At 38.0% G+C, this 41,898-nt stretch carries 36 protein-coding genes and 1 pseudogene; 11 read left to right on the top strand and 26 right to left on the bottom strand.

The genetic code is table 11. The features are described from left to right. Positions 1 to 171: 171 nt before the first annotated feature. On the bottom strand, positions 172 to 1,884 hold the full coding sequence (locus PZE06_RS18915; RefSeq protein WP_275791879.1) for a phospho-sugar mutase: 1,713 nt from the start codon (positions 1,882 to 1,884) through the stop codon (positions 172 to 174). Positions 1,885 to 2,146: 262 nt separating this feature from the next. Between PZE06_RS18915 and PZE06_RS18920 the strand changes: the two genes are divergently transcribed. Further along, positions 2,147 to 2,581 (top strand): disulfide oxidoreductase, encoded by a 435-nt coding sequence (locus PZE06_RS18920; protein ID WP_275791880.1) that lies wholly within the window; start codon positions 2,147 to 2,149, stop codon positions 2,579 to 2,581. Position 2,582: 1 nt separating this feature from the next. Further along, positions 2,583 to 3,053, top strand: coding sequence for a thioredoxin family protein (locus PZE06_RS18925; protein WP_275791881.1), 471 nt, complete (start codon positions 2,583 to 2,585; stop codon positions 3,051 to 3,053). A 97-nt stretch (positions 3,054 to 3,150) separates the two neighbouring features. On the opposite strand, the gene PZE06_RS18930 is transcribed toward PZE06_RS18925, so the two are convergent. Further along, positions 3,151 to 3,558 (bottom strand): YhcU family protein, encoded by a 408-nt coding sequence (locus PZE06_RS18930; RefSeq protein WP_275791882.1) that lies wholly within the window; start codon positions 3,556 to 3,558, stop codon positions 3,151 to 3,153. A gap of 187 nt (positions 3,559 to 3,745) precedes the next feature. On the opposite strand from PZE06_RS18930, the gene PZE06_RS18935 reads away from it, so the two are divergent. After that, positions 3,746 to 4,624 (top strand): RluA family pseudouridine synthase, encoded by an 879-nt coding sequence (locus tag PZE06_RS18935; protein ID WP_275791883.1) that lies wholly within the window; start codon positions 3,746 to 3,748, stop codon positions 4,622 to 4,624. A gap of 195 nt (positions 4,625 to 4,819) precedes the next feature. On the opposite strand, the gene PZE06_RS18940 is transcribed toward PZE06_RS18935, so the two are convergent. Then, a complete protein-coding gene (locus PZE06_RS18940; RefSeq protein ID WP_275791884.1) occupies positions 4,820 to 5,887 on the bottom strand; it encodes a cytochrome-c peroxidase in 1,068 nt (355 codons plus the stop codon). A gap of 578 nt (positions 5,888 to 6,465) precedes the next feature. Between PZE06_RS18940 and PZE06_RS18945 the strand changes: the two genes are divergently transcribed. Then, the gene (locus PZE06_RS18945) at positions 6,466 to 7,767 is read left to right on the top strand and encodes an NCS2 family permease (RefSeq protein ID WP_275791885.1); all 1,302 of its coding nucleotides are present in this window, start codon (positions 6,466 to 6,468) and stop codon (positions 7,765 to 7,767) included. A 117-nt stretch (positions 7,768 to 7,884) separates the two neighbouring features. Continuing rightward, positions 7,885 to 8,649 (top strand): GNAT family N-acetyltransferase, encoded by a 765-nt coding sequence (locus PZE06_RS18950; RefSeq protein WP_275791886.1) that lies wholly within the window; start codon positions 7,885 to 7,887, stop codon positions 8,647 to 8,649. A gap of 228 nt (positions 8,650 to 8,877) precedes the next feature. Here the strand turns inward: PZE06_RS18950 and PZE06_RS18955 are convergent, their stop codons facing one another. Together PZE06_RS18955 and proC are read right to left on the bottom strand one after the other, a co-directional pair. Continuing rightward, positions 8,878 to 9,780, bottom strand: coding sequence for an aldo/keto reductase (locus PZE06_RS18955; RefSeq protein WP_275791887.1), 903 nt, complete (start codon positions 9,778 to 9,780; stop codon positions 8,878 to 8,880). A gap of 36 nt (positions 9,781 to 9,816) precedes the next feature. Further along, the gene (proC, locus tag PZE06_RS18960) at positions 9,817 to 10,623 is read right to left on the bottom strand and encodes a pyrroline-5-carboxylate reductase (RefSeq protein WP_275791888.1); all 807 of its coding nucleotides are present in this window, start codon (positions 10,621 to 10,623) and stop codon (positions 9,817 to 9,819) included. Positions 10,624 to 10,874: 251 nt separating this feature from the next. Here proC and PZE06_RS18965 point away from each other — a divergent pair, with 251 nt between their 5' ends. After that, on the top strand, positions 10,875 to 11,597 hold the full coding sequence (locus PZE06_RS18965; RefSeq protein ID WP_275791889.1) for a DUF421 domain-containing protein: 723 nt from the start codon (positions 10,875 to 10,877) through the stop codon (positions 11,595 to 11,597). On the opposite strand, the gene PZE06_RS18970 is transcribed toward PZE06_RS18965, so the two are convergent. The 6 genes and pseudogenes from PZE06_RS18970 to PZE06_RS18995 form a co-directional block, all read right to left on the bottom strand. Beyond that, positions 11,588 to 11,779, bottom strand: coding sequence for a LysM peptidoglycan-binding domain-containing protein (locus PZE06_RS18970; protein WP_275791890.1), 192 nt, complete (start codon positions 11,777 to 11,779; stop codon positions 11,588 to 11,590). The two genes, PZE06_RS18965 and PZE06_RS18970, sit on opposite strands and share 10 nt — an antisense overlap. A gap of 518 nt (positions 11,780 to 12,297) precedes the next feature. Beyond that, positions 12,298 to 13,491, bottom strand: coding sequence for an ABC transporter permease (locus tag PZE06_RS18975; protein ID WP_275791891.1), 1,194 nt, complete (start codon positions 13,489 to 13,491; stop codon positions 12,298 to 12,300). 5 nt (positions 13,492 to 13,496) lie between these two features. Beyond that, positions 13,497 to 14,174, bottom strand: coding sequence for an ABC transporter ATP-binding protein (locus PZE06_RS18980; RefSeq protein ID WP_275791892.1), 678 nt, complete (start codon positions 14,172 to 14,174; stop codon positions 13,497 to 13,499). Continuing rightward, complete coding sequence (locus tag PZE06_RS18985) at positions 14,171 to 15,292, bottom strand: efflux RND transporter periplasmic adaptor subunit (RefSeq protein ID WP_275791893.1); 1,122 nt, start codon at positions 15,290 to 15,292, stop codon at positions 14,171 to 14,173. The genes PZE06_RS18980 and PZE06_RS18985 overlap by 4 nt, the downstream gene beginning before the upstream one ends. After that, positions 15,292 to 15,759 carry a YknW family membrane protein gene (yknW, locus tag PZE06_RS18990; RefSeq protein WP_306421275.1) on the bottom strand — a complete coding sequence of 156 codons (468 nt, stop codon included), beginning with the start codon at positions 15,757 to 15,759 and terminating at the stop codon, positions 15,292 to 15,294. Before yknW ends, PZE06_RS18985 begins: the two co-directional genes overlap by 1 nt. After that, positions 15,725 to 16,318 (bottom strand): annotated as a pseudogene (locus tag PZE06_RS18995) (Gfo/Idh/MocA family protein); the annotation flags it as partial. The gene yknW and the pseudogene PZE06_RS18995, both read right to left, overlap by 35 nt. A gap of 119 nt (positions 16,319 to 16,437) precedes the next feature. Between PZE06_RS18995 and PZE06_RS19000 the strand changes: the two are divergent. Continuing rightward, complete coding sequence (locus PZE06_RS19000; protein WP_275791894.1) at positions 16,438 to 17,271, top strand: aldo/keto reductase; 834 nt, start codon at positions 16,438 to 16,440, stop codon at positions 17,269 to 17,271. Positions 17,272 to 18,076: 805 nt separating this feature from the next. On the opposite strand, the gene PZE06_RS19005 is transcribed toward PZE06_RS19000, so the two are convergent. Both PZE06_RS19005 and speD read right to left on the bottom strand, forming a co-directional pair. Beyond that, positions 18,077 to 18,694, bottom strand: a complete 618-nt coding sequence (locus tag PZE06_RS19005) for an NUDIX hydrolase (protein WP_275791895.1) — start codon at positions 18,692 to 18,694, stop codon at positions 18,077 to 18,079. A gap of 245 nt (positions 18,695 to 18,939) precedes the next feature. Next, positions 18,940 to 19,746, bottom strand: coding sequence for an adenosylmethionine decarboxylase (speD, locus tag PZE06_RS19010; RefSeq protein WP_275791896.1), 807 nt, complete (start codon positions 19,744 to 19,746; stop codon positions 18,940 to 18,942). A 506-nt stretch (positions 19,747 to 20,252) separates the two neighbouring features. Here speD and PZE06_RS19015 point away from each other — a divergent pair. Next, positions 20,253 to 21,911, top strand: a complete 1,659-nt coding sequence (locus tag PZE06_RS19015) for an FAD-binding dehydrogenase (RefSeq protein ID WP_275791897.1) — start codon at positions 20,253 to 20,255, stop codon at positions 21,909 to 21,911. 166 nt (positions 21,912 to 22,077) lie between these two features. On the opposite strand, the gene PZE06_RS19020 is transcribed toward PZE06_RS19015, so the two are convergent. From PZE06_RS19020 to nfsA, 9 genes are all read right to left on the bottom strand, one after another. Next, on the bottom strand, positions 22,078 to 24,054 hold the full coding sequence (locus tag PZE06_RS19020; RefSeq protein ID WP_483314079.1) for a TRAP transporter permease: 1,977 nt from the start codon (positions 24,052 to 24,054) through the stop codon (positions 22,078 to 22,080). A 52-nt stretch (positions 24,055 to 24,106) separates the two neighbouring features. Beyond that, on the bottom strand, positions 24,107 to 25,144 hold the full coding sequence (locus PZE06_RS19025; RefSeq protein WP_275791899.1) for a TAXI family TRAP transporter solute-binding subunit: 1,038 nt from the start codon (positions 25,142 to 25,144) through the stop codon (positions 24,107 to 24,109). 3 nt (positions 25,145 to 25,147) lie between these two features. Further along, the gene (locus PZE06_RS19030; RefSeq protein WP_275791900.1) at positions 25,148 to 26,203 is read right to left on the bottom strand and encodes a DctP family TRAP transporter solute-binding subunit; all 1,056 of its coding nucleotides are present in this window, start codon (positions 26,201 to 26,203) and stop codon (positions 25,148 to 25,150) included. A gap of 203 nt (positions 26,204 to 26,406) precedes the next feature. Then, positions 26,407 to 27,072 carry a response regulator gene (locus PZE06_RS19035; RefSeq protein ID WP_275791901.1) on the bottom strand — a complete coding sequence of 222 codons (666 nt, stop codon included), beginning with the start codon at positions 27,070 to 27,072 and terminating at the stop codon, positions 26,407 to 26,409. After that, entirely contained in the window at positions 27,069 to 28,667 is a 1,599-nt protein-coding gene (locus tag PZE06_RS19040; RefSeq protein ID WP_275791902.1) for an ATP-binding protein, read from the bottom strand. Before PZE06_RS19040 ends, PZE06_RS19035 begins: the two co-directional genes overlap by 4 nt. 206 nt (positions 28,668 to 28,873) lie before the next feature. Next, the gene (locus tag PZE06_RS19045; protein WP_275791903.1) at positions 28,874 to 29,689 is read right to left on the bottom strand and encodes a class I SAM-dependent methyltransferase; all 816 of its coding nucleotides are present in this window, start codon (positions 29,687 to 29,689) and stop codon (positions 28,874 to 28,876) included. Between the two features lie 107 nt (positions 29,690 to 29,796). Continuing rightward, positions 29,797 to 30,969: a sporulation protein YhbH gene (gene yhbH, locus PZE06_RS19050; protein ID WP_275791904.1), complete on the bottom strand. Its 1,173-nt coding sequence runs from the start codon at positions 30,967 to 30,969 to the stop codon at positions 29,797 to 29,799. A gap of 598 nt (positions 30,970 to 31,567) precedes the next feature. Beyond that, on the bottom strand, positions 31,568 to 33,463 hold the full coding sequence (locus tag PZE06_RS19055) for a PrkA family serine protein kinase (RefSeq protein ID WP_275791905.1): 1,896 nt from the start codon (positions 33,461 to 33,463) through the stop codon (positions 31,568 to 31,570). A 507-nt stretch (positions 33,464 to 33,970) separates the two neighbouring features. Continuing rightward, positions 33,971 to 34,720: an oxygen-insensitive NADPH nitroreductase gene (gene nfsA, locus PZE06_RS19060; RefSeq protein ID WP_275791906.1), complete on the bottom strand. Its 750-nt coding sequence runs from the start codon at positions 34,718 to 34,720 to the stop codon at positions 33,971 to 33,973. Positions 34,721 to 34,891: 171 nt separating this feature from the next. Here nfsA and PZE06_RS19065 point away from each other — a divergent pair, with 171 nt between their 5' ends. Together PZE06_RS19065 and PZE06_RS19070 are read left to right on the top strand one after the other, a co-directional pair. Continuing rightward, positions 34,892 to 35,365 (top strand): DUF2243 domain-containing protein, encoded by a 474-nt coding sequence (locus PZE06_RS19065; RefSeq protein WP_275791913.1) that lies wholly within the window; start codon positions 34,892 to 34,894, stop codon positions 35,363 to 35,365. Further along, positions 35,355 to 36,146, top strand: a complete 792-nt coding sequence (locus PZE06_RS19070; RefSeq protein WP_275791907.1) for a cytochrome c oxidase assembly protein — start codon at positions 35,355 to 35,357, stop codon at positions 36,144 to 36,146. Before PZE06_RS19065 ends, PZE06_RS19070 begins: the two co-directional genes overlap by 11 nt. 116 nt (positions 36,147 to 36,262) lie before the next feature. Here the strand turns inward: PZE06_RS19070 and trmL are convergent, their stop codons facing one another. The 4 genes from trmL to queG all read right to left on the bottom strand — a co-directional run bounded on the left by trmL (position 36,263) and on the right by queG (position 40,725). Further along, positions 36,263 to 36,736, bottom strand: a complete 474-nt coding sequence (gene trmL, locus PZE06_RS19075; protein ID WP_095314767.1) for a tRNA (uridine(34)/cytosine(34)/5-carboxymethylaminomethyluridine(34)-2'-O)-methyltransferase TrmL — start codon at positions 36,734 to 36,736, stop codon at positions 36,263 to 36,265. Positions 36,737 to 36,886: 150 nt separating this feature from the next. After that, on the bottom strand, positions 36,887 to 37,759 hold the full coding sequence (locus PZE06_RS19080; protein ID WP_275791908.1) for an amidase domain-containing protein: 873 nt from the start codon (positions 37,757 to 37,759) through the stop codon (positions 36,887 to 36,889). A 102-nt stretch (positions 37,760 to 37,861) separates the two neighbouring features. Beyond that, on the bottom strand, positions 37,862 to 39,346 hold the full coding sequence (locus tag PZE06_RS19085) for an aldehyde dehydrogenase family protein (protein ID WP_275791909.1): 1,485 nt from the start codon (positions 39,344 to 39,346) through the stop codon (positions 37,862 to 37,864). A gap of 245 nt (positions 39,347 to 39,591) precedes the next feature. Beyond that, complete coding sequence (gene queG, locus PZE06_RS19090; RefSeq protein ID WP_275791910.1) at positions 39,592 to 40,725, bottom strand: tRNA epoxyqueuosine(34) reductase QueG; 1,134 nt, start codon at positions 40,723 to 40,725, stop codon at positions 39,592 to 39,594. Positions 40,726 to 40,834: 109 nt separating this feature from the next. Between queG and PZE06_RS19095 the strand changes: the two genes are divergently transcribed. Then, the gene (locus PZE06_RS19095; RefSeq protein WP_275791911.1) at positions 40,835 to 41,506 is read left to right on the top strand and encodes a B3/B4 domain-containing protein; all 672 of its coding nucleotides are present in this window, start codon (positions 40,835 to 40,837) and stop codon (positions 41,504 to 41,506) included. Positions 41,507 to 41,898 lie beyond the last annotated feature (392 nt).

Below are 41,898 nucleotides of genomic sequence, written 5' to 3' on the forward strand. Positions count from 1 at the left end.
TTAAAGGCTTCCCAATGTTGATGATGATCAAAAAAGATCTCTTTTAGAATATTTCTGTCCATAAATAAAAAATACCACAGCCCTAATGACTGCGGTAGACCTTAAATTTTTATACTTTCTTATCTTTCAAAAAAGACACGGTCGTGGACCGTGTCTTTTAATACGAATCGTTCATTTTTTATGAACAATATTCATAAAGCTTTCCTCTAATGCCTTTAGTTTAATCTGACTTTCCTCTAAGGTTTCTCCTTTAACACCGAAATAAAATTTTATTTTCGGTTCTGTACCAGAAGGTCTTAAACAAACCCATGAATCATCTTCAAGGAAGTATTTCAATACATTTGATTGCGGCAAATTAATTTTTTCTTTCCCTGTTTCTGTAGTTCGTATACCTTCTAAGTAATCCTCCTGTTTGATTACCTTTTGTCCACCAATCTCCAGTAACGGAACCTTTCGAAAAGAGGCCAATATATGTTCTATACGCTCTGCTCCAGACTTTCCCTTTAATGTTAAGGATTGAAGTCCCTCTTGATAAAAGCCATATTTTTTATATAGAGACAATAACGCCTCGTATAAAGACAATCCTTTTTCCTTATAAAAAGCACATACCTCTGTCGCTAAAAGTGCTGCCTGCACAGCATCTTTATCTCGGGTGAACGCCCCAATTAAATATCCATAGCTCTCCTCGTATCCGAACAAAAACTGATATTTTCCAGTTGTCTCAAATTGCTTTATTTTTTCAGCAATGAATTTAAAACCAGTAAGAACATCGATTGTTTCAACTCCATAAGATGAGGCAACAGCTCTTCCAAGCTCTGATGTAACAATGGTTTTCAGCATTACACCATTTTTCGGAAGAGTATCTTTCTCCGCCTTCTCCGCAAGTAAATAATGAAGCAATAAAGCTCCAGTTTGATTTCCAGTAAGTACTTGGTACTCTCCATTTAAATCCTTTACTGCAATTCCGAGACGATCCGCATCAGGATCGGTAGCAATTAACAAGTCTGCATTTATCTCCAAGCCCTTTTTAATCGCAAGTGTGAATGCTTCATGCTCCTCAGGATTTGGACTTTTAACGGTTGAAAATTGAGGATCCGGTTGTTCTTGCTCTTTAACAACGGTAACATTTGTATAGTTCAATAACTCTAGACCTTTTTGAACCAACTTATTAGCTGTTCCATGCAAAGGGGTAAAGACAATTTTAATTGCTGATTTTTGACCAAGTTCATTTTCAGAAATCGTTACAAGCTCCTTCAAATAAGCTCGATCAACTTTCTCACCTATTATTTTAATTAAACCTGCTTGCTTCAACTCTTTTTCAGCATCGACCTGAATGCGAAGCTCATCTTCGATGTCATTAACATTAGCAATAACAATATCCGCCTCTTCTGGTGGTAACTGGGCTCCATCTTCCCCGTAAACTTTATAGCCATTATATTCTGGCGGATTATGACTGGCAGTAATAACAATACCTGAAAATGCTTGTAAATAACGGACGGCAAACGATAACTCAGGAGTAGGTCTCAATTCATCAAATATGTAGGTTTGAATGCCCCTTGTCGCCAATGTCTTGGCTGCTTCCAAAGCAAATTCTTGCGACTTATAACGTGAATCATAGGCAATTACAACACCTCTTTTTTTCGCATCTGCTCCAAATGACTCAATAAAGGACGCTAATCCGGCTGTCGCTTTTCGAATCGTGTATAGGTTCATGCGATTTATACCTGCGCCAATTTCTCCGCGCATCCCTCCGGTACCGAATTCTAAATTTTTGTAAAATGCCTCTTCTAATTCCGTTTCATTTAAAGAAAGTAACTGAGTCTTCAATTCTAAATCTAGAGCATGATACTGAAACCATCTTTCTGCATCTTCTTTCCAACCCATACTATCCCCCCAGACCTCAAAAATGGAATCTCTATCCATTATAGCTCACTCTCTAATTCCATGGACAGATTTTTAAAATATCTCATCACTAAATTTATAATGGCGGACTAAACCTAAAAGATTGTACTAACTAACTTAATATTGATCATTCTTTTGTTCCCTTAAAAACTTTTAAAAATTTTCGTAATCTTAATCGTTTAATTTGAAAAACAACTGTTAACAGCATAAAATAATGGGGACTAACTTTAAAGGAATTGGTGTAATGAGCGAAAAAAAAGATCAAAGGGAATCACTTATCTTTATTGCTTGGGCCGCAGCTGTTATTGCCATGTTTGGAAGCTTGTATTTTTCTGAAATTCGCCAGTATGAACCTTGCGAATTGTGTTGGTATCAAAGAATCATTATGTACCCATTCGTCGTTATTTTAGGGATTGCTACAGTAAAGAAGGATTATAAAATCTCCTTATATACGATGATATTATCAGCTATAGGCGGGATGATCTCCATGTATCATTACGGTATTCAAAAGCTTTCCTTTTTAGCTGATGCAGCACCTGCATGTGGTCGTATTCCATGTACTGCCGCATACATAAACTGGTTTGGATTTATCACCATTCCATTCCTTGCTCTTACCGCTTTTGTTATCATATTTATTTGTAGTTTTCTCATCTGGAAAAAAACAAAGGAGGTTTCCTAAATTGAAAAAAGTAATCATCTTTCTAGCTATTATTATTGTTCTATTTGCTGGTGTAGCCTTATTAACAAAAATGCAAAATGAGGAAAAAGTGTCCGAAGATAATAAGTACAAAAAAGACACTTTACACCCGGAAACGATCGCACAGCTAGATGATCCAAATTATCAAAACCTTATCTTACCTGAGGAGTTAAAAGAAAAGTTGGATAATAACGAAGACGTCACGGTTTATTTTTATAGTCCCACATGCTCTCATTGTCAACGGACAACCCCGGTTGTTGCACCGCTCTCAGAGGAGTTGGGAATTGATTTAGTGCAGTATAACCTATTAGAATTTGAGAAGGGCTGGGATCAATACGGTATTTCAGAAACTCCAACTATTGTTCAGTATCGAAATGGCGAAGAGGTAGCACGTATTGTCGGTTATAAGGAAAAAGAAGTTTTCGAAGAATGGTTTAATCAAAATAGTCAATAGCATTCTGAATCCTTAAACCCAATTAAAAATAATATCGACTTTAGCAAAAAAACGAAAACGATTCTTTAGATCGTTTTCGTTTTTTCATCCTAGCAGTTTATATTAGCAATTCATTCGCTGCTTTAGTGTAAATACTAAAGGAATCATTATGATTTTCCTTAGCCTGATCAGCTTCCAAAAACTGCTCAAAGTCAAACGGAAAAAACAATCCATATTCTTTCAGAATCGCAACATTCCTTTGAAACATGGATTTATGTTTTACTAAGAGTGTGGTCGATTCCAAAATTGATATAAGAGTCTGTAAGCTCGTAATGACTTGATAGGCTTCCTTTAATGTGCCAAAATACTCAAAATGTCTTGTGGAAGTATGCAGTACCTTCAAAGCTTCAAATTTTTCGATTTCTTTGTCAGAATAATAAAGAGGAAATACATTTTGATAAAACGTTCTTATTAGTTCTTTAATCTTTTCTTCTTGGTCTGGTGTTGACGCAAATACAACTTTCACCTGTAACCCACCTTTAATGAAACATGTAATCGATTTGTTATATACGCTAAGGATAACATACGTAAGTAAGCTAAAAGCGTGGTAATTATCGCCAAAGTTTAAAAACAACGATAAATTGGGGTGCCTTTTTAAAGCGAAAAATTCTTTAATTTATCGTCTTTAAGATTACATATGAAAGGAGTTCGTCATGATCGTTTCTTCTAAAAAAGGACAATGGTTTGAATTAGTTGCTCCAACGGAATGGCAAGGAATTACAAGTGAGCAATTATTTTCAAAGGTCTGGCAAGCCCCCAAAAAACTTACACATTTATTAAGAATGAATAAAGAAGTAACGATAAATGGAAAACCTGCCGTTTGGACAAATCCATTAAAAACTGGGGATCGCCTGCAAATTAAATTATTTTCAGACGTTGATTTTGGATTGATACCTCAATATATGAATGTAAACATCCTATACGAGGATGAGCACTTATTAATTGCCGACAAACCTCCCGGTATCAATACTCATCCTAATGATCCAGAACAAACGAATACATTAGCAAATGGCATTGCCTACCATTTGCAAGCAAAAGGAGAGTTACGTCAAGTTAAACATATCCATCGACTAGACCGTGACACTTCCGGAGTGATTCTCTTTGCAAAACATGCTTTTATCGGGGCCCTCCTTGATAAAATGCTTCAAGAAAGGCAAATTAAACGAACTTACATTGCGCTTGTCGATGGAAAAATAGGAAAGAAAAAAGGGACGATCGATGCCCCAATAGGGAGAGATCGGCATCATCCAACGAAACGGAGAGTTGCTCCAAATGGACAAAGGGCCATTACCCATTATAATGTTGTCAAGGTTAATAAGGGCGCAACATTAATCAAGTGCAGACTAGATACTGGACGTACTCATCAGATTCGAGTTCACCTCAGTCATATTGGTCATCCCATTGTCGGCGATAAGTTATACGGAAACAGCTCTGTAGAAACAAGACTTCATTTACACGCCGTTGAACTTGAATTTGTTCACCCACTGACTTTCGAACAAATCCATGTCGCTTCACCAATTAATTGGGACTAGTTGATCATGCTCTAAAAAACCAAAAGGGCGTCCACACTGGACGCCCCATTTATATAAACGGCTGCTTGCCGTAGTTTTATGATGCTAATTATCTCTTCCCTTAAAAAATTCGTCCTAAACCAACTGTTCATACACTATCGTAGAGAATAAAAATAACCTTAGAGACAAAAAGTCTCTAAGGTTATTTTTACTAATTTATTGAGGCAGTTCTGGTTTTTCTGCCATCGGAATTTCGCCACTCATGCTTTCCAAGAAAGCAACTAAGTAGCTAACTTCTTCTTGAGTTAAATTTAATGGCTTCATCAGTTCACTCTTATTAGGGTGAGTACCGCCGCCTGTATTGTAATAATTCACAACATCCTCTAGTGTTGCAAGGCTTCCATCGTGCATATACGGAGCAGAATCTGCGATTCCACGCAAACCAGAAGTTCTGAACTTGCCTTTATCCGTCTCATTGCCAGTCACTTCAAATCTTCCATCGTCCCCTTCCATACCAAGGTTATGGTAGTTATGGTCAGATAAAAGAGGGCCAGCGTGACATGAAATACAACTTGCTTTTCCTACGAATAATTTCATTCCTTCTTTTGCTTCATCAGAAATAGCATCGTCATCACCAGCTAAGTATTTGTCAAAGGCTGTGTCTTTGACAACAATAGTTCTTTCGAATGTTGCGATCGCCTTAGCAATATTATCCGCAGTAATTTTATCATTGAAGACTTTATTAAATTCATCAACATAGCCAGGAACTGCATTTAACTCATCAATTAATTCATCAAGATTTTGGTTCATTTCACCTTCTGCTTGAATTGGACCTAACGCTTGTTCTTCTAAGCTGCCTGCACGTCCATCCCAAAAGTTCTCTTTATAATAACCTGAATTTATAATAGTAGGGCTATTTCGATGTCCCTCGAAACCTTCAAATCCAATGAAAGTTGCAAGGCCATCGCCATAACCTGCTCCAGGAGCATGACAAGAAGCACAGCTTAATTTATTATTCCCAGAAAGTCTTTCATCGAAATATAACATTTGTCCTAGTGCAATTTTCTCTTCTGTCATTTCATTGTCCTCTGGGACAGGGATTTCACCAAGTGGTTCGAATTTTGCTTTAGCTGCTTCTAATTCTTCATCTACTTCAGTTGTTGCCGGTTCCTCTCCTTCAGTTGCATCTTTGTCTGCTGGTGCATTAGCTTCATTACTGCTATTACAAGCAGCCAACAACAACAAAGCGAGAAGAAGAGTAAAGAGTAGCTTCATTCTTTTCATTGTAAATACCCCCAAAAAATTTTATTGGCTGAAACTATACTGTCGCGACTTCCATTCATTCCACCCAATTACATTTATTATATAATTAGATTAATTATCATTTTCGACTCATTTTTGAATAAAATGTGAAATATATCACAAATTAATATAAACACGTTAACAGTAGTGTTTATCTAAAAAAACCATTTTGTGCAGCTCTATGCCGGATGGTTCATTACTTTATATGAATAAAACATTTAGTTGATTTTTGACACAGCTTGTTAACCATCCAAAAAAATCGTCTTTTTGTTAAGACATGTTATTTTTTTGTTGTGACATAACTCCTACTTCAAACGAATTCATATTTTTTAAATACCTTTCGCTCAACACTTATCCTTTCTTTACCATGTCGAAAAAAGAAAAGCTAAAATAAAAACGTCTTTTTTTAAGAAGAATAATACTTGCCAATCTCTTAAAAGGAAGTCATTTTTTTTCAACATTACAAAAATGAATTAATCTGATTTTATTCTTGAAATTCACTTCTATAACGAATATTATAGAAAAGGTGTTTTAAAAATGTTCGTGTTTTGGAGGTCAATATGTTTAAATTAAAGGAACATCAAACGAATGTGAAAACGGAGCTATTAGCAGGTGTTACTACATTTTTAACCATGATATATATCGTCGTTGTCAATCCGATCATTTTAGCAGATGCAGGAGTGCCATTCGATCAAGTATTCACGGCAACGATTATTTCTGCAGTTGTGGGCACATTATGGATTGGATTATTTGCCAACTATCCAATTGCTATTGCTCCTGGTATGGGGCTGAACGCTTATTTCGCCTATTCTGTCGTTGGCAGCCACGGAAATATTGATTATATAACAGCGTTTGCTGCCGTTTTTATCGCAGGGATTATTTTCATCATTTTGTCATTAACACCTTTAAGAAATATGCTTATTGAAGCAATTCCGGAAAATTTAAAATTCGGAATTAGCGCTGGTATTGGACTATTTATTGCCTTTATCGGCTTACGTTTAACGGGAATTATTACCGCTCATGAAACAAATTTGGTCGCTTTAGGAAATTTACAAGAGCCATCTGCCTATCTGACACTTATTGGACTAGCTGTCACATTAATTTTAATGTCTCTACGTGTTCATGGTGCACTATTTTTTGGCATGATTGTTACTGGATTAGTTGCTTTCTTTATTGGGGAGCTCTCATTTACACAAGGGTTTGTGGCCCTTCCCAGCTTACCGGAGGGACTTATTGTTTTAAACCCCATTGATGCGCTCGGTGAAGTATTCTCGCACAGTCTTTATGCAGTTGTATTTTCCTTTTTACTTGTAACGATCTTTGATACTACGGGAACAATGGTGGGAGTCGCACAACAGGCCGGGCTGATGAAGGGAAACAAATTGCCTCAAGCGAAAAAAGCATTGCTTGCTGATTCAATTGGGACAACGGTCGGCTCAATGTTTGGAACAAGCCCAACGACTGCCTACATTGAATCTTCAGCAGGTGTCGCAGCCGGAGGTCGAACAGGCTTAACTTCCGTAACCGTTGGAATACTGTTTATTTTAGCCGCATTTTTCGGGCCACTTGTAAGCGCGGTTTCCGGATTATCAGCAATAACAGCTCCCGCGTTAATTATTGTGGGCAGCTTAATGATGGGCTCAATTGCGAAAATTAAATGGAATGAGCTTGATGAAGCTTTTCCCGCCTTTCTAACAATTTTAGCGATGCCGCTCACGTCCAGTATTGCAACAGGAATTGCTTTAGGATTTATTTCCTATCCATTATTAAAAGTAGTTAAGGGAAAATGGCATGAAGTTCATCCTGTTATTTACGTATTTGCTGTACTGTTTTTCTACCAGTTAGCATTTTTACCCCATTAATAAGAATGATTGATTGCACTCGGAAAGAGAAGGAACAAAAGCTAAATACTTTTGTCCTTCTTTTTTTATTTGAATAACTTTCCATTTTCCGATAATGTTAAATATGGAGGTGGAGTAATGAGTTTTTTGCAGCTTTCTAAAGAAAATATTGAATCGGAGCATATATGCTGCGCATTGGGGGCAAAGCAATATGAGCAGGCCGTAATAGAAAAAAAGAACTGGCTTCAGGCCCGAATGGACGAAGGTTTAGTTTTTTATCGCTTGAACGAAAGGGCTAAAGTATTTATTGAATACATACCTGCGAAACACGCGTGGGTTCCTATTCATGCCCCCAATTATATGCATATTAATTGTTTATGGGTGTCAGGAAGATACAAAAATAGCGGCTATGCGAAACAGCTGCTAAATAAATGTAAAGAGGATGCTATTAAGCTGGGAATGGACGGGATCGTACACATTGTTGGAAAGAAAAACTATCCTTTTTTAAGCGATAAGCGCTTCTTTGAACATATGGGGTTTAAAATAGTAGATGAAGCTGAGCCATATTTTCAATTAGTCGCATTAACATGGAATGAGGATGCTGTATTGCCAACTTTTAAAAAACAAACAATAGCACCTATAGAAAGTAAAGGAATCTCTATTTATTACACAGCACAATGCCCTTTTGCCGTTGGAACTTTGGCAGAGTTAAAAAAAATTGCGGAGGATAAAAATGTTCCTTTTCAAATGACAAGAATCTCAACTAAAGAAGCAGCCCAAAATGCACCAATTATATGGACAACCTTTGGTCTATTTTATAATGGGGAATTTATTACACATGAAATGATGAGTGCTAATAAATTTACGAATTTTATTACAAAACAGTTGGAAAGAGAACAATAGCAAGATCCCTTCTCTATCAATAAAATTCGACTGTTCCTGTGGCAATGAATGCTCATTGTCGCACAAACTATGATGAGGCCAAGAATTCTACTTTCCGATAGACGAAAAATGTGCGGTTTGAAGAGCATTTTAACTAAATAGAGATCGTTAATGATAACATACAGCATACAAACCCACAAAAAAAGAGTCTGAACGAAAATGCTTTCAGACTCTTTAAAAAAATCCGTTTTAGGCAACATCTTGCCCTGTTGAGGCAATCCATATTTTAAACCATTGCTGACGTGTCATCACTATTTGTAACGATTCTGCCGCCGCCTTTATCCGCTCTATTTTTCCAGAACCAATTATCGGCATAATCTTTGCTGGATGAAGCAGGAGCCATGCAAACATAATTTTATCAATTTCTGCAATCTCGAGTTCTTCTCCAACCTCTTGCAAAGCTTTCTTTATTCGGACTGATTTTTCATCCTCCCCTGAAAAGATACCTCCTCCTGCAAGAGGTGACCACGCCATTGGAGCTACACGTTTTTGCAAGCATTGATCAATCGTTCCATCTTGAAACGGTTGCAACTGGCTTGCCGATATTTCTATTTGATTTGTGATAAGCGGAAACGGGAGATAGCTATTTAACATTTCAAATTGTGAAGGTGTAAAATTAGATACACCAAAATGTTTCACTTTTCCTGCCTCATTTAATCGCGTAAATGCTTCCGCTACTTCACAAGGATCGATAAATGGATCAGGACGATGAATAAGGAGTACATCAAGATAATCCGTTTTAAGATTTCTCAAAGAGTTTTCTGCACTCATCACGATATGTTCTTTACTCGTATCATAATACTTAATCTCATGTTCTGGTCGCGCTTTTGACACAAGCTTAATGCCACATTTCGTAACAAGCTCGATCTTTTCTCTGATGGAAGGCTTAAGCGCCAAAGCTTTTCCAAATAAAGCCTCGTTTTGGTAACCACCATAAATATCCGCATGATCAAACGTTGTAATTCCTAATTCAAGACATTCCTCAATTAATGAAAGAAGCTCCTCATCTGAAAGCGACCATTCATTTAGGCGCCAAAGTCCCTGAATCAATCTCGAAAAAGATAAATCTTCATTTAATTGAACTCTTTCCATTTTTGTCACCTTTTCTTATATAATTTCTCAAGAGCATCAAGCTTTTAATGTCTTAATTCTCTCAGTACATTGCTCCATAGCCTTTAAAACAGCGGCGCGAAAACCGTGCACCTCCAAAGCAGACACAGCTTCAATCGTCGCTCCACCCGGTGTACATACTTGATCCTTAAGCTCGCCTGGGTGAAGTCCTGTTTCGAGGACCATTTTTGCTGCACCTAACACCGCTTGTGCAGCGAACTTATACGCTTGCTCTCTTGGAATTCCATTCTTTACTCCCCCATCTGCCAAAGCCTCTATAAACATAAAGACATATGCCGGAGAAGAACCGCTTACTGCCGGAATACTATCCATTAGCTCTTCTTGAATAATTTCTGCATGTCCGAAAGAACGAAAAATCGCAAGAACATTGTCTTGCTCCTCATTGCTAACCCTTGAATTAACGCTAAGTGCACTCATACCTTCGCCAACAAAAGATGGAGTATTTGGCATGGAACGAACTGCTTTAATTTGCTGGTCAAATTCCATCTCTAGCCATTGTAGCGTAATTCCCGCTGCGATCGTAATAATGACTACATCCTCTTTAATGTCATCTTTAATTTCTTGAATAACCTCTCGATGCAACTCTGGTTTAATAGCAAGAAAAAGAAGATCAGACGAACAGGCTACCTCTTTATTGCTCATAGTCGTTTTGATTGAAAAATGATGGTTTACTGTTTTTAAAGTTTGTTCCGTTTTCGCACTAACCATAATTTGCTCTGCAGAAATTGTGCCTGATGACAAAACCCCTTTTATCATCGCCTGTGCCATTTTACCGCAGCCTATAAATCCTAGCTTCTGCCCCATTTTTTAAACTCCTTAATCTCTTACATAAAATACTTGCCGTCTGTAAAATACTCTAGCGATCACTTCTCTTTACATATTCCTACAATATAAAGTTTACCAAAGTAGAAGAAAATCTCAAAAAACACCGTAGGTTTGTGATTCTCTTTAACACTATACAAAAAAGTCTCTGAAAACTCCAGAGACTTCATGTATGAGTAAAATGTGAAATTTATGAAACACTAGCAATATAAGTGCATTACTGAGGTGAAATAATGGAGATTTTAGACCTTTTAAAAATTATTGGGCGAATTATTACAATTCTTCCCTTACTGTTAATGGTTACATTAATAATGGGTAAACGATCTATCGGAGAGTTGCCTGTATTTGATTTTTTGGTGATTATTGTTCTAGGCTCCGTAGTTGGTGCAGATATTGCCGAACCTAAAGTCAATCATATTTATACCGTCATTTCCGTTGTTGTTATAGGGCTTTTACAAATATTCGTATCTCTGCTCAAAATTCACAACCGAAGACTAGGTAAATTACTAACGTTTGAACCAACAATCGTAATTCATAATGGACAATTTCTACTTAATAATATGCAAAGAATTCGATACTCAATTGACAACGTTCTCAATATGCTTCGTGAAAATAATGTCTTTAATGTAAAAGATGTGGAACTTGCCATTATTGAAGCAAACGGTAGTCTTTCAGTAAAACTTATTCATCCGAAGGAGCCTGCCAAAATTGAGAATATCCATGCTATCGTTCCAGAACAAGGAATTGAAATACCTGTTATCATCGATGGCGTTATTAACAATGACGTGCTACAATCCTTTAACTTAGACCAAGCCTGGTTGGAAAAAGAGCTTGAGAAAAAGAAAATCACGAATATAAATTCCGTCTTTTATGCCGCCATTAATCACGGAAAAGAACTGCATGTTTCTCCTAAAGAACATCGCTCTAGTGAACAAATACCAATTATTCAACACTGATCCTTATGATTGGGAAGACAGAGTGTATCACCTATCGTTAACTGTTTAGGATTTCGATGCTTGTTAACCATGAAGATCGACATGATGGGGATATTCAATTCTCTTGCGATGGAACAAACGGTATCGCCACTTTTAATCTTGTATACCTTTAATTCGCCTTGGGAAGTTGTGTTCTTTTCCAAAATGAGCACCACCATAGCTTAGAATTTATTCAATACATACCCGTCAATACAGCCATTAAACGCGGATAAGCCTAAACTTCTATACGACAAATTTTGGATTGTGTCATATCTTAATAAAATGAGGCTGTCCCAAAAGCTAAGCTTTTGGGACAATATCTTGTCTAATTCTTTCAATTGAAACGGAAAGCGGCGCTTCCCGTTTCAATTTTTATTTGCGTCAAAAAGTAGAGACCATAGAGCATAAGTAAAAAAAAGGAAAATTCTTTTTATTCACTATAAGATAACAAAAATGTCCATAACCTAACAGAAAAGAAAAAGCTCTGTCAAACAGTCGCTTATAACGACCTTTTGACACAGCTTCTATTTCTATTGTTATCATACGATTTAGGTCCATTTTCTCGTTTTTCAACATCATGCTCTCGTACAAAGCAGTCTTTTCAGCTATCTAATAGGAGGAATTTTCAAGAATAGAGTTAAACCGAAAACAGCATAAGATAGTCCTTTAGTAAACTAAAAATTTATTCATATCTTAACGCCTCAATCGGATCTAGCTTAGAAGCCTTGTTCGCTGGCAGTAATCCAAACACTATTCCAATAACCATGGAGAACACTATGCCACCAACAACAACTTGCCATGAGATTAGAGAAGGCCACCCTGCAAAAGAGGCAACGATTCCCGAGACACCCCAGCCGAGGAGAATCCCAATTATACCTCCAATTAACGTTAAAATAATCGCCTCAATTAAAAACTGCGTGAGCACCTGGGTTCTTGTTGCTCCAAGCGCCATTCGTATTCCAATTTCTCTCGTCCGTTCAGTAACAGAGACAAGCATAATATTCATCACGCCAATTCCCCCGACAAATAAAGAAATTCCAGCAATGCTACCAATGATGATCGTCATAATTCTTGTAATTTGCCCGATCCCTTCTGCCATTTCTTCCATATTGATGACCATATAGGAATCCTCTGTATTGTGAAGCTGATTCAATTGATATGTTGCTTTTTCACCAACTGCTTGAATATGATCTGCAGAAGTAGCTTGAAGAGTCATTTGCGTGACATCATCTTTACCAAACACCATTTTCCAAGTATTAAAAGGAAGGTAGACATCCATGGAGCCAAAGGAAAAAAGACCTGTTGGCTTAGTAAGTACACCAATAATTTCAACCGGCTGACTACCGATGCGAATAACTTCCCCAATCGGACTTTGTCCTTCGAAAAACTTCTCTTGCAAAGAGTAACTAATTAAAGCTGCCCTACGTCCACTTCTAAAATCAGCTTCAGAAAACCCTTGACCCTTTTCAATCTCCAAATTATTTAAGTCCATGTATGCCTGATTAATTCCAAACACTGAGCTGTCTCCCGTTTGTTCCCGATAACGGATTGGGGAATATTCAGAGCTTGATGCAACGACCTGCTTCACTTCTGGAATTGCTTCAAGCATTCGTATATCTTCACTGGTGAATGCTGCCTCATACAACACGCTTGGATTTGCCTGCATTTCTTCTTCACTTGGCTGGTAGAACAGTTCAACTGTATTTCCTGCACCTGTAATCTGCGACTTCAGAACCGCTTCACCACCTTGACCGATAGCGACGACAATAATAACTGCACCTACACCGATAATAATGCCAAGCATCGTTAAAACAGACCGGAGCTTATGAGCCTTTAAAGAACTGAAAGCCATTTTAATATTTTCCATTAAACTCATAGCTCTTACCTCCTCCCGTCATTGGTAACAATTTCACCATCACGAACGGTGATCATACGATTCGTATAATCGGCAATTTCTGGTTCATGCGTTACTAATACAACGGTAGTACCTTCCTTATTTAGTTTCACAAATTGCTCCATGATCGAAACACTTGTCTTCGTATCAAGTGCTCCTGTCGGTTCATCTGCTAAAATAATTTGCGGCTGATTAACAATCGCTCGAGCAATTGCCACACGTTGCTTTTGTCCTCCTGATAAAGCATTAGGTAAATGTTCCATCCTGTCGCTAAGACCAACCTTTCGAAGTGCCTCTGCTGCTCGTTCAAGCCTTTCTTTTTTTCCAATCCCATTATAGATCATGGGTAGTTCTACGTTACGGAGGGCAGTTAGCCTTGGTAATAATTGAAACTGTTGAAACACAAACCCGATAGATTGATTTCGTACCCTCGCCAAAGCTGCATCTTCATAATCGGAGATATTTTCACCATTAAGAAAATATTGTCCACTTGTTTGCTTATCAAGACAGCCGATTATATTCATTAAGGTTGACTTTCCAGAGCCTGATGGCCCCATAATTGCAGTAAATTCTCCTTCCTCTATTGTTAGTCGGATCGATTTCAAAACATCGATTTGTTCCTTCCCGACCGTATACGTTTTTCTTATATCCCTTAGGTCAATCATTCGACAGTCACTTCCATCCCGTCACTTACTTTATCTGACGGGTTCAATACAATCATATCTTCAGCTTTAAGCCCTTCAACGACTTCCATTCGCTCACCAGATGTAATCCCTATTTCAATCTCTTGTTTATGGGCAATGCCATCATTTACGAGATAAACAAATGTTTTGTCATCCTCATAAATAATCGCTTCAGAGGATATTACCAACCCTTCCTTCTCTTCTGTCTCAATTTCCATAATCAATTGGAAGCCCGGTTTAAGTTCTATTCCCCCGTTGATCTGAACAATAATCGGAAACTGTACTGCTTGATTTTCCAACGGGTTTCCTAGACCTGTACTCTGCGGAACATTTGCAACATCTATGATTTCTCCCTGCCATTCTTCATTTGGGAGAACATCCGACTTTACGATCACCTTTTGTCCAGTTCTCACCTTTAACACATCATACTCTGATAAAGAACCAGTGGCGATCATATTTTGCAAGCTGCCAACTTGAACAAGCGGCTCTTGCACTTCTGTGACAAGTTCTGTCATATTCTCATTTACCGTTAGAACAATACCATCTACCAAACTACTAAGTTCAAAATCTTTTATTCTTTCTTCAAGAGCCTCTTTTTGTAAAAGAGTTTGCTTCAAATCTAAATTCGCAAGTCTTTTTTCCGTTTCAATTTGGTCGTATTCAGGAGCTAATTGCTGTTCTGCTTCCTTTTTACCGATTTGTTCGGTGAGCTCTTTTTTTCGACTATCAAGATGTTCCTTTTGTTTTTGTAATTGATTAATCCTTAAATAACCAGATTCAACGGATATTTTATTCTGTTCAATTTCAAGACTAAGTTGAGTATTGTCAAACCTAACTAGTACATCGCCTTTTTTAACCTTTTGCCCTACTTCTACGAGAATTTCTTCAACCTTTCCAAGTTCAGGGGAAGGAAATATACTCTGTTCTTCCTGAAGTTCTAAAGTCCCTGGCACCATTAATGAGGAAGAAATTTTTTCTCTTTTTACTTCCATTACCTCGACAGCAAGCGGCTTAGCAAAAGCTGTTCGATAAACACTTACTCCTACCATTAAGATAATTAAAGTGGCAACACCAATGCCAATCCAGATTTTCTTCTTCATTATAATGCAGCTATCCCTTCAAGCACTCCTCCAAGTAGAGCAAAGCCTATCGAAATAACAAAGAAAATAATGGCGATGATCGATGAAGCGGTTTTTGATAATTGACCTACTCTGTGCAGACCAATAGCTGTCAAAATTAGAGTCCAGATTGAAAATACTTCAAATGATGCAAGAACAGTGGAATCACTATTAAATAAACTTCCTAAACTTGTCACATAAATACTAGTATCTCCACCAATGCTTATTTGAATAAGGGTATTCAAAAGCATTCCTACTGCTCCAATCAACGCAATATACGTATTCATCGAGAAGAGCTGCTTAAATGTCACATTTTTCCCAGCAATTTTAACAATGATTAATTGAATTACAGCTGAGATAAGTATTCCTACTAAGGCAACTATAAATACTGATACAACCGTTATCGTTTTTGTGAAGCCGAGGATTTGTTCCGCATAAGTAAACAGCAGGGTAGAGGCAGTAGACTCCTATATCCACAAGAGAACCATTTGAAAATTCTGGCTTAAATGCATTAAGGACGTTGCCTTCTTTATAGGCGTCATAGCGGGAAGAGTATTGGCAATAGCTTGCGACATATCGCCTTACTGGTCCGATTTTATGTAAATTCTTCTTAACCTCTTGAAAATTCGGCAAGAAGGTCGTTTTTAATGCTTCCATTAATAGCACATTATGTTTTCTCGCTGTTGCGATCATCCTTTCGACTTCGCGTACGTTTGATGCCAATGGTTTTTCACAAAGAACATGTTTCTTATTTTCCATCATTACAATTGCCTGCTCTGCATGGAGGGAATTTGGACTTGCAATATAAACGGCATCTAGTTCATCGCTCTTTGCCATTTCCTCAAGATTTGTAAACGTAAGTTCCACTCCATATTTTTCAGCAAACTCCCTTGCCTTTTCTTCTGTCCTCGAATAGACTGCCACAAGCTTAAAATCTGAATGTTCACTTGCTGCACTTATAAATGAATCTGTAATCCAATTCGTTCCTATCACGCCAAAACGGATCATGACTAAGCCCTCCTCGTATTTTTTTAGCTTTAATTAATTAGATCGTTACCCATATATTGTAACGGAAAAGAGGAATATGAGAAAATAAATATATTCTAGCTATATAGGAGGAAGAAAAAATGGTTAAAAACATACAGAGCACAGTTACCCTACATAATGGTGTCGAAATGCCCTGGTTTGGCTTAGGAGTTTATAAAGTAACAGATGAATCTGAAATTGTCGATGTCGTTACTGCTGCTCTAAAACACGGTTATAGACATATCGATACCGCTTCTTTCTATCAAAATGAAGAGGGCGTCGGCAAAGGCATTCGAAAGTCAGAGGTACGACGGGAAGATATTTTTGTAACTTCAAAGGTTTGGAATGATGAACAAGGATACGATGAGACACTCGAAGCTTTTGAAAACAGTTTAAAAAGGCTTGGAACAACTTATTTAGACCTCTATCTCGTCCACTGGCCAGTAGCAAAAAAATACAAGGAAACATGGAGAGCACTTGAAAAACTTTATGCGGAAGGTCGAGTGAGAGCGATTGGAGTAAGTAATTTCCATGTTCACCATCTCCAGAATTTAATGGAAGATGCCAAGATTAAGCCAATGGTCAACCAAATCGAATATCACCCCCACTTGACCCAGGGAGATGTCCATGCATTTTGTAAAAATGAAGGAATTCAAATGGAAGCCTGGTCCCCTCTTAAGCGTGGCATTTTATTAAATGAGCATGTTCTCATCGAAATTGGGAAAAAATATGGGAAAACACCGGCACAAATTATTTTACGATGGGATCTTCAAACAGGGGTTATTACGATTCCAAAATCAGCGAACCTCGGACGGCTAGTTGAAAATGCAGATATCTTTGATTTTGAATTAACTTCAGAAGACATAAAACAAATCAGTGCTCTAAACAAAAATGAGCGGGTTGGAATGAATCCAGACGATTTGGATCACAAATAAACCTTGTAAAAAAAGGAAGAGAAAGAAATCTAGGAATGTCTGACTGACCTGTAAAAGTGCTACTATGAAAAAGATAAACGAATTAAACAATTTGCGTACTTTTTCATCCGGCCACTCATAAAAGAGGAACAGTGTTAGGCCCTATTTGTGCCTCCTCGAAATGTACTTGACAGTCATTTGTTACAGCCTCTTGTTAGAAAGTTATGGAAATAGTAAAAATACACTTTAACGTGGCAACCTGCTGAGAAGATCCATTCTAATTGATTGGTGCAAAGACGCTTAACTCCTAGAGGTTTGACGGGACAGGTGAGATCCCGCTGGCTCACCTGCTGCGCAGAAGCACGCCGCCCGCCTCGGGAATGCAAGCGCCCGGGAGTGGAGATCAATGGATTATTGTCAAAATTCTACCAAAAAAACAAAAACGCCGGAGTTAGTCGGAGACAAATTAACTTTAAGTTATACAAATTGTTAACATTTTAAATTCCCTAGACAAAACAAAAGGCACCGATAACCTCTCGATGCCTTTAACAATCTCAACCTTTAGCAGGCTCGCTAAGGTTTCACTTACTTCTTAACTGTTAATAATTTACGTCCACAAGCACAAATACTAGAATGTTTTAGCTGAACCATTTCTTGTTGACAAGTTTCACAGATTTTCTTAACCATCATGTTCAACTCCTTTGAACCAAATATTCTATATCAAATTTATTTATTTTCAAGCTCTTAATTAGAATTATATCAATCTATAAATTAAAGTCAATATTTATTTAAAATAATTATAAATAAGAGAGTAGCTTTAAATGAGCTACTCTCTTATTAAAGTTAAAAAATGAGTTAGGATTCTTGCCGTCAATCCCCAAATAACCTTGTCTTCAAAATAATAAAAATACTCTTCCATTCCCCGCGCTTGCCAATTATAATTTTCTCCACCAACAATTTTTTCATAAGGGAATGATTGATCAGGAACTGGTTTGAAGTGAATTTGATGAATATCAGGCTTTGCCTGCTGAAGAAATGATAATGGTACCGTAAATACCTCTGCAACTTCTGCTTTATTAATTGAAAACGAGGCACTATCTTTAATTAGGGCTACAAAAGGATAAATGATGCTTCCAAAAGGATTAACTAAAAAGTCTAAAGGAAAAACATGTTCAATACAATCTTTTGTAATTCCAAGCTCCTCAGTAGTTTCGCGAATCGCCGTTTCTTTCTCTGTTGCATCACTTTGGTCGACTCTTCCCCCTGGGAAGCAGATTTCCCCGGGCTGCCTCCGTAGCTCATAAGCACGCACTTCAAATAAAATATGAGGCTCGCTATTTTGCTCAATGATGGGGAGCAACACGGCATAGTTAGAATATTTTTCCCTTCCTAATATCTCAGGCTTACGATCTTGGAAAATTTCTTTAAGTTTGTATTTATCCATAAATCCCCCTTTTTAAGTTCCAATCTTATTACTATTATATCCTCAACTGCAATTGTTCTTAAAGCCTGTTTTTTCACAACATAAAAAGACTACAAGCTTATGCAGTCTTTTTCATGTGCAAAATTATGTTCAAAAGCAAACGCTCGGCATGCATAATAACGAACTTCACAAATTCAATGGACAAACTTGATTTTACCAATCAGCTCACTCTTTAAAATTAACAATGAAAATGTATTTGATATTCATTAATCAGTTATATTTTTCCCATAAAAGATTTCATCCATCTCCGTCACGAGCTTTTCAGTAATCTCCTCTTCTTCTACCGATAAATCTGCTTTAGATTGATGAAACAAATAATTTGCCAGATCAAACTCCTTTAACTTACATTTCGTATGAAAAATATTTTCTTGATACACATTAACATCAATCATATGATAAAGCTTCTTTACTTCAGCTGGAATATAATTTTGAATGGAATTAATTTCATGATCAATAAATAATTTATGGCCAGTTATATCTCTTGTAAAACCTCTTACCCGATAATCCATCGTCATCACATCTGTTTCAAAGGAATGAATTAGATAATTCAGCGCCTTCAATGGAGATATCTCACCACAGGTCGAAACATCAATATCTGCACGGAAAGTGCTAATGCCTTCATCTGGATGCGACTCAGGATACGTATGAACAGTAATATGGCTTTTATCCATTTGGGCTACTACTGAACCAGGAATCGGACCTGGAGATTCCTCAAATGCTTCAGTCTCTGCCTCATCAACAGGACCTTCTGAGACTAGAATCGTCACACTTGCTCCTTGCGGAATATAGTCCTGCTTCGCAACATTTAAAATATGGGCGCCGATAATATCTGCTACATTTGACAAAATATTCGTTAGCCGTTCAGCATTATAAACCTCATCAATATATTCTAAATAAGCATCCCTCTCCTCTCTCGTTTTCGTATAGCAAATATCATACATATTAAAGCTTAATGATTTCGTTAAATTATTAAATCCATGTAGTTGGACAATTTGTCTCGGTGTTAGGTTCATAACCAAATCCCCTTTGTGTTTGTATAAATCCCATGTTCTTATATTTTTTTGAAAACATAATATTATGCATAAAAAAACAAAGGAAACCTTTTCAATTATGATGTTCTAAACAATAATTACCTTTAATATACCGGGCATCAAATAAGATGCGATAACAGAAATGAAATGAAGCATAATAACGCTCCTAATAACAAAAAAATGGGGAAGAGAATAAAATTTTCAAACTATTAGGAGCCAAATAATAAAATCCTTTTTATGAGTTTGCTTATTTAAATTGTTGGCATAATTGAAAGAATCGCCAATGCTAAAAGCGAAGAAATAATGGGGATTCAGGAAAAAACAATGTCTTCATAATTTATTATGGCTCTTTAAAGGTGAAAGGATTCTAATCGCTTTTAACGGAGAATTTGCCCTTGTTATGCTTATCTTCATACTCATTAAGAAGGAAAACAATCCCTCGATAGGGAATTTAACTATGTAAAACGAGAAACAGGGGGCTAAATATTTTGAAATACGATGTGATTGTGATTGGAGCTGGACTGGCCGGTTTAGTCGCCACTGCTGAGCTAGCTGAAGCAGGAAAAAGGGTACTACTCCTTGACCAAGAGCCAGAAAGTTCGATGGGCGGACAAGCTTGGTGGTCATTTGGCGGACTTTTTCTAGTTGATTCACCAGAGCAAAGAAGAATGGGAATTAAAGATTCTAAAGAATTGGCATGGCAGGATTGGTTAGGCACTGCTCGTTATGATCGGGAACACGATGAAGACTATTGGGGGAAAAAATGGGCGGAAGCCTATATAGATTTCGCTGCAGGCGAAAAAAGAGAATGGCTCCATCAAATGGGAATTCGTTTTTTCCCGGTTGTTGGTTGGGCGGAGCGTGGCGGATATTTAGCTGAAGGGCACGGTAACTCAGTTCCACGTTTTCATATTGTATGGGGCACAGGTCCAGGCATCGTAAAGCCTTTTGAAAAGAAAGTGAGAGAAGCCATACTTGCTCAACTTGTTGACTACAGACCTCGCCATAGGGTCAATGAACTTATTAACAACAATGGTACAGTTGTTGGGGCAAGAGGGGATATTTTAGTTTCTAGCAGTGCCGCACGTGGAGAAGAAAGCTCCCGGGAGAAAATTGGAGAATTCGAATTTCATGCTGAAGCTCTTTTAATCGCAAGTGGAGGGATCGGAGGAAATTTCGAGCTGATTCGCAAAAATTGGCCTACTCGCCTAGGCGAACCTCCCAAAAAGATGATTTCAGGAGTACCTGCACATGTTGATGGAAGAATGCTTGCCATTACAGAACAAGCTGGGGGAAGAATCGTCAATCGAGATCGAATGTGGCACTATACAGAAGGGATTAAAAATTGGAATCCAATCTGGCCCAACCACGGGATTCGCATCCTTCCTGGGCCTTCTTCCATTTGGTTGGATGCTAAGGGAAATCGCTTCCCCACTCCTATCTTTCCTGGTTTTGATACGCTAGGTACACTCGAGGCCATACAAAAATCAGGCTACGATTATTCCTGGTTTATCCTTACTGAAAAAATTATTGAGAAGGAGTTCGCGCTTTCCGGTTCAGAGCAAAATCCCGATCTAACTGAAAAAAGCATTAAACAAGTATTATCACGAATTCTCCCCGGTCCAACTGCACCAGTTAAAGCGTTTATGGAGAAAGGTGAGGATTTCGTCATCGCCAAAACACTCCCAGAATTAGTTGCTGGTATGAACAGACTAAGTGGAGAAAATCTGCTTCATGTCACTCATATTGAAAAACAACTGAGTGCAAGAGATCGGGAGATCGATAATAAATTCACAAAAGACTTACAAATTACTGCCATTCACGGTGCACGAAATTATATCGGAGATAAGCTAGTCCGAGTCGCAAAACCCCATAAAATTTTAGACTCAAAAAATGGACCGTTAATAGCAGTGCGCTTAAATATTGTTAGTCGCAAAACACTCGGTGGTCTTCAAACTGATCTTGCTGGACGTGTTTTAGGTAAAGATGGAACCCCAATCCAAGGACTCTATGCAGCTGGTGAGGTAGCCGGTTTTGGTGGTGGCGGCATACACGGCTATCGATCGCTTGAAGGAACCTTTGTTGGTGCCTGCCTTTTTACTGGAAGGCAAGCTGGACGTGCTCTAGTAAAAGTACTAAAGTCATAATGTAGCTGAAGGAACAGCTCGTCTCATAATCAGCGAGGCTATGTTTAAGTATGCCTACTTTATTTCGGTAAGCGGCAATCTTTTTTGTATCATAGAATGAAGTTTGCTTATTGTTAATATGGAATGCATTAGGTGGAAAAGGGTACTTTTAAGAGCACCCTTTTTCTTATACGGTTATCGTTGCTGGCGGATCTTTTTTAACAAAAAATAATTGAACTGCTGCCGCTGTAGCCACTATAGCAAGAGCAATTAGATCTGATTGCAGCCCTGAATCAATCAAGAGCAATGCTGCCCCCGCTAATAACATTCTCGCAATTGCGTTTGCTCTCCGGCCGACAAACCATCCTTGAATGCTGGCAGCGAGAAGATAAATCCCAATGGCTGCAGTAATACTTGCAACGGCAATACTTCCGACACTACCTACCATTAATATCTCAGGACTATAAACAAACATAAATGGAACGATGAAGGCGGCAATTCCTAATCTGAATGCTTCAACCCCTGTCTTCATTGGATCACTCCCAGCAATTCCGGCAGCAGCATATGCGGCCAACGCAACAGGAGGCGTGATAGCAGACATAACAGCAAAATAGAAAACAAACATATGGGCAAAGATGGGTTCAATTCCAAGGTTCATCAAACCAGGCGCAACAACAGAAGCTGCAACAGCATAGGCTGCAGTCGTAGGCATCCCCATTCCTAAAATAATCGAAATTAGCATTGCAAACACCAGTGCTAGTAATTCACTGCTGCCAGCAATTGAAAAAAGCATTGAACTAAAACGTAAACCCAATCCAGTTAAAGCAAGCACACCAACGATAATTCCAGCACAAGCACAAACGGCTAAAAGTTGAATAGTATTTTTCATACCTAACTCAAGGGCCCCGATTACCTTCATTAATCCCATTCTTGTTTCCTTGCTAAAAAAGCTTACGACAAAACAAGCAATTATACTGTACGTCCCAGACATAATCACTGAATAGCCATTAAGCAAAAGCCCAATTAAAACAAGTATGGGGATAAATAAGTATGCTTTTTTTGCGATATCTTTAAACTTTGGCAAATCTTTTCTAGGAATTCCCTTCATTCCTCTTTTAACTGCTTCAAAATCTACCATTAAGAACACTGATAAAAAATAGAGCAATGCCGGAATCGTTGCTGCAATGACAATTTCGCTATAGCGGATTCCAGTGATTTCTGCCATTAAAAACGCACCCGCACCCATGATTGGGATCATAATTTGTCCACCAGCCGATGCTGTTGCTTCAGTAGCAGCTGCAAACCTTGATTTATAACCAACTCGCTTCATCAGTGGAATCGTTAAAGAACCTGTTGCCACTGCATTTCCTGCTGAAGTTCCATTCATCATTCCCATTAAACCGCTTGAAATAACAGCGACTTTCGCAGGACCTCCACGTAAACCGCCTGCAAGAGAAAAAGAAAAGTCAATAAAGAAACGACCCACACCGGATTTTTCAAGAAAAGCTCCAAAAATGATAAATAATAAAATATATTTAGATGACACATCAAGCGTTACACCAAACACGCCATCCAGACCGTAAATATAAGTGGTAAACCGCTCAAGACTATATCCGCTATGGTGTAGAATACTTGGAAGATATGGTCCAATAAAAGCATATAAAATAAAAATTCCAGCTAATATTGGCAAAGTCCAGCCACTTGTTCGCCTTGTTAACTCTAAAACGAGTAAAATCCCGACAAGTGAAACAACAAAATCCATTGTTGTTGGCATTACCCCAAAACGAAAGAGAATTTGTTGCAAATTTAAATAAATATAGATAAACACACCGATACTGGCAGCAACTAAGAGCCAATCAAGCATATGCACTTTTCCTTGTGCCTTTTTCCAACCTGGAAAAAGCAAAAACCCTAAGATGCAGCCAAATAATAAATGAGCTGCACGAAAAATCCATGGATCGACAGGGTGTAAATTCAAAACCCAAAGATGATATAAGGCACCAATTACAGCGATAATCGTAAAAATGAAGCCAAGTTTGCTTCCAAATACTCTGCCAGGGGCTGAACTTTCCAGCATTTCTTCTTGATGCTCTGCTTCCCCAAGCATTGCCATGACAGACTTATCTTTCGTTTGTCTCATTTCTTCTCTCTCCAACTTTTGCACCTCCATAGATGAGAATGCCTATCCCCACAGAAGGATAGGCATCCTACCACCATTATTTTTCCCACTCAGGCGGATAAACAGATTCCGGTAACTCTATACCAATCTCTTCATAATATTTAATCGCCCCTGGATGTAAGGGAACATCCTTATTGATCGTAATATCTTCCGGGTCCACTTCTTCCATCGAAGCATGCGTTTGAACCAATAAATCTTTATTTTCGTGGTAGGCCTTTACTAACTCATACACAAAATCAATATTCGCATCTTTACGCACGACACCAAAATTAAACATCCCTACCGTTTCAATATCCTCTTCTAAGGAATCATAAGTATCAGCTGGGACGGTAAATGGGAAGAAATAAGGAAATTCCTCAATCACCTTCTCTCTCTTATCACCATCAATTCCAAAGAAAACAATCTCCCTCTGCACTTCAACCTCTTGAACAGCGGGGATTGGAATTCCAGCAGCGTAACCGATAATGTCAAGCTGCCCATCCATTTGTTGCGATCCCATATCACTTGCACCAGCAAATATATTTTCAGTATCTAATCCTAAAACATCATGAATTAATGGAACATACGTTGCCGATGTACCTCCTGAAGGACCAACACCTACACGCTTCCCTTTAATATCGTCCAAGCTATTAACTCCTGCACTTTTTAAAGCCCACCAGTGGATCGGTGTTGTATACATCGGAAAAACAATTCTTACATCCTCCAGTTTATTCCCTTCTGTCCAATCACCAGTCCCAGTATACCCTTCATAAGCTGGCCCAAGCGTTACAAGTCCAATATCTTGATCACCTGCTTGTAGTAACTGCATGTTATGTACAGGTCCTCCAGTAACTTCAACATTTGCGCTTACACTAAGTTCTTGTTCCAATAATGTAGCTAAACCCGCGCCTACAATATTATAAGCTCCTCCTTGTGAAGCAGTTCCTATTTTCACAGTCGTTGGATAATCTTGATAATGAATCTCTCCTCCGTCTGTCTCCGTACTCGAAGATGAACTCCCTCCATTGCTGCATGCTGCTGTCATAATAAAACTCATTCCTACAGCAATTGTTAACGCTTTCTTTTTCCAGTTCAATTGTTATTCCCCCTTGATTTGTTGTTGAACCTCATCCACTTTATGCTTTGGAAGATTCTTTATATAGTCAGCTCCAAACCTTGCCTCAAATTGTTGGTAAATAGGCTTGAAGACATTCCCCCAGCTATGTTTTTCTTCACTTGTTAAATGGTAAATCTCAATGCAATCACAATTTTTTAACTCTCTCAGCGCTTCCTCATTTAAGTCCTTCGCTATTTTGTATTGCCATTCTGATACTTCCTTCATTGCCTCATGCAATATTATTTTTATATCTTTAGGGAGACTTTCCCAAAATTCTTGGTTCATCAGGATGACATAACCAAGATAACCGTGATTACTGATGGTCAAATAGCTTTGTAAAAAATGCAAATTTTTACTAACAATGTTTGAAAAAGTATTTTCCTGTGCATTCATTTCTCCTCTTTCAAGCATTTGATAGACTTCATTAAAAGAATTTGCCTGCGTCATGGCATTCAACTCTTTAAATTGTTTAGAAATAACTGAACTTGGCATAATGCGAAATTTCAACCCTAAAAAATCCTTAGGTTCATGTAATGGTCGAATGCTATTTGTCATTTGTTTAAAGCCATTATCCCAAATTCCTACCGGATGAAACCCCTTCATTTCTAGCTTTCGAAATAAAATTTCACCCATGTGACCGCTTAAAAAGTCCCTCACTTCTTCATTTTTTTCAAAAGCAAAGGGTAGATCGAAAACCTCCCACTCTGGAGCCACATTCGAAAGCTTCGACATCGCAGGAGCAATCATCTGAATGTCTCCCCTCAATAAAGCTTTCATTTCTTCACCATCTCGATAAAGATAGCCATTTGGAAACACTTGAATCTCAACTTGACCATTTGTTCTTTCTTTGACGAGCTCTGCCAATCGCCTTGCAGCCAAACCTTTCGGCGTATTCTCACCGACAATATGAGAGAAAGCAATCACAATTCTTTCTTCCTTGCTAAGCTGTTCATGATCAACTGGATAATCAGTTGTTTGGCAAGCAGCAAGGATAATGAGAACAAAGGCTAAAAGAAAGTTAAAAATATGAGGATGCAATCTTCATATCCTCCTAGTTCTTGTAATAATGAAGCTTAATGATCCTTTCCGCAAAAATTAATCATTTTTCTGATTATTTAGATTATAAAAAAATCTGAATACCTCGACAATAAAAGACCATAAAGGTATTTATGGTCTTTTTGGTCTTTCATATTAATATTGATTTGTTATTGCTTTGAAGAAATTTAATTGGCTATTATCACTTAGCTTAAACAATAGTAATAATGGCTTGGTCTCCCGACACTTCCATATTGGATTTCAAACTGAACCTTTCCCCTCTGAACAAGGTAATCTAAATATCTTCTAACTGTCACCCTTGCCATTCCTAAAACGGAAGCAAGTCTATCTGCAGTAACTGGTTCGTTTTGCTCAATTAATGTCCGCAGTATTTGTCTCATCGTCTTTTCGCTCAATCCCTTCGGAAGATACTCCTGCTCTAATTTCATTTTTTTCATTTCATCGATATCTTCCTGTCTGAGATCGGAGTCATCGCGAAGTTTTTTCCACATTTTCTCGTACGAATCCATCGCTGCCCTAAAGCGATCGAAGCGAAAAGGTTTCACGATATAATCAACAGCTCCCATGCGAAAAACCTCGTGAATCGTTTTTGAGTCTCTTGCGGCTGTTATCATAATGACATCAGTCGGAAGCTCCATCTCACGAATACTTTTTAATACCTCGCTTCCAGACTTATCTGGGAGAAACATATCCAATAAAACAAGGTCCGGTTTTTTCATTGAAATAAGATTTAACCCTTCATTTCCCGATCTTGCACTGCCATCTAATAGAAAAAAAGGTACTTTCTCTAAAAAGCCTGCATTAACCTCTAAAACCATCGGATCATCCTCAATGATAACAACTTTTATCATCCAGTTCTCCCCCTCTCAACAATAATGGTTATATTCGTGCCCACGCCAACTGTTGATGTAACATTAATTTGCCCGTCATGATTCTCGACAATATTTTTCACGAGAGCAAGTCCAATCCCACGTTCTTCTCTCTTTTTTGTACTATAGCCATACGTGAATATATCGCTTAATCGGTCAGCTGCAATCCCTGCTCCGTTATCCTTAACAGAAATTAATAGTTTCGTTTCATCCCCCTGAATCAAGCATTCTACTTGAGGTTTTTTCATTTTGTCGCTAAAGGACTCAAATGAATTTTCGATTAAATTGCCAACAATCGTTACAAGCTCCCCAGAGCTAAACCCATCGACAAGTTCATAAAGATAGCTAGCATGGTCAATCTTAAAGTCAATATTCAATTCACGAGCACGTGATTTCTTCCCAATTAACAGACCAGAAACAGGATGGTTATTAATTGCTTCCTTTAAAAACTGCAATATATTTTCCTCAATTGTTGTTTCTTCAATAATAAATTCCAACGCGTCCTCCGTTCTATTTAATTGAATTAGTCCTGCAATGCTATGAAGCTTATTCATATATTCATGGTTTTGCGCTCGTAAAGCATCAACAAGCGTTTTGGCACCTGTAAGCTCCTCTGCTAATCGGTTTGCTTCTGTTCGATCAGTCATCGTAATAAGCGATCCGGCAAATTTACCTTTAACGATAATATTGAAAAGCGAAATCAAATATGTTCTATTATTCAATACGATATTTCTATTCATATTTTGCTGATTTTGATCCTTCAATAACGTGACCATGGTCTTCCACGTAGTCGGAAATATGTCTGATAAGTGCATCCATCGCCTCTTGTCTTCTATCACCAATTCGGTATATTGCTTCGCCAACCTATTCATAAAGGTGATTTTTCCATTTTCATCAACCGTAATAATTCCCATATCCATTGCCTGCATAACAGCAGAGCGCTCCTCTACCATTCTCGCAATTTCATAAGGCTCCATATTTAATGTCTGTTTTTTTATGTGATTAGCCAAGATGAGCGAGCCTCCAAGTCCAACCGAGAGCCCCCACAAAAGTGAAAGTAAAATATTATTGCGATATTCTCCTAACAAAGATTGAAAGGTTGGCAATAGAATTCCTACAACAGCCACCCCTACTTGTTTCACACCTTCTTCATCCATAATTGGAACAAAGGCACGAACCGAATAACCAAGGGTCCCTAACGCCTTTGAAATATATTCATGTTCTGCTAAGGAAGCATTTTCATCACCCCCTACAAACGGCTTCCCAATCTGTTCCTCAGAAGGATGAGAATAGCGGATTCGATTCATATCAAACACTACAATGTAATTTACCTTCGTAGAAACCCTTGTTCTTTCTACAATTGGTTGAATGACCTTCTCCCCGTTGCTTTTTCCGACATTATTTTTGATCTCTGGCATTTGCGCAACTGTTCTCGCAATCGCCATTGTACGTTCACCAAGTTCTTTCTCGAGTACTTCCGAATATCGGTACACCATAATCCAACCGCTCGTAACAATGGACACGGAGACAACGATAAAGGACATTAACAGCATCTTCGTCCGTAAACCAATGTTCAAGACATCACTTCCTCTTAATATGAAAAAAATGGTAGTCATTTAGATTATACATAAATAAATTGTAAGTGTTTTCATATTTTTAAAAAATAGGGCATTCAGAGGAGGGGGAATAAAAGAAAAAGCTATCTCCTCCTCCTTTTACATGGGATCAGAAGCTAGCTCTTATCTTTATAGCAATTTTGAACTCTAGTTAACCCAAGAATCTTTTACTTTTTTACACAAAGAGCCATCCATTCATCAATTTGGTGAGATTGAATTTTGCCAGAACTAATTTGAATTAAGAAATATTCTTTAAACTCTTCCGGTGCATTCAATAATAATTGTTCAACTTCGTCCCGCTGCTGCTGATTTTCGGTAGTACGTGCGACCCAATCGGAAAATAAAAATTTTTTCTTTTTCTGCTCGGATCTAACTTCATCAAGGCCATAAGCCTGAAAAAGTGTTCTCCACTCTGAAATAGAAAGGCATCGGACATGGCTCGTATCCCTCAATTTTTCCACTTGATTCATAAATGCGCCTTTTTCAGAATCAGCCGGAGCAATATTATCAATTAATAAAAATTTCCCTCCCGGCTTAAGTACCCTGTTTGCTTCACTAATAAAATCATGCGGATTAGGAAAATGATGGGGAGCAATTCTACAAGTCACAGCATCAAATGTATTATCTAAAAAAGGCATTGATTCTGCATCTGCGACAATATAGTGGATATTTTTAAATTGTGCTTTTAAATGCGCTGCCGTGTTGCTCAACATTTCCTTTGTCAAATCGGTCGCAAAAACAGTAGAGACTTTCGCAGCCAATGTCCTCGCCACATGTCCTCCACCTGTAGCAACGTCCAGAACAACCGAATCATCTTTAAGATTCAACCATTCCAATATTAACGGAAGGTCATCTCCTTTTGAATGAGTAGTACTCGTCACATATTTCTCAGCGTTTTTTCCAAAAATACTTTTCACCAACTCTTTAGCTTCATAATCTTTCAGTGTCACCAGTCCCTTCTGTCCATTAAATTGCTCACGCATAGTCTAACACTTCGAGACTGATTTGCAGGATTCCTGCTTGGCGAAAAAGATGTTTAGCTATAACCTTCTTACACAACAGCAAAAAGGCCAGCAGCGTGCTGACCTTTTTAAGCATACATCTTATCTTCCTGCTCCTTTTTAAAGAAGCTTCGCATGGCGTGGAATACATCGGCTTTTTGCTTGAGGATATAATAACGGAAGTCTTCATTTTTGATGTTTTTGTACGCAGACATGAGGGTTGAATGGCGGTTGTATTGATTTACTTCTCCATACCCAAACATATTGGATACCTTCATGATTTGTTCAACAAGCTTGACACATCTGGCATTATCAGAAGTTAGATTATCTCCATCTGAAAAATGGAATGGATAAATATTATATCTAGTTGGATTGTATTTCGACTCAATTAGCTCCAATGCTTTTCGGTAAGCAGATGAACAAATTGTTCCTCCACTTTCTCCTTTAGAAAAAAAATCTTCCTCGCTGACAACCTTCGCTTCAGTGTGATGAGCAATAAACTCAATTTCCACTGTTTCGTACTTCGTTCGTAAAAATCGGGTCATCCAGAAAAAAAAGCTGCGTGCCATATACTTTTCCCATATCCCCATCGAACCACTAGTGTCCATCATGGCAAGGACCACCGCTTTTGATTCGGGCTTTACGACCTCATTCCAAGTTTTAAATTTTAAATCCTCACGATAAATCGGATGAAAGCTCGCCTTTCCAGTCATCGCATTACGTTTGAATGCAGCCATCATCGTTCTTTTCTTATCGATATTTCCCATTAACCCTGTTTTGCGAATATCATTAAATTCAATGTGCTCTACCACAATATTATCCTGCTCTTTCGCTTTCAAATTAGGAAGTTCGAGCTCTTTGAATAAAGCTTCTTCAATGTCCATTAACGAAACTTCTGCTTCAAAGTAATCTTCACCTGCTTGATCTCCTGCACCTTGGCCTTTCCCAGGTCCTTTTTGGCCACTTGAACCGTCTCTTGCAACCACGTCACCTACTTGGCTGTCCCCATCACCTTGACCAACATGCTTGTTCTTATCATAGTTGTAGCGAATTTTATATTCATCCAATGAGCGAATCGGTATTTTCACCACTTCCCGCCCATTTGACATCACGATATTTTCTTCAGTTATCAGGTCTGGTAAATTATTGCGAATCGCTTCTTGGACTTTTTCCTGATGACGTGTTTGATCATCGTGGCCTTTGCGGTGGAGGGACCAATCTTCCTTCGAAATCACAAATTGATGATTATTAGCATCAGTCATTCTAACCCCTCCTTATTTTTGTGCTTATAAATTCACCTAAAATATTCGATTGGCAATTTTTCAAAGAGAATAGGGAAATAAATTCACACTTTTCCACTTCCATGCATACAATATCTCGGGTCTTTCATGCTAAATGGAAAATGGTGATTACTCTATCCTATGCAGTAATCATAAATAATTTACAAATTATTTCGACAAATAATCAATTCGCCTATAAAATTGGACAACTTTCTTTACAGCTTTAGTAAGCTAAGAAAAGCAGATTTCAAAAAAGCTGCACACATCATCCCTAAAATTTACTTACTTATACAAAAAATGCTAACATGGCTGTGCATCGCCTATTCGGACTTCATTCACTTGCTCTTTACCCCTTCCGTCGAATAAAATACCTATTCGGACTTCACCCACTCCATTTTACTCCTTGCGATCGAATGCCTCACTTTTACGGACTCCACTCGCTTCCTTTAAATGCGTTATAGTCAAACACACCGCTGCTGTTTTAGCCTTGTAAATAAAGTAGAAATAGGCCGGCATGAGTTCGGTTGAATACCGCATCATACCAGCCAATTAGTCGCTTAATATTAAATTCAAACGAGCTTTAACGATTTAGTAGGCTTCCAACATAGCGTAAAAGCTCATTGGCGGAAGTGGAGTTGTAGCCGTGCTCATCAATTAAGCGCGCTACTACTTCATTAACCTTTTTCAATTGCTGTTCATCTGGAGTTTTGGTTGAAGTGGTAATTTTCACAACATCCTTTAAGTCTGCAAATAGTTTTTTCTGAATGGCCTCACGCAGTCGATCGTGAGAGTTATAGTCAAATCTCTTGCCTTTGCGGGCATATGCGGAAATTCGGATTAGGATTTCTTCACGAAAAGCTTTTTTGGCATTTTCTGAAATTCCAATTTGTTCTTCAATCGAACGCATAAGCTTTTCATCTGGATTAATTTCTTCTCCAGTTAATGGATCGCGAAGCTTAATTTTATTACAATATGCTTCAACATTATCTAAATAATTGTCCATTAATGTTTTCGCCGATTCTTCATACGAATAAACAAATGCTTTTTGTACTTCTTTTTTGGCAATATCATCATATTCTTTCCGGGCAACAGAAATAAAGTTTAAATAGCGTTCTTTTAATTCATCGGTTATCGAAGGGTGCTGATCAAGCCCCTCTTTTAATGACCGTAAAACATCCAAAGCGTTAATGGATGTCATTTCTTTACGAATTATCGTTGATGAAATGCGGTTAATGACATAGCGAGGGTCGATGCCACTCATGCCTTCATCATTATATTCTTTTTTAAGCTCCTCTACGTCAGCGGAATTGAAGCCTTCGACATTTTGGCCATCGTAGAGTCTCATTTTCTTAACGAGGTCGATATCACCTTTCTTCGGTTCCTTTAGACGCGTTAATATCGTGAACATCGCTGCAACCTTTAACGTATGTGGGGCAATATGCACATTCGAAACATCGCTTTCTCGAATCATTTTTTCATAAATTTTTTCTTCCTGACTAACCTTTAAGTTATAAGGAACGGGCATCACAATAATCCTTGAATGCAATGCTTCGTTTTTCTTATTCGAAATAAACGAACGATACTCTGTTTCATTTGTGTGGGCAACGATAAGTTCATCCGCTGAAATTAATGCAAATCGGCCAGCTTTAAAATTCCCTTCTTGCGTTAATGAAAGCAAGTGCCATAAAAATTTCTCATCACATTTAAGCATTTCTTGAAATTCCATCATCCCGCGATTTGCTTTGTTGAGCTCCCCATCAAAGCGATAGGCTCTTGGGTCTGATTCGGAACCATATTCAGCAATCGTAGAAAAATCAATGCTCCCCGTTAAATCAGCAATGTCCTGTGATTTCGGATCAGAAGGACTGAATGTTCCAATCCCGACTCGTTTGTCCTCGGAAAAGAAGATTCTTTCCACAATTACATCTTCAATCCGCCCGCCATATTCTTTATCTAAGCGCATCGTATTAAGGGGAGAAAGATTTCCCTCGACTCGAATTCCATACTCATCAAAGAAGTCCTGACGAAGATGATGTGGAATTAAATGCAATGGATCTTCATGCATCGGGCATCCTTTAATGGCATAAATAGCTCCTCGATCTGTTCGAGAATACGCCTCCAAGCCTCTCTTCAACATTGCTACTAGCGTCGACTTCCCTCCGCTAACCGGTCCCATTAATAAAAGGATTCTCTTTCGGACATCAAGTCGCTTTGCAGCTGGATGAAAATATTCTTCCACCAGTTTTTCCAATGCTTCTTCCAAGCCAAACAGCTGATTACTAAAAAATTGATATTGATTCTTCCCATCAACTTTTTCTACTCCTGCATCTTTTATCATATTGTAAACGCGTGAATGTGCTGATTGGGCTACCCATGGCTTTTCTTTAATAATCTCTAGGTACTCTGCAAAAGTCCCTTCCCATTTCAACTTTTCTTCTTCATGTCTTTGCATCTCAATTTTTTTTAAAATATCCATAAGGACCCTCCCCTGTAGCTTGATCAGAGACGATTAATATAATCTATGCGAGCTACTGAGCGAACATGCGAAAACAAGAAGGAGTTTTATGAACACTGGAATGGAAAATCCTTCGCAGTACAGAAATAATCGGCTGTCAAAAAAAATCCATACTTAACATTCACACTTTTAAACGGATAGGCTATAATAAGTTTATATGTTATTTTTGCTATCGTTTTTTTTGGCTAGACTTTGTTACACTATGGTTGAAAAAAGATTTTTTACTCATTTTGTTATCCGACAAGATTTCACACGTAATGAGTAAAAAATCAGCACCGCCAGCTAACAAAACCTATGAATAAAATCTATTTTTAAGGGGGCATACATACGTGAAACTAATTCTAATTCTTGGGGTTATGGTTGCATTCCTATCAGCTATCTTCACAGCTGGCTACAACGATAAGCCAGGTGCGAATAAATAATTTTTGCTGTATATAAAAGCTGCTGAGTAAGCTCAGCAGCTTTTTATTATCTTAATTTCAATTTCTGCCCTTCAACAAAATCCTTCATATACATACGTGATTGTTTTTCAAGCATTGTTCCCATTTGCTCTGTCCAAGTGTCACTTCTTTTTCCATCTGTTCTTTCTAGATAATATTTTTTAATGATTTCATTATATTCCTTCAACTCATCAATTAAGGTTTGGGTATCCACTTCATATGTATCTTCGTGGTATAAATGCTTAAAAGGCAATCTTGGCTTTTGAGCAGACAGATTCTCTGGATACCCTACAGCCAATCCAAATAAAGGAATTACTCTTTGCGGTGTTTTTAGTAATTTCACAACCTCTTCAAGATGATTGCGAATCCCACCAATATAGCAAATTCCTAATCCCATCGATTCAGCGGCAACCGCAGCATTTTGGGCAGCCAAGGCGGCATCAATGAGAGCAACCATAAATTTCTCCGTACTTTCAAGCGAAGGTTCAACATCTTTCCCTTCTAATTCGCCAATGAGTGTATGACGATATAAATCAGCACAGAAGACAAAGAAATGACCATTCTTTTCTACATAGGATTGCTGTCCAGCGAGCTCTGCTAATTTCTTTTTCTTCTCCTTATCTGTCACACCGATAATCGAATAAGCTTGAATAAAGCTTGACGTCGAAGCAGCCTGAGCACTTGCGACAATAGCTTCAATTTGCTCTTTTGACAACGGTTTATCCTCAAATTTACGGATTGAGCGATGATTTAAAATCGTTTCAATTACCTTGTTCATTTCAATTTCCCTCTCTTTCAGCTTAACTTAATATCATTCAATCAAATATAATCTGCAGATACAAATATTACGATTTCAGAACGTTCAATCACTTTCTAGTTAAGTTGAGCAACAAAGTATGGATTACTTTTAATGTGTAAATAACTATGATGTTGTCTATATTTTTATTAAATAAAACTTTGGAGGAGAAAGTTTTTGAGTCGCAATTTATGGTCAGGCATCTTTTTCGGACTTGGTTTGGTCGCTTTTCTTGATGAAGCTATTTTTCATCAAATCTTACATTGGCATCATTTTTATGATAAAAGTACATTAAGCATTGGCTTGATTTCTGATGGCCTTTTTCACGCATTGAGTTGGTTTGCGACCATTGGAGGTTTGTTCCTGCTTGCCGATTTACGACGAAGAAACGAATTTGTCTTAAAAGGTTGGATAGGAGCTGTATTACTTGGGGGTGGGGCATTCCAATTATATGATGGATTAATTCAGCATAAATTAATGAAAATCCATCAAATTCGCTATGTGGAAAATGTCATCATTTATGATCTCATTTGGAATTTTATTGCCATCATCATGATTTTGTCTGGCCTCCTTCTCATTATAAAAACAGGGAAATCAAGCAGAGGGGCAACCGATCATGCACAATGAACACAACTTGCAAAAATTCAACTATGACTTGCTTCTTGCTGCACCGTTTTTACTATTGATACTCGCCTATATTTTCGCTGTCTTTCGCTCCAATCAACATTATAAACATTGGCCGCTTTACCGCATAATAGCTTGGAAAATAGGGATCTTTAGCGCAATGACAGTCGTTATAGGCCCTTTAGCAGATCGAATTCACATCGATTTTGTTGCACATATGGTTGGACATTTACTCCTTGGGATGATTGCTCCACTATTAATCGTTCTTTCTGCACCAATGACACTTTTGCTGCGTTGCATCCCTGTAAATCAAGGACGGCAGATCACAAAGCTTTTAAAAAGGCTGCCCGTAAAGCTCTTGACCAATCCCATCATCGCATCACTTCTCAATATGGGCGGATTATGGTTGCTCTATAGTACTAAGCTCTATTCAATGATGCATCAAAATTTAATTTTGTATATTTTCATTCATATACATGTTTTTATCGCTGGGTATCTGTTTACAGCCTCGATGATTTATATTGATCCGACCCCTCAAAGAAAAAGTTATATATATCGTGCGGTCATCTTCATTCTCGCTACTGCCAGTCATGGGATATTAGCAAAATCTATTTACCTTAATCCGCCTCCCACCGTTTTAGCTCCTGAAGCAGAGAAAGGAGCTATGCTTATGTATTATGGAGGGGATGCTGTGGATATTATCATTATCATCCTCTTCTGTTTTCAATGGTACAAAGCTAGCAACCGCAAATCATCGCTGGCGAAAAAAACAGTCAAGATTTAAATGCAAATAAAAAAGCGTTCAAAGTTTTGAATTGCCCCCCAATTGTTAGGTGTGTCTAACAATTGGGGGGCAATTCATTTTTACTCTGATCGCTTTTACAATAATAATAGAACATTTTATTTAAGGTGCAAATACTCCTGCTGCCTTAACGCCTCATATACTAAAATGGCAGCCGTATTTGATAAATTTAATGAACGAACATTTTCATTCATCGGGATACGAAGGCAACGCTCTGGATTGGCCGCAATTAAATCTTTAGGGAGCCCAGTTGTTTCCTTTCCAAAAAGAAAATAATAATCTTGCTCCTTTTGACTGTAATCATATGCAGAATGAGGCTTCGTTCCAAATTTCGTTAAATAGAAAAACTCTCCACCAGCATTTTTTTCAAAAAATTCATCTAAAGAATCGTAATAAACAATATTTACATATTCCCAATAATCCAGTCCTGCTCGTTTCAACATTTTATCATCTGTTGAAAATCCCAACGGACGGATCAAATGCAAAGTTGTGTCCGTTGCTGCACAGGTCCGGGCAATATTCCCTGTATTAGCCGGTATCTCTGGTTGGTATAAAACTACATGCACTGCCACCAAAATTCACTTCCTCGTACTATTTCTCTATTTCTCCTAGAAAAGATCTAGCCATCTCTTTCTTAACGTGAGCATGAAAGCAACTAAACGAAAATGGCTTTTTACACACTCCACCCAGCTATTATAGCATCTTTTTTCTAATGAAGAAATTCAACTGTGATCATCCATAATATGAAGAAACTTATATTGAATATTAGGTGTATATGCTGTTGAATCTTCATAAGCCCAATATCTCATTCGGCTATTTGCCGTATTTGCATTAACAAGAGGCATTCCATCTTTATCCTTTGCTGTCACAATGGTTGTATGATCAAATCTGCCATCTCCTTGAAAGTCATAACAAATAACGTCTCCTCGTTCTAATTCTTTTGGGTCTTTTACTTCTTTGGCCCTTAAACCAGATTTCGCATTTGGCAAATACCAACGAAATGCATGTGCAACCGTCCAGCTATAGCTCCAACTCTTGTTCTGCATCCACCACCCTTTACTTCGATTAGGATATCCAGTCATTGGCGCTTCTCCAGCATGTAAACATTGGGAGATGTAATTCGTACAATTGACTTCAAATGATTTGAAAACCGGATTAAACTCATTCCACCACCGTTCTGCATATCTTACAGCCTTTAAGCGATCATATCGAAAATACGCCCGTTCATCACCATTAGTGAGTTCAGCAATTGTGAACGCTTCACGTACATTTGTCTGCGCAATTGCGACTTCATGATCTTCTATTAAAATTCCCTTAAAAAACTCGGCAAACCGCTCCTCCACTTCCTCTTCAAGATAAATTTGACCTTTATGGTTAATCACATATTGGAAATGAACTTGATAAAATACTTTTGAATACTCAAGCTCTTCCGATTGATGATTAATTTTTCCTGTTGCACGAGCCTTAACTATTTCACCTTTTCTTTTAGAAAGACTTTCTTTTTTTCTTTCTATTTTCTCACAAGTACTATGCCTAGAATTTGTTACACATTGTTTTACGCGTTTCATGAGATGTGCTTGCAGTTGCTCTTTCAAATCGAACACTCCTTTCATATCATATATATGAATACAGACATAAAAAGAGAAATTAAAAAAGGAACTCAAAAGAATGAGTTCCTAAATTTCCATACTCTTATTTTATTGCATAGCAACCCATACACTTTTCACTTCTGTGTAGTTGTTAAGGGCATAGGATCCCATTTCACGGCCAATTCCCGATTGCTTATAACCACCAAACGGAGAAGCAGCATCAAACGCGTTATAACAATTAACCCAAACCGTTCCAGCACGCAATTTATTAGAAATATAGTGTGCTTTTGCTACATCTCGTGTCCAAACACCAGCAGCTAATCCGTATTCACTATTGTTGGCACGATTTATTAATTCATCTAAATCGTCATACGGCATAGCTGAAATAACAGGTCCAAAGATTTCTTCCTTCGCAATGGTCATCTCATCTCGTACATCGGCAAAAATCGTTGGAGAAACGAAATAGCCCTGTTCCTGTGGTTTATTCCCACCAGTAACAAGCTGAGCTCCTTCATTAAGCCCTTTTTCTATATAATTTAATACACGATTTTGCTGTTCACTTGAAACAAGCGGCCCGATTTCTGTATCTGCATGAATACCGGCACCTTGCTTTATCTTCTCAGCATGAGAAGCCATATCAGCTACAACATTATCGAAGTCTTTCTTCTGAATAAATACTCTAGAACCGGCACAGCATACTTGACCTTGATTAAACATGACCCCATTAAGTGCACCAGGAATCGCTTTTGTTAAATCAGCATCAGGCAAAATAATGTTCGGAGATTTTCCTCCTAATTCTAAAGTTACACGCTTTAATGTTTTCGATGCATGCGACATAATTAACTTCCCAACCTCAGTCGAGCCTGTGAAAGCAATTTTATCGACTAAAGGATGATCTACCAACGGTTGTCCTGCCGTTTCTCCAAAACCAGGAACAACATTGATAACCCCTGGTGGAAAACCAGCTTCATCAATTAGTTCTGCTAAGTAAAGTGCTGACAGCGGAGTTTGCTCAGCTGGTTTAAGCACAACTGTACAGCCAGTTGCAAGGGCCGCTCCAAGCTTCCACATCGCCATAAGAAGCGGAAAGTTCCATGGGATAATTTGTCCGACTACACCAACTGCTTCGTGACGCGTATAGTTGAAATACGGTCCGTTAACAGGGATTGTCTGTCCGACAATTTTTGTCGACCAACCAGCATAATAGCGCATGTGCTCGATAGCGAGTGGAATATCCGCATTTGTTGTTTCACGGATAGGCTTGCCATTATCCAAGGTTTCTAATTGGGCAAGCTCCTCTCTATTCTCTTCCATTAAATCAGCAAGCTTATACATAAGTCTGCTACGTTCGGCAGCGCTCATATTAGACCATGGTCCCTCATCAAATGCCCGTCGCGCAGCTTTCACCGCAAGATCAATGTCCTCAGCTTCTGCCTCAAAGACGCAAGCTAACACTTCTCCAGTAGCTGGATTGTAGGAATCAAAAGTCTTCTGTGACTTGCTTTCAACAAATTCACCATTAATATAAAGCTTCTTTTTTCCTTGTAAAAACTTCTCTACTTTTTCTTTTACCCCTACTGCAAGTTGACTCATAAAATTCCTCCTCCAAAATTTAATATTTTATGTAACACTAGTTGTAAAATATTAAATCCCCAAATGTCAACGCTTACAATCAGATCGTAACACTACTAATCTTGTAAAATCAATGTTTAAAAATCGAAAAATTCTGATATTTAACGACATAAAACTACTACTATTTTATGAAATTTTCAAAAAATATAGAATTATTGATAATGGATTCGAACAAAAGAAGATAGCCACTGCAAGTGGCTATCTTCTTAACCTTGAATCAATTGTAGTCCTTTTTCAATTTCCAATAACACTTCTCGATCCGTTTCTTTTGCCATTGCTTCAAGTAACTCCTGTTCGGCCTTGTCACCGCCAATTTTCCCAAGTGCCCAAGCAGCAGTTCCTCTCATAACCGGCCTCACATCTTCTTTTAATACTGAGACTAGATCATTTACCGCTGTTTCATCCTTAAAATGAGCAAGGGCAATAATCGCATTGCGTTGAATCGGCTTTTTACCTCGCCATGAACCAGATAGCTGGCCATATTTCTCTTTAAAACGGCGATTACTAAGGTGTAAAAGTGGTTTTAACAGTGGTTTTACTACTTCCGGTTCCGCCTTCATTTCTTCATGAAAATGATAGTTCTTGCCTTTATTTTCTGGACAAGCTGTTTGACAAGAGTCACAACCATATAAACGATTGCCAATTTTTTCTCTAAACTCATCTGGAATAAATTCCTTTGTCTGAGTCAAAAAAGCAATGCACCGTTTAGCATTAATTTGACCTCCCTGTACTAGTGCACCAGTGGGGCATGCTTCAATACATTTATTGCACTCTCCACAGCGGTCCTCCATCGGTTTATCGGGAGTGAATGGAAGGTTTGTCATCATTTCTCCTAAATAAACATAGGAACCAAATTCAGGTGTAATAATCGAACAATTTTTTCCGCTCCAGCCAATTCCAGCTCTTTCTGCAACAGCACGGTCAACTAATTCACCAGTATCAACCATCGATTTACAATTCGCCTCAGGCACTTTAGCCCTTATGAAGTCCTCTAACTTCTGCAATCTTTCTCGCAAAATCACATGGTAATCAAGTCCCCAAGATGCTCGACAAAAAAGGCCACGTCTCTCCCCTTTCTTGCTCACAACTCGTTCACCCATTTTTGCAGGATAAGCCAATGCGATAGAAATAATCGAACGCGGATGATTCATCAATAATGCTGGATTTACCCTTTTTTCAATATCCGGTTCTTCAAATCCAGAATGATAACCTAATTCTTGTTGTTGAAGCAAGCGATTTTTCAACTCATCAAAGGTAGACGCAGTGGTAAAACCGATTTTGTCAATTCCGATCGTTTTACTATAGGCAATGATCTCTTGTTTCAATTGATCGTAGTTCATTTCAACTCCCTCCCTTCTTTAAGTGATCCATATATTAAGAAGCTCTTTATTGTGAAAAACCATATTCACTATGATAAACTATTTTCATTAGTTTTTGGAGGTGGAATGCTTGGAAATTAATCTATCCCCCCAGTTATACACACTTATCCCTGATTTTAAAATTGCGGTCATCCACTATCATAATATTGAAGTGGGGTCTTCTCCACAAATGTTGAAAGGAAGATTGCAGCTATTTCAGGAAGCCATTTTCTTTGATTTAGAAGAGAAAAATGTTGCAGACATATCAGAGATAAATGAGTGGAGAACGATTTTTAAAAAGACTGGAAAAGATCCGAATCGCTATCGCCATTCAGCCGAAGCACTTTATCGCAGAATAAAAAAACAGCATTATCTTCAGTCTGTTAATAGTGCAATCGATTTAAATAACTTCTTCTCCTTACAATATAAAATGCCTTTAGGAATCTATGATCTCAAATCTGTAAACGATAAAGTAACAATCCGTATTGGGGAAGATGGCGAAGAATATGAGGGTCTTAATGGTAGATTAAATCATTTAAGAGATATCATCGTGACTGCGGATAAGAATGGTCCCTTTGGTAGCCCATATATTGATTCAAAGAGAACCTCCGTATCGGATAAAACAAAAGAGGCGTTACAAATTATCTATTTATGCCCTTCTATGCAAGTCAATGATGCAAAGGAACTTGCTAAATCTCTTCAAAAAATGTTTCTGCAAATTCATGGAGGGACCGGAAGTTTAGAAATATTAAGTAGAGTATAAGCGGCTTTTGCTCCCAAAATAGGTCGGAGCCAACAGCAAATGCTGTTGGCTCCATTTTTATAATAAAAGGGGTAAAGCAGATGGTTGGTTCTCCCAAAAGAGAATGTTCTCATTTAATTAGACGGATGCTCCGATAAAAAGTTTCACTTTTTTATAAATAAATGGTTTTGTTTAACATTTTGTGCTCTTTTACTCTCTAAACTTTCAGTTTTACTGAAAGTTTTATCAATAAATCAATGCTGACATCGAACAAAGCCCAATAAATAAAGGTTCAACGTCAATTGTTGGGGTGAAGTAACTCTTACTTCGCCCTTACCCAATATGAACACCCACTTTTTTATACTTATGTGTTAATAAGATTTTAGCTCTAAAACGCTTAAAGCTTCGGAAGC

Source organism: Robertmurraya sp. DFI.2.37 (genome assembly GCF_029211245.1).
GTDB lineage: Bacteria > Bacillota > Bacilli > Bacillales > Cytobacillaceae > Robertmurraya > Robertmurraya methanolica_A.

Excerpts from the sequence above, each read along its gene's own strand:
- PZE06_RS19045 (WP_275791903.1), bottom strand. The coding sequence starts at position 29,689 with ATGCGTGAGCAATTTAATGGACAGAAGGGACTGGTGACACTGAAAGAT.
- yhbH (WP_275791904.1), bottom strand. The coding sequence starts at position 30,969 with ATGACTGATGCTAATAATCATCAATTTGTGATTTCGAAGGAAGATTGG.
- PZE06_RS19085 (WP_275791909.1), bottom strand. The coding sequence starts at position 39,346 with ATGAGTCAACTTGCAGTAGGGGTAAAAGAAAAAGTAGAGAAGTTTTTA.
- PZE06_RS18915 (WP_275791879.1), bottom strand. The coding sequence starts at position 1,884 with ATGGGTTGGAAAGAAGATGCAGAAAGATGGTTTCAGTATCATGCTCTA.
- PZE06_RS18940 (WP_275791884.1), bottom strand. The coding sequence starts at position 5,887 with ATGAAAAGAATGAAGCTACTCTTTACTCTTCTTCTCGCTTTGTTGTTG.
- PZE06_RS18975 (WP_275791891.1), bottom strand. The coding sequence starts at position 13,491 with ATGAGTTTAATGGAAAATATTAAAATGGCTTTCAGTTCTTTAAAGGCT.
- PZE06_RS19000 (WP_275791894.1), top strand. The coding sequence starts at position 16,438 with ATGGTTAAAAACATACAGAGCACAGTTACCCTACATAATGGTGTCGAA.
- queG (WP_275791910.1), bottom strand. The coding sequence starts at position 40,725 with ATGAACTACGATCAATTGAAACAAGAGATCATTGCCTATAGTAAAACG.
- speD (WP_275791896.1), bottom strand. The coding sequence starts at position 19,746 with ATGAACCTAACACCGAGACAAATTGTCCAACTACATGGATTTAATAAT.
- PZE06_RS19070 (WP_275791907.1), top strand. The coding sequence starts at position 35,355 with ATGCACAATGAACACAACTTGCAAAAATTCAACTATGACTTGCTTCTT.
- PZE06_RS18980 (WP_275791892.1), bottom strand. The coding sequence starts at position 14,174 with ATGATTGACCTAAGGGATATAAGAAAAACGTATACGGTCGGGAAGGAA.
- PZE06_RS18945 (WP_275791885.1), top strand. The coding sequence starts at position 6,466 with ATGTTTAAATTAAAGGAACATCAAACGAATGTGAAAACGGAGCTATTA.
- PZE06_RS19035 (WP_275791901.1), bottom strand. The coding sequence starts at position 27,072 with ATGATAAAAGTTGTTATCATTGAGGATGATCCGATGGTTTTAGAGGTT.
- PZE06_RS19005 (WP_275791895.1), bottom strand. The coding sequence starts at position 18,694 with ATGGATAAATACAAACTTAAAGAAATTTTCCAAGATCGTAAGCCTGAG.
- PZE06_RS19055 (WP_275791905.1), bottom strand. The coding sequence starts at position 33,463 with ATGGATATTTTAAAAAAAATTGAGATGCAAAGACATGAAGAAGAAAAG.
- nfsA (WP_275791906.1), bottom strand. The coding sequence starts at position 34,720 with ATGAACAAGGTAATTGAAACGATTTTAAATCATCGCTCAATCCGTAAA.
- PZE06_RS18985 (WP_275791893.1), bottom strand. The coding sequence starts at position 15,292 with ATGAAGAAGAAAATCTGGATTGGCATTGGTGTTGCCACTTTAATTATC.
- PZE06_RS18950 (WP_275791886.1), top strand. The coding sequence starts at position 7,885 with ATGAGTTTTTTGCAGCTTTCTAAAGAAAATATTGAATCGGAGCATATA.
- PZE06_RS18920 (WP_275791880.1), top strand. The coding sequence starts at position 2,147 with ATGAGCGAAAAAAAAGATCAAAGGGAATCACTTATCTTTATTGCTTGG.
- PZE06_RS18965 (WP_275791889.1), top strand. The coding sequence starts at position 10,875 with ATGGAGATTTTAGACCTTTTAAAAATTATTGGGCGAATTATTACAATT.
- PZE06_RS18955 (WP_275791887.1), bottom strand. The coding sequence starts at position 9,780 with ATGGAAAGAGTTCAATTAAATGAAGATTTATCTTTTTCGAGATTGATT.
- proC (WP_275791888.1), bottom strand. The coding sequence starts at position 10,623 with ATGGGGCAGAAGCTAGGATTTATAGGCTGCGGTAAAATGGCACAGGCG.
- PZE06_RS18935 (WP_275791883.1), top strand. The coding sequence starts at position 3,746 with ATGATCGTTTCTTCTAAAAAAGGACAATGGTTTGAATTAGTTGCTCCA.